This window comes from Streptomyces resistomycificus (assembly GCF_001514265.1).
Lineage (GTDB): Bacteria > Actinomycetota > Actinomycetes > Streptomycetales > Streptomycetaceae > Streptomyces > Streptomyces resistomycificus.
In genome coordinates this window covers 222,479-264,037 of sequence record NZ_KQ949000.1, presented here as the reverse complement: position 1 = coordinate 264,037, position 41,559 = coordinate 222,479, and the positions used below count along the sequence as shown (strand labels likewise).

Sequence of the window (41,559 nt, the reverse complement as noted above, 5' to 3'; positions counted from 1 at the left end):
CAGGTGTCTCATGCCCCGCCTGTGTCCGAGGCAGGCCCACCGGTCACACTCGACGAGGGCGACAAGCGTCACGGAATTCGGGTGTGACGATCACGAGGGTGCCGGACACGAACGGAACATGAGCAACGACGAGGACTTCGCCGCTGCCTATCGCGAGCACTACTGGGCGGTCAGCCGCTATGTCGCGCGGCGGTTGGACGGGCGGGCCGGCGAGGTGGAGGAAGTGGTGGCGGACGTGTTCACGGTGGCCTGGCGCCGCCGGACCGACCTGCCCGAGTCCCCGCTGCCGTGGCTGTACGGCGTGGCACGCAACTGCCTGGCGAACGCGGTACGCGGCCATGGGCGCCGCCGCCGGCTCCTGGCCCGGCTCGGCAACGACGACACCGCGCACAGGCGGCACATCGCGGCGGGCCCCGACGCCGAGACCCCGGGCGGGTGGGTGCACGAGGCTCTCGCCCGGCTCTCCCCGTCCGACCAGGAGGTGCTGCGGCTGACGGCCTGGGAGGAACTCGGCCTCGACGAGGTCGCCGTCGTCCTCGGCTGCGGCAGCCGGGCCGCGTCGATGCGGCTGCACCGCGCCCGCCGCCGGCTGAGAGCCGAGATCGACCGCCTGAGTCCGGCGGCGCCCGCCGCGGACACGCACATGGCGTCTCCGCCGACCGGGCGGCCTGCGTCCCGTATGGCGCCTCCGTCGGTCGGGCCGTCTGCGTCGCACATGGCGTCTCGGTCGGAGGGGCCGTCCGGGTCGGATGGGCCGTCTCGGTCGGACGGGTTGGCTCGGTCGTACACGCCGTCTGCGCCGGACAGAGCACCCCAATCGTGCTGGGGGTCTCCGCCGAGCACGGCGCCCTCGTCTCCCGTGGCGTACCCGTCGAGCCGGACGACCCCGGCGCACTCCTCGATCTCGTCGAAGGAACACGGCCATGGCTGACGAACTGGAACTCCTGCGCCACGCCAATCCGGTCCCGGTCGACGCGGCCCACTTCGGTGACGGCCCCCTGGACCACCACGCCGAGCGGCGCCTGAACCGGCTGTTGCACGACGAGCCGACCGTCGGCCGGCGAGGACGCGCCCGTCTGCTCTGGGGCATGGTCGCCACGACCGTGGTCGCCGCCCTCGCGCTGACCCTCGTGATCGGCGGGCCGAGCACACCCCCAGCGGTGGCGGCCCCCCTTCCGCTGGTCGTTCAGGCCGACTCCACCCCCCTGCCGCTCGGGCGGTTGGCCGATCGGGCGGAGCGGGCCGCGGCGGACGGCTCGCCCGGGCTGCGCAAGGGCACCCATGTCCTGTCCTGGAGCATGGGGATGTCCGACGACAGGGCCCCGGTCACGTTCGCCGAGGAGCGGATCGTGCGCTGGAAGGCCGACGACAGCCACACGGAGCTGGTCGTGGCGACCGACCCGAGGCGCCCGGGCCGGCCGGTGCTGTCCGACGCGGACGGCGAACCGCGCCAGGTCGAGGACGGCCACGTCATCAGCAGGCGGACCTTCGGGCCGAGTTGGAGCGACGCACCGCCGCAGTCGCCGCCCCCGCGCGACCCGGCGCGGCTGCGCGCCTACCTGCAGGAGACCGAGTACCGCGACACACCACTCAGCACGCCCGAACTCCTCCACGCGGTCGCGGTGTTGCTCGACCACTGGACCCTCGGCGCCCGCGAGAACGCGGCAGTGGCGCGGCTGCTCGGGGAGGCCGAAGGGCTGCGGCCGGCCGGCCGGGTGACCGACCGCCTCGGCCGGCACGGGCAGGCGTACGTGTACGACACCCACGGCACCCGCCGGATGCTGATCATGGACGCGGCCACCGGTGCCGTCCTCGGTCTCGAGACCACCTTCACGGTGGACGAGCCCGAGTACGGCGTCCGGGCGGGCGACGTCATGGACTACAGCGCCTGGATGCGTTGACGGGATGCGCTGATCAGACTCCCCGGTCCCCGGTCTGCCGGGCGGCGGCGTCCACCGTCTGCTCCAGCAGCGTGGCGATCGTCATCGGTCCGACACCGCCCGGCACCGGCGTGATCAGCGAGGCCCGTTCCGCGGCGGAGTCGAAGTCGACGTCGCCGACGTTCCCGGCGTTGTACCCGGCGTCGACGACCACCGCGCCGGGCTTGATGTCCTGGCCCTTGATCAGCCGTGGCCGGCCCACGGCGGCGACCACGATGTCCGCCTCCCGGACGGCCGCCGACAGGTCCCGGGTGCGGGAGTGGCAATAGGTGACGGTCGCGTCGCGGGCGAGCAGCAGCATGCCGGCCGGCTTGCCCAGGATCGCGCTGCGGCCGACGACCACCGCCCGCTTGCCCGCCGGGTCCACGTCGTACTCGTCGAGCAGCCGCATGATCCCGCCCGGCGTGCAGGACACGAAGCCCGGCAGCCCGAAGCTCATGGTGGCGAAGGAGGCGAAGGTGACGCCGTCGACGTCCTTCTCGGGCGCGATCGCCTCGAACGCGGCCCGCTCGTCGATGTGCGCACCCATCGGGTGCTGGAGCAGGATGCCGTGCACCGCGGGGTCGTGCGACAGGGTGCGGAGCACGCCGACGAGTTCCTCGGTCGTCGTGGCGGCGGGCAGCGCCACGTGCCGTGACTCGATACCTGCCGCGCGGCAGCGGTTCCGCTTCATGCGGACGTACGTGACGGACGCTGGGTCCTCACCGACCAGCACGGTCGCCAGACAGGGTGCCTGGCCCGTGCGCTCGGTGAGGTGGGCAGCGCGCTTGGCGGTGGTTTCCAGCGTGCGCCGGGCGAGCGCGGTGCCCTCCATGAGCCGGGCCTGAGACATGATCCACTCCTGAGCTGATTCGACGGGATCGCCCAGGCGCACGGCATTCGGTTGAGCGGGCCGCTCCCCGGTGGTGCTCCACCTCAGCGCCAGTCACGGCCCGCGACCAGCCTAACGGAGGCCGTACCACGGTCAGTAGCGGTCTCCCCGCCGCTACTCGTCCCAGGCCTGGATGATGGTCTGTTCGACGATCTTCCCGTCCCGCAGCGACATCATCGACTCCGCGAGTACGCGTACCCCGTCGGGGTATTCGCAGCTCTCGCTGAACGCGACGCGGTCCTCCTGCACGACGCAGTGCTCCATCTTGTGCGTCATGTCGCGGCTGTAGACGTCGTTGAGCATGGCCTCGATCTCGGTCCTGCCGTGCAGGACCATGGGGTGGCTCGGCTGGGTGTTGCGGTCCACGACGCGTAGTTCCGCGTCGTCCGCGTAGAGCGACAGCAGTGTCGCCGCGGTCTGTCCTTCGATGCCCCGGCGCAGGGTCTCGGTGTCGAAGCCGGAGCGTGCCGTGGTTCCCATGGTGACCTCCTCCGAGGGCTGCGACCCGGCGAGGGAGCGGGCCGCCAGGACCTCCTCCTTAGAGACTCCTCCGCCCCGGCGGGCCCGGCAAGCCCAGTCCGCGCGCTCCGCCTCACGGGTGAGCGGCGCCCGGCGGCCGTGTCCGGCACCGGCCCGCCGGCGTTGCTGAGGGCATGATCTCAACACGACGTATCGTCGCCGCCGTGGGTCTCGCCGTCGGGGTCACCGGCCTCGCCGCACCGCTCGCGCAGGCGGCCGACGCGGCCGCCCCGGGCGGCGGCCAGTTCAACCCCGTCACCGCGCTCGACGCGCTCACCGTGGGCGACATCCCCGCGGCCCACCAGGACGAGGTCCCGCGGATCTCCCAGCAGCTGGCCGCACTCAACCGCGTCCAGGAGCTCGACAAACTGAACGAGCTGCACCAGGTCACCGACCTCGCAGCCCCGGTCACCGGGCTGCTGCCCGCCGTCGAGGCCTGACCGCACCCGCCTGAATCCCGAGGGCCGCCCGGATGTCCGGGCGGCCCTCGGCGTGTGAGCGGCGCGTCCTGTCACGCCGACTCTGCGCCGAGGAAGTGGAATCCGGGCCTCGGGTGCATCAGGAAGTCGTGGTGCGAGATGTTCCAGGCGTAGGCGCCCGCCAGTGAGAACGCCACCCGGTCACCGGCCCTGAGGCCCGGCGCCGGCACCCCGCGCGCCAACAGGTCCTTCGGGGTGCACAGTTGTCCGGACAGGGTGATCCGCCCGCCCTCGGCCGCCGGCCGCGGCCACGGATGCGGCCAGGCCTCCACCCTCAGCACGGAACACGGTTGGTCGTGTCCCTTCGTGGCCGGGGTCCGCAGATGGTGGGTACCGCCCCGGACGACGGCGAACTCCTCGCCGTGACTGCGCTTCACGTCCAGCACCTCGGTGACGTACCAGCCGCAGTACGCCGTCAGCGCCCGCCCCGGCTCGATGCGCACGGTGAGGCCCGGATGCGCCTCGGTCAGCCCGGCGAGACCTCCGCCGTACGCGGCCCAGTCGAAGCGGCGCTCCGGGTGGGCGTAGTCGACGGTCATGCCGCCCCCCACGTTCACTTCGGCGAGCGGCACGCCGAGGCCGGTCGCCCAAGCGACCACGGACTCGGCCACCGCCAGTTGCCCGGCGGCTTCCAGGCCGCTCGCCAAGTGGGCGTGCACGCCCCGCAGTTCGAGGTGAGCGTAGACGCCTTCGGCGAGCGCGCGGACGACCTCGCGGGCCCGGTCGGGGTCCATGCCGAAGGGCGCGGGCCGGCCGCCCATGGCCAGCGAACTGCCCGCCAACGCGCCTTCCGCGACCGGCAGGTTGACCCGGGGCAGCACCGCCACCCGTCGCCCCGGCGCGTGTCGCCTCGCCAACTCGGCCAGCACGCACAGCTCGTGCTCGCTCTCGACGTGGAAGCGCTCGACCCCGTGTTCCAGCGCGGCCGCCACCTCGTCCGGTGTCTTGCCGGGACCCCCGAAGGCGAGCGGTCGGCCCGGCATCGCTGCGGCGACATGGGCGAGTTCGCCGCCTGAGGCGACCTCGTAGCCGTCGACGTACGGCCCCAGCGCGGTGAGGATCTCCGGCTCGGGGTTGGCCTTGGCGGCGTAGTACAGCTCGACCCGCTCCGGGAGAGCCTCCCGCACGGCGGCGGCGTGCTGACGCAGGGCGGCCACATCGTAGACGTACGCCGGCAGTTCGGCGCAGGACAGGGCCAACGCGTGGTCGCGGACGGTGGGGGTCGGGTCGGTCATCGGGTGCTCCTGGTGGGGTCGCGCAGAACGTCCGCGGCGAGAGGGGACGGCAGCCGGACGTAGCCGGCCTCGCGGTCGGCCTTGCGCTCCCAGCGGGTGAGCAGGTTGGCCTTGGCGGGCAGTGGCACTCCCGCGAGCAGGGCGGCCAGGCGCGGTGGGCAGCCGCTGCGGTCCGCGTACGCCCGCAGGCTGTCCCGCACCCGACGCCACAGCGCTGCCTCGGCCCGCGGATGCAGGTCGGCCAGGGCGGCAAGCAGCTCGGCGACGTGGTTGACCAGCAGGCAGTACACGACCCGGTCCCAGCCGCGCTGCGCGTCGTACGTCATCGGGGCCGCCACCTCGGGTGGCAGTTCGGCGATCGTGTCGGTGTGGTGCTCGGGGACCAGCTTGGTTCCCTCCAGGTCGCGGAAGAGGACCTGGGCGGGCATGCCGTCGCCGTCGACGCAGACCAGGACGTTCTGGAGGTGGGGTTCCAGGACCAGGCCGTGGTCGAAGTAGGCGGCCAGCACGGGCGGCAGGAGCAGGTCGAGGTAGGCCGACCACCAGTCGAGGGCCCGCCGCTCGTCCGTGCCGTCGAGGAGGCGCGAGATGTGGGCCGCGCCGCTCGGGTACTCGTCGGCCACCGCGGCGGCGAGCAGGGGAGTGGTGCCCGGTGCGAGCCGCCCGGGCAGGCCCTCGCGGACGATGACGCCGAAACCCTCGAACAGTGCGCGGTCGGGTGTGCCGTCGGGGCCCGGCAGGGCGAGGGTGCGGTAGGCGGGCTCGCGGAGCACGGCACTGCCGGGGAAGCGCTCGGCCAGGTCGGCGAAGGCCGGTGCCAGGACCCGGGTGAGCGCGACGGCGCCGGACAGCTCGTAACTGCTGTTCTTGCGAACACAGTTGGTGATCCGCACGTTCAGGCTGAACTTCAGGAACGTCTCACCGTCGTACAGGGTGCGTACGGAGGCGGTGGCGGCGAAGGGCTGTCCGCCCGGGCCGAGGTCGAGGACGTCGCCGTCGGCGAGCGCCGCGCGCAGCGCCGGGTGCTCGCTGAGCGTCTCGTACTGCCAGGGGTGGGCGGGCAGGAGGCGGTAACCGTCGGGGAGGTCCCCGCGCCGGCCGTCGAGTGGCGCCAGGGCCGTCGGGTGGACGTGTTCCTCGGCGATCAGGTGGTCGCGGACCGCGAGGTGCCGCAGGGGGAAGACGGCGCCGGCCTCCGGAGCGTAGGCGGACCAGGCGCGCGGGTCACCGGTGCGGGCCTTGGGGGTCGGGTGGAAGCGGTGCCCGAACAGCAGCGACTGCTCGGAGGACAGGTAGGCGGAGAGGTGGTCGGAGGGTTGCCGCTCGGCTCGTGCGCCGGCCAGGGCGGTCGTGACCGCCGCGTGGCTGGAGGCGATCTGCTCCAGGAACTCCTCGTTGCGCACGCCGGTGCGCAGCGACAGTTCGTCGTGTGTGTACTCGGCCAGGCGCCGCCAGTCCACCGCCGTCCAGCCGTCCTCGCGCTGCTCGGTCACCGGGCCGGTGAACCGGTGCGCGCCGAGCAGTGAGGTGCGGCGCAGGGCCACGCGCAGCAGCACCCCGCGGCGTGGCAGCCGCAGCAGCAGACGTCCGTCGGCGACGACGGACTGGCGTTCGGGGCCCGACACCTCGCGCAGCAGACAGTTCAGGAGGGTGTGGGCCACCACCTCGTCGGCGGGGGGCAGTCCGGCGGGGGCGGCGGTGCTCTGCGGCGAGTGGGTCAGCGAGGACATCAACGGCTCCAGCGGGTGCGGAACTTCGGCGAGGGGAGAGCGGACGCGAGGATGGTGACGGTCGCGGCGGCACCGCCGGTCAGCACGGGCGCGGCCGGCCCGAAGCGGACGCTGCCCGCCGCCGCGGCCAGGCCGGCGGCGACCGCGCCGGCCTGGGAGAAGAACTCCGGCGAGCGGAACAGCCCGCCGGGCGACCGGCCCTGGGGGCAGTCGACTGCCGGCACCCGCAGACACGCCGGCCCGCGGGCGGGCCCGGCGCCCGGCGGCAGCCGTACGGCTGTCAGCGCGGGACGCGAACCGGCGGATGCCGCGAAGTGACGGCCCGCCACCGCCGGATGCGAACCGGCGGATGTCACGACGTCGCCGCCCGCCACCGCCGCGGGACGCGAACCGGCGGATGCCGCGAAGTGACGGCCCGCCACCGCGGGATGCGAAACCGGCGGATGTCACGACGTAGCAGCCCGCCACCGCGTGCACCCGGCCCCGCCCGAACGAGGAGCGCGGGATCCGCGCGGCGTCGGCACTCATGCCGAACACCCTCTGGGCAGCAGGTAGTTGGGGCCCGTGGTGTAGTGCTTGTTGATGTCGGCCGCGCCCGACCTCTGCTTCGACAGCAGCGTCCCGGCCGAGACCATCGCCTTGACCGGCAGCTCCGGCGCGTCCAGGACCCGGGCGCGCAGCACGTCACCGGCCTCCCCGCCGAGCCGGCCGACAGCCTCCGCCAGCCGGTCCCGCACCAGCCCCAGCAGTACGGGCAGCGGGGCGCGCCCCTGCCGGGCGAGCCCGAACGCGTAGGCACCCGCGCACAGATGGACGGTCACGGTGGCGAACAGGTCGGCGACCGGAGTGTCGTCCGGCGCGAAGGTACGCGGGTCGTCGAACCCCCAGGGCCCGGGGAGGACGGCGTCCAGCCGCGCGCTGTTGACGCGGGGACCGTCGTTGTCCTTGAACAGCAGCCGCAAGCTGCCCGGTCGCAGTACCAGTGAGATGTTCTGCTGGTGCGACTCCAGGGCGATGCCGTACCCGAACAGCGTGGTCTGCCAGTCGAACAGCAGGGTCAGACAGGCGTCGAGGAGGGCGAGCGGATCCCCGGCGTGGAAGCGGTCGGCCAGGTGGTCGATGACGGGTCGCCCGTCGGGGGCCGCGGCGAGGAGGGCCGCCATCGGGACGATCACCGAGTCGTCAAGCCCGGCCGGGTGACGGCGGCACAGGACAGCGAGCAGTTCGTGCCCGGCGTGTGCGTACGTAGTCTCGTCGGCGTGCAGGACCGAGTCTCGGAAGCGTGGCTCGCGGGCGACGACCGCCTCCAGCAGGCGCTGCCCGGCCGCGCCGTCCACGAGTGTCCCGGGCTTGATGCACCGTTTGTTGCGCAGGCCTAACGTGGAGGTCGCCAGCGGGAGTTTGAGGTGCAGGGACGGGTCCGCGGTGGTGGCCACGGTACGCATCGACAGCGTCGGCACGACGTCGAGATGTGCCGTGTCGGCGAGTAGGGCGCCGCCGGCGAGATTGGTGGACCGAAGCGCCTCGTCGAGCGGGGCGCCGACGGTCAACGGGTGGACGGGCAGCGCCACATGTGTGCGCTCCACCTCCGGCAGGCCGAGCGTCGCCGGCGTGGGCCACAGCGGTGGGAGCGTGCCCGTCAGGGACACCGCGTCGCGCGGGAGGGCGATCCACCGCAGCGCGAACTGTGGGTGGAACTCCGGCGCGTAGGAGCGCAGTTGGTCCTCGGTCAGTCCTGAGCGTCCACGCGCGGTGGGATACACGGGGTGGTCGAGGCGCGCGGCCAGCGCGTCGTACGCCGTCCCGGCACGCAGGCCTTTCCAGCGGGCCGGGTCCTCGCCGTGCCGGGCGGTCAACAGCCCGGCCACATCCTGCCGGGTCGCCGCGTGCAGCCGCATCGTCGCCAGCGTCTGCCGGCACTCCTCGGTGAACGCGTCGAAGCCGTCCCGGTCCTCGGGGTCGGCGAGCGCACGCAACGCGTCCAGGACGTTGTCGTACGAGGTCAGCTCACGGCCGTCCGACTCCCGCACGAGCAGCGGCGACCGCGCGGCGTACGCGCACTGATAGCCGTCCTCGCCCACCGGCAGCAGCAGAGCGTCGCCCTCCGGTGCCGTCAGCCGCAGCCAGTCACCGTCCGGCCTGTGCACGAGGGTGCTCCGGGTACGCAGCCCGACGACGTCCTCGCGCACCAGGGCACTCAGCACGCGGGTGAGGAGTTCCGCCTCGCAGGGGTCCGGGGCGGAGCCCGCCGGTGTCGCTCCGGCGGGGTCGGTGCTCGACGTCGTCACGGCTGGATCTCCCAGCGCCGGGTCGCCAGGAACTCGGCGCACACGCGGTCCACCGTCGGCTGGTCGGTGCCGGTGGCCCGCAGGACGCCCAGGTAGTCCCGGTTGGTGCGGTACAGCTCGTGCCGGTCACCCACCGACCGCAGTGGACGGTACGTCAGACGCACTCCGTCGACCTCGAGGTCGGCGGCGTCGGGGGCGTCGACGAGGGTTCCGGCGCGGTCCGCGCACGGGTACTCCACGCGCGCGGCCCCGTCGCGGCGCGTGCCCAGGCCGGCCGGGAGCGGCTCGCCGAGGTGGGTGCGCAGGATGTGCTCGAAGAGCGGCATCTCCAGCAGCCGGGCCAGCAGCAGATCGCACTGGTCGCCGATGGCGCGGTAGTTGACCTCGATGATCCGCGCCCGCCCCGCGTGCACCACGAACTCGGTGTGACAGGCGCCGAACGCGACGCCCAGCGCGTCCAGTTGCGCCAGGACCTGGGCGAGGACCGGCTCGGGATGCGCCGAAACGAAGGTGAGGCTCTCCTCGACGAAGTACGGCGGCGGCGACAGCTCGGTGTGGAAGCCGCCCAGGACGTGGCGGACGCGGCCGTCGCCCAGCGTCTCCAGTGTGTACAGCTCGCCGGGGAGGTACTCCTCGACGACCAGGACGGCACCCGGTCGCCGGCCCAGGATCTCCTTGGAGCACGTCACCAACTGCTCCGCGTTCTCGACGAGGACGACGTCCTCGCTGGCCACGCCCTCGCGCGGCTTGACCACACAGGGGTACGGCGCGTCGAGAGCGGCGGGTTCGGTGAGCTCGGCCGACCACACGGAGTCGGCCCCGGTGACGGCGAGCCGACGGCGCATCTCGGCCTTGTCCTTGGTGCGTAGCGTGGCCCGCCAGTCCTTGCCGGGGAGCTCGAAGTAGGCGGCGGCCAGTGCGGCCTGGGTCTGGAGGTGGTCGCTGTTGGTGAAGACGCCGTCGGGCCGGTGGTACGTGGAGATCAGGGTGATCACGGCCCGGAAGTCACGGACGTCGCACTCCAGGACCTCGACGTCCGGGTACGTGGCACGGTGTGCGTCGGGCTGGTCGGTGAGGACGGTGACGTCCAGTCCCAGCCGGCCGGCTGCGGGCAGGAAGCCCTCGGTGACGGAGTCGGTCGGATTGAGGGCGAGCAGGTACAGGTGCATGACGTGCGGACAACTTCCGGCGGAGGAGGGTGGGGTGGTGGGGCGGGCGCGCTCGTGGTGGCGGCCCGCCCCGGATCGCGGGACTTACTTCACCGGCCGCCGCACGCCGGTCGCCCTGGCCGAATCACCGCCCGTCGCAAGGGCGTTGAGGGCGGGGGAGACGGCGGGCGCGACCGCCGGGCCCGGCGGCAGGGCCGGCAGCACCGGCCTCAGGGTGTCCAGGAGTCGGCCCGGCAGTGAACCGGCGAGCCGGAGCCGTGCCTCGCCGAGGGTGCTCCGGCTCATCAGCGTCACCGCCGACGTCCAGGCCAGGAGGGCGAGTTGGAACACCGTCCCGCCCAGGGCGAGCCGTACCGGATCGGTGTCCCCGGCCCGGCGTGCCGGCGCCCGCGCGCAGAGCGCAGGGGGATTGCGGGTGCCTGCCTGTGCAACGGCCCCGGCCACGCCGAGCGCCGCGCCGACCGCGAGACCGATGACCGTACGCGGCGGCCGCGGCCCGGTCACCACGAGAGCCTCCCGTCCGGGGGCATCGCCGAGCAGCGCGTCGGCCACCGTGGACGGGGCACGGAACGCGCGCCTTGGGATGTGCCGTAGGGGACGGAAGGGCACACCTGTGGCAGGCGCGCCCCTTTGAGTCGCAGTCACGAGCCGTGAGCTTAGGTTAGCCTTCCTTTAGATCTCAAATGCCCGTGTCGACCCCTTGACGTGGGAACCCCTTGATCGCGTCACGCTCTGCTCAATATAAGGTAAGCCTTACCTATTCAGTTTTCCTCAACTCTCTGTGCAGGAGCGCCGATGTCCGTGGCCGTGAAGACTCCGCCGGACGCCGCCGTGGAACGTGCCCTGGGTGACCTCTACCGGCGGCTGGCCGACGTCTGCGAGGCCCTGACCGTCCGCGTCGCGGAGCCCGGCGAGGATGCGGCCCGAGCGGGCGTGACGGCGGCTGAGCTGATGACGGACCAGGATGCGCTGGCCGCCTTCGTCGAGGCGGAGTCGGCCCGTATCGAGGATCGCTACGGTGTACGCGCCCGCCCGGACGTCGCCGCCTCGCGCGCCCTGCACGACTACGCGTGGACCGTGGGAGTGCTCACCGGTGGAGCCTGGTACCTCGAACGCCGGGTGCCACGGATCCGGCCCGAGGACCTGCGCCTCGATCTCGCCTCCGGTGTCTACACGATCACCCCCGGAAGCGACGTCGCCTGCCTGGCCGACGACAGCCTGGCGGTACTGCCCGGCGTCATGGCACTCCCTCAGCAGGAGCACCTGCGCGCCGCGTTGAGGATGGCGCTCGCCGATCACATGCGGCCGCTGCTGGCGGCGATCGGTCCGACCGTGCGACGCGGGGCGCGCACCCTCTGGGGCATGGTGTCCGACGATCTCGTCTCCGGCATCTGGTATCTCGGCCGGATGCTCGGCCAGGAGGGCGACGCGCTGCGGGCGGCCACCGAGGTGCTGCCGGCCCCCGTTCCGCCGTACCCCACCGGTGCCGACTTCCGCCACCTGGTGGGTGACGACGGCCGACGGCACGCCACCCGTACCCGCGCCGGCTGCTGCATGTTCTACGCGATCCGGCCGGCCGAGGCCTGCGTGACCTGCCCGCGCACCCGCGACCCGGAACGGCTGCGGCGGCTGGAGAGCTGACCGGCTCGCCCGCGCGGGGCGAGCCGGCCGTCGCCCGGGCTCACCCGGACGTCGCCAGGAACTGTGTGGCGGCCAGCTCCGCGTACAGCGGATCGGCGGCGACCAGTTCACGATGGGTACCCACCGCACGCACCCGGCCCTGGTCCATCACGACGATCCGGTCGGCCATCGTGACCGTCGACAGCCGGTGGGCGACCACGAGCACCGTGGTCGTCCGGGCGACGTCGGCGACGGTGTCGCGCAGGGCCGCCTCGTTCACCGCGTCCAGCTGAGAGGTGGCCTCGTCCAGAAGCAGCAGCCGCGGGCGGCGCAGCAGCGCGCGGGCGATGGCGACCCGCTGGCGCTCACCGCCCGACAGCCGGGTGCCGCGGTGCCCGACCAGCGTGTCGAGACCGTCCGGCAGCCGCGCCACCAGGCCGTCGAGCCTGGTCGTCTTCACCACCCGGGCTACGGCGTCCTCGTCCGCCTCCGGGTTGCCCAGCACCAGGTTGTCCCGCAGCGAACCCGACAGGACGGGCGCGTCCTGCTCCACGTACCCGATGGCGGCACGCAGCCGGGGCAGATCCCAGTCGGCCAGGTCCCGCCCGTCGAGCGTCACCGACCCGGACTCGGGGTCGTAGAACCGCTCGACGAGCGAGAACACGGTGGTCTTGCCCGCCCCCGACGGCCCGACGAACGCCGTCATGCCCTGGGCGGGCACGGAGAACGTCACCCCGTGATGGACGTACGGCAGGTCCTCGGCGTACCGGAAACGCACGTCCGTGAAGGCCACGGACGCCGGCTGCGCGCCCGCGGACGGCAGTGGCGCGGGGGCCGCCGCCGGTTCGGCCGGCAGCCGCATCGCCTCCTGGATGCGGGTGAGGGCCGCGGCGCCCGTCTGGTACTGCGTGACGGCGCCGACGACCTGCTGGATCGGCGACATCAGGTAGAACACGAACAGCAGGAACGCCACCAGCGTGCCCACGTCGATCGCTCCGGTCGCCACCCGCGCCCCGCCTGCCGCGAGCACCGTGATGAACGCGATCTGCATGGCCAGCCCCGCCGTGTTGCCCGCCGCGGCCGACCACTTGGCGGCCCGCACGCTCTGCCGCCACGACTCCTCGGCCGCCGCGTGCAGGGTCCGCTCCTCCCGGGGCTCGGCGCCGGATGCCTTCACCGTGCGCAGCGCGCCGAGTATCCGCTCCAGCGAGGCGCCCATCACCCCGACCGCGTCCTGCGCCTGCCGGCTGGCGCGGTTGATGTGCGGCACGATCACGCCGAGGACCGTGCCGGCGCCCAGGATCACCGCCAGCGTGACGCCGAGCAGCACCGGGTCCACCAGGCCCATCATGACCACCGTGGCGATCAGCGTGAGCCCGCCGGTGCCCAGGCCCACCAGCGAGTCGGTGGTGACCTCCCGCAGCAGGGTGGTGTCCGAGGTGATCCTGGCCATCAGGTCGCCCGGCTCGCTGCGGTCCACGGCCGTGATCCGCAGCCGCAGCAGATACGACGACAGGGTGCGCCGGGCGCCGAGCACGACCGACTCCGCCGTGCGCCGCAGTACGTACGAACCCAGCGCCCCCACCGCCGCGTTGGTGATCACAAGCGCCGACATGAGGACCAGCCAACCCGTGATGGCCCGGTCGTGCGACAGGTCGTCGATCAGCTCCCGGGCCACCAGCGGCAGCATCAGCCCGGTTCCGCCCGTGACCAGCGAGAGCACGGCGCCCGCCAGCAGCGCCCAGCGGTGCGGCCGTACGTATCCGAGGATCAGCCGCCACGCGGGCGGGCCGGTCTCGGTCTCTGCGATGCTCACGACGCTCCTTCGGGCCTGTGCCGGGCGGAGCGTTCAGGCTACGTCGGCGGCCTCCCGGGGTGCCTCCCGGTTTGCGTCGCCCAGTGATGCCGTCTCGTTACTGATCAGTCAGACGTAGGGTCGGGGCAGGGACAGACGCGAGCCGAGGGAAGGGGCCGACACCATGGCGCAGGAAGTACGCGGCGTGATCGCACCGGGCAAGGACGAGCCGGTGCGACTGGAGACGATCGTCGTACCGGACCCCGGTCCCGGTGAGGCCGTGGTGCAGGTGCAGGCCTGCGGGGTCTGCCACACCGACCTGCACTACAAGCAGGGCGGCATCAGCGACGACTTCCCCTTCCTGCTCGGGCACGAGGCCGCGGGCATCGTCGAGTCGGTCGGCGCGGGAGTGACGGACGTCGCCCCCGGCGACTTCGTGATCCTCAACTGGCGTGCGGTGTGCGGGCGTTGCCGGGCCTGTCTGCGTGGGCGGCCGTGGTACTGCTTCGACACCCACAACGCCGAACAGAAGATGACCCTCGCCTCCACCGGCCAGGAGCTGTCCCCGGCCCTGGGCATCGGAGCGTTCGCCGAGAAGACCCTGGTGGCGGCCGGACAGTGCACCAAGGTGGACCCGTCGGTCTCGGCGCAGGTGGCGGGCCTGCTGGGCTGCGGAGTGATGGCCGGCATCGGAGCCGCGATCAACACCGGACAGGTCGGCCGCGGCGACACGGTCGCCGTCATCGGCTGCGGCGGCGTCGGGGACGCGGCGGTCGCCGGAGCGAACCTGGCGGGCGCGGCGAAGATCATCGCGGTCGACATCGACGACCGTAAACTGGAGACCGCCCGCTCCATGGGCGCCACCCACACCGTCAACTCCCGGGAGACCGATCCCGTCGAGGCGATCCGGGAGCTGACGGGCGGCTTCGGCGCGGACGTCGTCATCGAGGCGGTCGGCCGCCCGGAGACCTACAAGCAGGCGTTCTACGCCCGGGACCTGGCCGGCACGGTGGTGCTGGTGGGTGTGCCCACCCCGGAGATGAAGCTCGAACTGCCGCTCCTCGACGTCTTCGGCCGCGGCGGCGCCCTGAAGTCCTCCTGGTACGGCGACTGCCTGCCCAGCCGCGACTTCCCCATGCTGATCGACCTGCATCTGCAAGGCCGCCTGGACCTGGGCGCGTTCGTGACCGAGACGATCGAACTGACCGACGTGGAGAAGGCCTTCGAGCGGATGCACCACGGCGACGTCCTGCGCTCGGTGGTGGTGCTGTGATGTCCACGCGCATCGAACGTCTCGTCACCTCAGGCCAGTTCACGCTCGACGGCGGCACCTGGGACGTGGACAACAACGTGTGGATCGTCGGCGACGACCACGAGGTGATCGTCATCGACGCCGCCCACGACGCCGACGCCATCGTCGAAGCCGTCGGTGACCGTCGGCTGACCGCCATCGTGTGCACGCACGCCCACAACGACCACATCGACGCGGCACCCGCCCTCGCCGAGCGCACCGGAGCCACCATCTGGCTGCACCACGACGACCTGCCGCTGTGGAAGCAGACCCACCCCGACCGGGAGCCCGACGCCTGGCTGCAGGACGGCCAGGTCATCGAGGCCGCGGGCGCCGACCTGACCGTCCTGCACACACCGGGCCACGCGCCCGGCGCGGTCTGCCTCTACGACCCGGGCCTCGCCACCGTCTTCACCGGCGACACCCTCTTCCAGGGCGGCCCCGGCGCCACCGGCCGCTCCTACTCCCACTTCCCGACGATCATCGACTCGATCCGCGACCGCCTCCTGGCGCTCCCGCCCGAGACCAAGGTCCTCACCGGCCACGGCGACCCGACGACCGTCGGCGCCGAGGCTCCCCACCTGGAGGAGTGGATCGCCCGCGGGCACTGACGGGTCATCGCGGGCCGGCCGGGTGAACCCGCGCTGAAAGACGACAGAAGATGTCCGGCTTACCCGGCACCCTCGTAGCGAGAACCGATCGCACGCGCGGCGAACTCGCCCAGCGCATTCGTTCACCGAACTCGCGCAGCGAACTCGCGCAGGGAAACGGGAGGCCGGACATGCCGGAACAGCTGAAGGGCAAGGTCGCACTGGTCGCCGGGGCGACCCGGGGGGCCGGGCGGGGCATCGCCGTGGAACTGGGGGCGGCCGGGGCCACGGTGTACGTCACCGGCCGCAGCACACGGGCCGGCCGCTCGGAGTACGACCGGCCCGAGACCATCGAGGACACCGCCGACCTCGTCACCGAAGCGGGCGGCCACGGCATCGCCGTACCCACCGACCACCTCGACCCGGAACAGGTCCGCTCACTCGTCGACCGCGTCGAGGACGAGCAGGGCCGCCTCGACGTCCTCGTCAACGACGTCTGGGGCGGCGAGAAGCTCTTCGCCTGGGACACCCCCCTCTGGGAGCACGACCTCGACAACGGCCTCAGGCTGCTGCGGCTGGCCGTCGAGACGCACGCGATCACCAGCCACCACGCCCTGCCGCTGCTCCTGCGCACCCCCGGCGGGCTGGTCGTCGAGATGACCGACGGAACCGCGGAGTACAACCGCGAGAACTACCGCGTCAGCTTCTTCTACGACCTCGCCAAGGCGTCCGTCCTGCGCATGGCCTACGCCCTCGCCCACGAACTCGAACCGCGCGGCGCCACGGCTGTCGCCCTCACCCCCGGCTGGCTGCGGTCCGAGATGATGCTCGACAACTTCGGGGTGCGCGAGGACAACTGGCGCGACGCCCTCACCCGCGTCCCCCACTTCGCGATCTCCGAGACACCCCGGTACGTGGGCCGGGCCGTGGCCGCGCTCGCCGCCGACCCCGACGTCGCCCGCTGGAACGGCGAGTCCCTCTCCAGCGGAGGACTCGCCCGGGTCTACGGCTTCACCGACCTCGACGGCAGCCGCCCGGACGCCTGGCGCTACCTCGTCGAGGTCCAGGACCCGGACAAGCCGGCGGACACCACGGGCTACCGCTGAGCCGGACCATCCTCCCGCGCGGGCGGCAGCGGCCAGCGCGCCGCGTGACCCGGCGGCAGCGCCAGATCGTCCCGGACGGCCGCGTAGTAGCCCTCGCGACCTGTGCGCTGCCGTTGCAGGAGGGCCTGCCAGCCTTGCGGGTCACGCGTCTCCTCGCGCAGGAACCGTTCCATCTCCATCACACTGACCACCCACGTCCGGGCCCGCTCGACCACCTCGGGGCTGCCCAGCAGGATCAGCGCCTCCCCGGAGGGGTCCCGGGCCAAAGTCGCCTCCACCATCAGCGGCGCGGCTTCCTGCGGAGACAACGGGTGGGGGTGCGGGTCGTTGCCGAAATGGGCGGCGACCCGGTACGTCAGGGTCACCGACATCTTCAACGTCCGTGCGTACTCGGCGTACACGGAGAGCTTGCGGTCCTCCCAACGGGCCGTCTGCTCACGGTGGAACCGCGCCCGGTCGCTGCGCACGACCGCGAGGTACGAGCCGAGCGCGCCGACCACGACGCCCAGCAGGGCGGGGAGTTGCTGCAAGAACGCGGACATGGCGGCACGGTACCTGCCCGGATGATCGCCGCGGCACTACCTTCGGCGCATGACGCACTCACAGCGCTTCGAGGGATACGGAGTTCTCGTCACCGGTGCCGCCCGCGGTATCGGGGCGGCCACCGCGCGCCGGTTCGCCGAGGAAGGCGCCCGGGTCCTGGTCACCGACGTGGACCCGCGGGCGGCGGAGCGGACCGCCGCCAATCTCCGCGGGCAGGGGCTCACGGCCGAGGCGTTCACCTGGGTTCCGCGTCACGATCGGCCGGCGTGAGGATTCTTGAGGGAGTGCCACCGAGGGGCCCGAGAGGGCGCCCCGCCCTCAGCCGACGGGGGAGCGCTCGAGCTGTCCCGAGGCCGTGACGAGCGCCGCCAGTACCCGCTCCACGTCCTCCTCCGCCGTACGCCAGTTGCTGAACGCCGCCCGAAGCCCCGGCACCCCGGCGTACACGGTCGGCGTCAGGAAGGTCTCGCCGGACGCGGCCACCGCCCGGGCCAGCGCGTCCACGCGCTCCTGCGTCGGCTCGTCGGCGAGGGTGAGGCAGACGACGTTGAGCCGGACCGGCGCCAGCAGCCGCAGCCCCTCGACGCCGGCGACGCCCACACCCAGGGCCCGGGCGAGGGCGGCATTGCGCTCGACGATCTCGCGGTGCCCGTCACTCCCGTACGCCATGAGGGAGAACCACGCCGGCAGGGCCCGCAGCCGCCGGGAGTTCTCCGGCGTCAGATGGACGAAGTCCGGTTCGCCGGTGGGCAGGCCGAGGTAGGGCGACGCGTTGTGGAACACCGCCACCTGCAGGTCGCGCCGGCGGGTGAACTGGACGGCCGCGTCATAGGGAACGTTGAGCCACTTGTGCAGGTCGACACAGACCGAGTCGGCCGCGTCCAGCCCGTCGACGAGATGCGCGTGGGCCGGGGAGAGCGCGGCGAAGGCTCCGAACGCGGCGTCCACGTGCAGCCAGAATTCGTGCCGCTCCTTGAGGGCGGCGATCGCCCGCAGGTCGTCGAAGTCGACGGTGTTCACGGTGCCGGCGTTCGCCACCACGATCGCCGGCCGTCCGCGGAGCCCGGTCAGCGCCGCGTCGAGCGCGTCGACGTCGACGGCCTCGCGATTGCCGGCCAGGACGGGCACCTGGCGCAGTCGGTCGCGGCCGAGACCCAGCACGGACAGAGCCTTGCCGATGCTGGAGTGCGGGCTGCCGGACAGTACGTCGACCGGGCCCAGCGCGGCCACGCCGTCCCGTGAGACGGACACGCCCAGCCGCTCACCCAGCCACTCCCGGGCAACGGCCAGCCCCACCGTGTTCGACGCGGTCGCCCCGGTCACGAAGGCCCCGCTGTGTGCCTCGCCCAGTCCGAACAGCTCGCGCAGCCACGCCACCGTCTCCCGCTCCAGGGCTGTCGCCCAGGAACCGGCCGACCCGGACCCGTTCTGGTCGTAGGCGCTCGTCAGCCAGTCCCCGGCGACCGACGCTGGTGTCGCCCCGCCGGTCACGAAGCCCAGGTAGCGGGGCCCCGCCGAGCCGGAGAAGCCCGGGGCCCATCGTTCGGCGAACCGCTCCAGCGCGCCCTCCGCACCGGCGCCCCCGGCCGGAAGGCCCGTCCGGCCGGGAGCCGTGTCGAGGTGGACCACCGGCCGCTCGGACAGACCGGCCAGTTCCCGGGCGGCGAGGTCGCGGGCGGACTGCAGGAGTGCGGGAAGCCGGTCGAGATCGTCGGCGAGCGTGGGGTGCATGTCCGGCAGCGTAGGCGGACCGGAGGGCGCGACGCCTGGTCCACTTGAGGGAAACTGGACCAATGACTCAGGGTTTCGTCGCCGCCCTCGGCACCTGGCGCGACCGGCGGGGACCGCTGGCCCGCGCCCTGTCGGCGGCCGTGCGGGAGGCGGTCGTCGACGGTCGCCTGCCCGCCGGGACCAGACTGCCGTCCGAGCGGGAACTCGCCCGCGTGCTCGGCCTCAGCCGCGGCACGGTCGTCACCGCCCTCACCCTGCTCCGCCACGACGGCTGGCTGCACACCCGGCACGGCAGCGGCAGCGTCGTCCGGCTGCCCGCCCGCCTCACCGAACGCACCACCCCGTGGTCCCTCGACCGCGGTGGAGCGGCCGACGCCGACCTCGACCTCACCCTCGCCGTCACGGCCGCTCCGCACGACGCCTACCGTGCCGCCCTCGGCCGGGCCGTCGACCGCAGCGCCGCCCTCCTCGTCGACTCCGGAGTCGCCACGGCGGGCCTGCCCCACCTGCGCGAACTCCTCGCGGACCGCTACACCCGCGCCGGCCTCGCCACCCGGCCGGAACAGATCCTCGTCACCTCCGGCGCCCAGGCCGCACTCACCCTGCTCCTCGACCACCTCCACACCGACCGCAGGGCCCCGATCGTGGTGGAAAGCCCCACATACCCGGGCGCACTGGCGGTTCTGCGGCGCCGCCGCGCCCGGCTGATTCCCGTGCCCGTCACGGCGGCGGACGGCTGGGACACCGGGCGTCTGGCCGTCGGCGGATCCCGACTGGCCTATCTCGTGCCGGACTTCCACAACCCCACCGGGGCCCATGGGCGAGCCGGCCCGCGCCGCCGTCGCCCGGCTTCCGCTGACCGTGATCGCCGACGAGACCATGCGCGACCTGGACCTGCGGATCCGGCCCGGTGACGAACCCCATCTGGCCGGGCCGCGCGTCATCCAGATCGGCTCGGCGAGCAAGACCCTGTGGAGCGGTCTGCGCGTCGGCTGGATCAGGGCGAGGGAGGACCTCGTACGGGAACTGCGGCGCAACCCCCTGCAGGCCCAGCTGTCGCCACCACCCCTGGAACAGGTCATCGCGGCCGACCTGCTCGGCGACGGCCTCGACGCCGTGCTCAAGGACCGCCGCGCCCGACTGCGCGTCCAGCGCGACCACCTCGCGGCCCTGCTCACCGGGACCGGCTGGACGTACACGGTCCCGGACGGCGGCCTGTCCCTGTGGCTTCGCCTCGGCGCGACCGGCACGGCTCAGGACCTGGCCGCGCGGGCGGCCCGGCGTGGGCTGGCCCTGACGCCCGGCCCGCTGTTCGCGCCCGACCGCACCACCCTCACCCACCACCTGCGCCTGCCCTACACCGCGACCCCGGAGGTCCTGACCCGCGCGGTGGCCCTCCTCCGGCAGTGTCCGACCGACGCCGAAGTTCACCGTTCGGTCACAGCCTGACCGGGGATACAACCGCCACCCCCGCACACCGGTCTATCAGTCGACGAACCGGAACACGCGCAGGGAGAGGCTGGCCATGGGGGACACACGCCGACGGGGAGCCGTCGTACTGGGGATCACCGGACTGGTGGCACCGCTCGCACTCGCGCTGGGCGCCACGCCCGCGCAGGCCGCGAGCTGCACCACGCAGACCGGCCCCCACCAGAAGCAGGTGGAGAAGTTCCTCGGCCGGCCGGTCGACGGCAAGCAGTCCGCCGCCGACTGCAAGGCGATCCAGGCATTCCAGAACAAGCACGGCATCACGCCCAACGCCGGCTACGCGGGTCCCGTCACCTGGGGGGTGATGGACCTGATGAACAAGCAGAAGGCCGTGGGGAGCAACCCCAACAAGGACGGCAAGTGTCCGGTGAACAAGGGCCGCATCGCCTGTGTGAACCTGACGCTCCAGCTCAGCTGGATCCAGGACGGCAAGAAGCTCGTCTACGGTCCCGTCCCGGTCCGTACCGGGCGCAACGGCTACGAGACCCGCACCGGTCTGAAGAAGATCTACTGGCGCAACATCGACCACGTCTCGTCCATCTACGACGTGCCGATGCCCTACAGCCAGTTCTTCGACGGCGGCCAGGCCTTCCACTCGGTGGGCGTCAGCATGTGGAACCCGCCCGGCTCGCACGGCTGCGTGAACATGACGAAGACCGACGCGAAGAAGTACTGGTCGATGCTGAAGAAGGGCGACGACGTCTTCGTGTACGGCCGCAAGCCGGGCACCTGATCCAGGCACCCGGCCGCGCCACCGCGCTAGCGCGGGGCGTCCCCGAAGTCCGGGATCGCCAGCCGCGCCCCACCCTGCCGCGCCGACTCGTGCGCGACGATGCCCGGCAGGGTGTAACGGGCGGCCACCCACGCGTTCACGGAGGGCAGCGTCCGTGTGTTGACGGCGGTCACGAAGTCGTCCACCAGGAAATGGTGGCTGCCCTCGTGTCCGTTGTGCAGGTGGTCGAACTCCCGGGGCAGCCGCGCCCGGTCGTGCACCGGCGCCGACCCCGACGTGAAGGCGGCCCGCAGATCGGGTGCGATGTGCTGAAGTGACGGGTCGTCGGCGGACATGGTCGGCTTGGGCTCGAGGAGCTCACTGATGTCCTCCACCCCGTTCTTGTCCTGCCACAGGGCGACCGTGGCGAGCTGCTCCATGCTCCCCTCCGTCCCGAAGAACCGGAAACGCGACTCCCGGATGTGCGAGGGATAGCCGACCCGCCGGAACTCGTTCGTACGGAACGACCCGCCACCCGCCACCTCGAACAACGCGGTCGCGTTGGAGACGTCGTTGCCGAACTGGCTGACGTCCTTGTCGAACACCCCGTCGCCGCGGTCGTCGAGCACCCCGAGCGCCGACACGCTCACGGCGTGCGTCTGCCAGGCGCCGAGCACCCCGCCGATCGAGTGCGTCGGGTAGAGCAGCGGGGGATAGCTGGCGGTCGCCTTCCACTGTTCGCCACCGCTGTACTGGTACGCCTCGTAGAACCCGAGGTCCATGTCGTGGACGTAGTCGCCCTCGGCGTAGAAGAGCCGGCCGAACGCACCCTGCGCGATCTGGTTGCGGGCGTGCACGGTCGCCGGGTTGTACTGGCTGGTCTCACCCATCATGTACGTCAGCCCGGTCGCCTTGACGGCGTCGATGATCGCCGCGATCTCCTCGGCGGTGATGGCCATGGGGACCGCGGAGTACACGTGCTTGCCGGCGTTCAGGCCCTGGACTACCAGGGGGCCGTGGGTCCAGCGCTGGGTGAAGATCGCGACCGCGTCGACCTCCTTCGACTCCAGCATGGCGTCGTACGACGGGAAGGTGCCCGCCAGCCCTTCGGCGGCGGCGAGCTGCTCGGCCCGCTCGGGCAGGAGGTCGGTGACGTAGACGTCGCTGACGCCGGGGTGCGCCAGGAACAACTTGGCGAACTGGCCCGAGAACTGTCCGGCGCCGACGATACCGAGGGAGAACGTCATGGATGGCGTGCCCTTCACTGGTCGAGAATGAGATTGATCTGGCTGTTGGTCTGGTCGAGGCTGCTCACGGGCTTGCCGTTGCCGAAGACGTCCTGCATGGCCGGGTGCATCAACGCGTACACGTCGGCCGCGTAGTTGGTGATCGGGTAGGAGAAGGTCGCGAAGTCCTTCTTGTCGTCGACCGGCTCGGTGAACGCCGAGACGTCGATGCCCTTCCTCCGGTACGCCGCCACCGCGGCCTTGGTGCCGTCGGGCGTGGCCGGGAAGACGATGCCGTAACCGCCCACCGTCTTCTGGCACTCGTTCGACGCCAGGTACCGGACCCACTTCTTCGCGCCCGCCTTGTTGTGGGCGTTCTTCGTGATGGAGTCGGCGAGACCGTTCATCATCGTGGCGCGCTTGCCGGTCGGGCCGACGGGGGTGACGGCGGTGGCGATGTCCAGGCCCTTGAAGCCCTCGTACGACGAGATCATCCAGGCTCCGTCGAAGGCGGCGGCCGCCTTGCCCGCCGCGACCTGGGTGTTGGCCTGGTTGGACTGGGAGTTGTAGTCGGTGAAGGGGGCCATGTAGCCCTTCTTCGCCAGCCCGAAGTACCACTTGATGACCGACTGGAAGGTCTTGCTGTCGTACCGGTACTCGGTGCCCCACCGCTTCTTGTCGGTGTAGGTCCAGCCCGCGGAGGCGGCGAAGTTGCTCCACTGCGTCTGGCCGTCGCCGTCACCGCCGCCGTTGGTGGCCAGGCCGTACACCTTGACGTCGTGCTTGTCGAAGCCGGGTTCGTCGCCCCGCCTGCCCTTGTTGTCGACGGTCAGATGGGCGATGGCCTTCTCGAAGGTGCCGCCGTCCTCGGGGTTCCAGGCGAGACCGTTCAACTGGTCGGCGGTGAGGCCCGCGTCCTTCGCCATCTTCTGGTTGTAGAACAGGGCGACGGTGTCCCAGTCCTTCGGGGAGCCGTAGCGGTGGCCGTCCTGGCCCATCCAGTTGGCGGCGAGCCCCGGCTGGTAGTCGGCGTCCTTGACGCCGAGGTCGTCGAGCGGCTCCAGGACGTCGAGGTCGGCGAACTGGCCGAAGCGCTGGATGTGGTCGGTGAACACGTCCGGCTGGGTGCCGGCGATGAAGCTCGCGGTGAGCTTGGCCCAGTAGTCGTCCCAGCCCATCTGGGTGATCTTCACCTTCAGGCCGGGGTTCTGCCGCTCGAAGTCCTTGGCGCAGGCCTGGTAGGCGGGCTGCTGGCTGGCGTCCCACAGCCAGTACGTCACCGTGTTCGCCGACGCCCCGGTGCCGTCGCCCTGGGCGCATCCGCTGACCAGCGAGAGTGCCAGTGCCCCGGTCACGGCCGTACGTATCCGTGTGTGCAGGCGTATCCGCATCTGCGCCCCCTACTTGATTCCGGTGAAGCTGATGGAGCTGACGATGCGGCGGGCGAAGAACCCGAACAGCACCAGCATCGGCAGGGCGGCGATGAGCGTCGCCGCCATCAGGCCCGACCAGTCGGTGCCCGTCTGCGGGGTCTGCGCCCGGAAGACGGCCAGCGCCACGGTCAGCACGCGCGAACTGTCGCTGTAGGACACCATCAGCGGCCAGAAGTAGTCGTTCCAGGCGGTGATGTAGGTGAGCACGGCCAGGGTCAGGACCGGCGTGGACGCCATGGGCAGCAGCACCCGGAAGAAGATCCGCACCTTCCCGGCGCCGTCGAGCAGAGCGGCCTCCTCGACCTCTTTCGGAATGTTCATGAAGAACTGGCGCAGGAAGAACACCGCGAACGGCGTCATGAACATCGTCGGCAGGGAGATCCCGAGCAGCGTGTCCACCAGGCCGAGTTCCTTGATGAGCACGAAGTTCGGCAGCAGCGTGAAGATGGTCGGCACCATCAGCCCCGCCAGGAACAGGGCGAACACCTTGTCCCGGCCGCGCCAGCGCAGCCGGGCGAAGGCGTAGGCGGCCATGGCGGAGAAGAAGATCTGGCAGACGGTGACCAGGGTCGAGACGATCACCGAGTTGAGCAGATAGCGCCAGAACTTCAGCCCACCGCCCGCACCGCCCTGGGCGATGGCCTCCTTGGTGGACTGCAGACCGAGCGCCCGCTCGAACCCGCCGGTGGTCAGATCGACCGGCAGGGGGTCGCCCGGACTGGCGGCGAGCCCGGCGTTCGAGGACAGCGCGGTGCGCAGGATCCAGTAGAACGGCAGCAGGGTGACGAGCACGATCGCGGTCATCACCGCCCAGGCCGCGATCCGGCCGGGGGAGAGCCGGCGCCTGAGGGGCCGTATGTGTGTGTCGGTCGTCGTGGTGGTCACGGCAGCCATGGCGACTCCCTCCGCTCAGCCGAGGTCGGTGTGGCCGGCCCGGGTGAGCCGGTACTGCAGGACGGTGATCGCGCTGAGCACGACGAGCAGTGCCACCGACATGGCGGAGGCGTAACCGAACTGGAAGCGGGCGAAGGCGGCGCCGTAGATGTAGTACTGGAGCACGTTGGTGGCGTTCGCGGGTCCGCCGCCGGTCGTCACGGCGACCGTGTCGAACACCTGGAACGAGCCGATCACCGTCATGATCAGCACGACGGCCAGGACCGGCCGCAGCAGCGGCATGGTGATCCGCCAGAACATCCGCCACTCGCCCGCGCCGTCCACCTTCGCGGCCTCGTACATGTCGTTGGGGATGGCCTGGAGGCCCGCGAACAGCAGCAGCGCCGTGTAGCCGACGTGCCGCCACACGTTGATCAGGGCGATCGTCGGGATCGCCCAGGTCTCGTCCGCCAGGAACGGGATCCGGTCCGCGCCGACGGCCGCGATGATCTCGTTGCCGATGCCGAGCTGGGTGTCGAGGATCCAGAGCCAGACGATGCCGGCGACCACGTTCGACATCAGGTACGGCGTGAGCACCACCCCGCGCAGCACGGCCGACTGCGTCAGCCGCTGGAGCAGCACGGCGATCGCGAGGGCCGAGACCGTCTGGACGCCGATGTTGATCGCCACGTACACGACGGTGATGGTCAGCGAGTCCCAGAAGATCGGGTCGTGGACCATCCGCACGTAGTTGTCGAGGCCCACCCACTCCGCCGGCGTGAGCAGGTTGAAGCGCGTGAAGCTCAGATAGATGCCCCGCAGGGTCGGCCAGAGCAGGAAGACCACGTAGCCCAGCAGTGCCGGCGCGATGAACACCGCGGCCAGACGCCCGTCCCCCCGGCTCTCGCCGGCCCCCTCCCTGCCCGTCCTCGATTTCGTCCGTGCCCCCTCCGCGCCGCTCAGCGGCAGGCGCGACGGAGGGCTGCTGGAGGCGATGGTCATCGGGAGACTCCCTCGTCTGCGGTGGCTCGTCCTCGCCCACTTACTTTTGTCGCGGAAGAATCCATGCGTCAAGGGGCGGGCAGACATCTTTCCCGGGCCGTGTGGAGGTCGTATAGTGGTCATGTTGGTTTTATGACGAAAGAAATCCTTGTGGGAGTCTGACCTACATGACCGCAGGTGCCGCCAGCTGGCTTCCCCTCAGTTCCGGCGAACGCTCGGTGGCGATCGAGGTGCTCGTCCACGGCCCGCTGTCGCGTACCGACCTCGCCAGGCGCCTCGACCTCTCGGCGGGCAGCCTCACCCGGCTCACCAAGCCGCTGATCGAGTCCGGCCTGCTCGTCGAGGTCCCCGAGGCGGGCGCCTCGGCGGAGGTCCGCCAGGGGCGCCCCTCGCAACCCCTCGACGTCGTCGCCGAATCCCGCTCCTTCCTCGGCTTCAAGATCACCGAGGACATGGTCTACAGCGTCGTCACCACCCTGCGCAGCGACATCGTCGCCCGCCATGACCGGCCGCTCACCACCCACGACCCCGCCGAAGTCGCCGACCTGCTGGCCGAGATGACCGACACGCTCCTGCGTGACCACCCCAGGATCGCGGGCGTCGGCATCGGGGTCGGCGGTCTGGTCCGGGACCGTGCCGTGGTGGGGGAGTCGCCGTTCCTACACTGGCGGGAGGTCCCGCTGGCCGCGCTCGTCGAGCGGCGCACCGGGCTGCCGGTGGTCGTCGAGAACGACGTGGCCGCCCTCGTCGAGGCCGAGACCTGGTTCGGCGCGGGCCGCGGCCTGGACCGGTTCGTGGTCCTCACCATCGGCGCCGGCATCGGCTACGGCCTCGTCCTGGGCGGCAAGCGCGTGCCGTACGCCGAGGAGGACCGCGGCTTCGGCCGCCACTGGATCGTGCGCCCCGACGGCCCGCTCACCCCCGACGGCGCGCGCGGCAGCGCCGTCTCCCTGCTGACCATCCCCAGCATCCGCTACCAGATCCACGCCGCCACCGGCCGTGAGCACGGTTACGAGGAGATCCTCGCCCTCGCCGCCGCCAAGGACGCCATGCCCGCCCGCGTCATCGACGAGGCCGCACGCGCCCTGGGCACCCTCGTCGCCCAGATCGCCAACTTCGCCATGCCCCAGAAGATCCTCCTGGCGGGCGAGGGCGTCGGCCTGATGGACGTGGCCGGCAAGACCGTCGAGGAGACCATCCGTGGCCACCGGCACCCGCTGGCCGCCCCGGTCGACCTGGAGACCAAGGTGTCCGACTTTCACGACTGGGCCCGCGGCGCCGCCGTGTTGGCGATCCAGGTTCTGGTGCTCGGGGCCGTGGAAGCGTGAATTCCGCGCCGGGAGCGAGCAGATGGACGTGATCAGCAACACGGTCCGAAATGTCCGATTGGCTCGTGATTACTCACATGGCCTTCACGTCCAAAGACGTATGCTTCACATCATGTCCACCAGTGTTGAACCCGCTACCGAACGTTCGGCTGACGAGGTCAACGAGGAGATCAGGGCGCTGTGGCTCCGATCGGGCGGGACGCTGAACGGCGAGCAGCGCGAGGAGTACCAGCGGCTCGTCCTGGAGTGGGCCGCCGCGGCCCCGCAGTCGGCAGAAGCGGCCTGATCCCTCCTCGAAGGCCCGCCGCCGCTCCCGACCTCGTCGGCACCTGACCTCGTCGTCCGGCCCGACCTCCCCACGACGCCCACAGGGCGCCACCGTGCCGTCCCGCGCAGGCGGTCAGCCCCATGTCGCCGAGTAGTGCCGCCGGTACGCCTTGCGGTCCTTCTCAGCCCGGATGTACCTGCTCGCCACCAGCGCGATCAGGCTGCCCGCGATGACCAGTAAACCCGGACCGAGGTTCCGGCGGTCGGTGAGCCGGGTCAGCAGCGGCTCGCCCGCCGTCCCCCCGGCCACCGGAGCCGACGCCCCGGGGTTGGCCGCACCGGGGGCGATCGAGCTCTGTGTGGCCGAGGCCGACGGCGAGGGCGCCGCGCTGCCGCCACCGGCGGGGGCGGACACGAGCAGCTGGACGTCGAGGTCGGTCAACGCCTTGGTCAACGGCTGGAAGAACGTCGTACCGCCGGACTGGCAGTCGCCGCTGCCGCCCGAGGTCACGCCGAGCGCGATCCCCTCGGAGAACAACGGGCCGCCGCTGTCCCCGGGTTCGGCGCACACGTTCGTCTCGATCAGGCCCGTGACCGTCCCCTCGGGATAGTTCACCGTCGCGTTGAGCGCCGTCACCTGGCCGTCGCGCAGCCCGCTGGTGCTGCCGCTGCGGAACACGCGCTGTCCGACGGCCGGATCGGCCGCGCCCGTGATCTGTACTCCCTTGCCGTCCCCGATGGCCACGACGGCGGCGCCGTCACCGGCCTTGCCGTTCGCGTACTGCACCAGGGAGTAGTCGTTGCCCGGGAAGCTCTGGGTGACCGTCTTGCCGACCTGTTCCGTGCCTCCGGTGTCCGCGAACCAGACGGAACCCGTGGGCCCGCAGTGCCCCGCGGTGAGGATGAACTCACGCTGCCCGTCGGTCACGTTGAAACCGGCCGAACAGCGTCCGGCGGTCGACAGGATCGGCAGCGCGCCGTTGAGCCGGGGCGTGAACTCGCCCTCGGTGCGTTCCATCCGGACGAAGGCGCCGATGCCGTCGGCGACCCGCGTCATCCGCGACCAGTCGGCGGCCGAGACGGTGGTGTCGCCCCGTACCACGATCTCGTTGGTCTGGTAGTCCATCGCCCAGGCCGTGCCGGCCACCCGGGGCGCCGAACGCAGCGTCGACGTCGCCGACTTGAGCTCGTTCATGCTGTGCGAGACCACCTTCGCCACCGCTCCCGCCCGTTCGACCTCGGCGGCGGCGTCCTGGTCGGTGACCGCGACGACCGGCCGGCCCTTCGCGTCGATCCAGGTGCCCGCCGTACGGGAGTCGCCGAGCCGCGAGACCAGGCCGGTTCCGGTGTCCGCCGACTGCTCCGCGTACGTCCGCGGCACGGCCGAGGCCTCGGATGGCTCACTCGCCACGGCGCGTGTCACCATCGTGCCTCCCAGGAGGAGTCCGCCGACGGCCGCCAGCCGTGTCACTCGCCGGACGACCCGTCGTCGTGCGTGCCTCATGCATGGCTCCCGAACCCGTACAGGCGGTGTCAACACCGCAGGGCCCTCCGGTCGTTGAGCGCCCACCTCCCATACGTGGCCCAGGCCCCGGGTGTTCACGGCAAGAGTGATCTCTCCACATCCGCCGGCGCGAGCCGTGCCCAGCTCCGCTCGTCGCCCCACACCGACCCGGTACCGACATAGGGGCGCAGCAGGTCGGTGAGCGCGGGATCGGTGCCTCCTTGCAACTCGTCCGAGGCGATCTTGCGGCCGATACCGGCGAGGAAGTCCGCGAGCTGTACCCGCGGATCCTCACGGGCTACCACCAGCCTGAACCCGTCCAGGCGCGCTCCCAGCCGGCGGGCCGTCTCCTCGATCCAGACGACGCGTTCGGGCGTCAGCATGCTCTGCCGGTCGTGGACCAGCCGGACGGTCCGTCCGCCCGCGCTCCAGTGCACCGCCGTGGCGACGATCGCCGGCAGCAGGGGATTGAGGACCGGCACCAGGGTGGGACCCGTGGTGATGTCCGCCCGGTAGGAGTCGGCCCGGGAGCGGGCTTGCGCGAGCCGCTCGAGGATCCCGGACACGGGGGTACGGGGATACGCGTGGCGCAGGGCGTCCACCTCGCGGAAGAAGGTGTCGGTCGGAGCGTGCGCCCCACCGTCGTTCCTGATCCGCAGCAGCCGGTTGGCGGCCGCGAGGAACCCCTGCCACCGCTCGGCCCCGAAGAGCCGCGGCCCTTCACGGAACAGCGTCACGGCCTGCGCCGACCCGTCGTCGAGCAGCAGGTCCACGACCCGGTCCACGACGAAGAAGGTCTTCTCGGTGAGATGCACGTGCGCGCGCCCGTGGAGCGGGCCCGCGGGGGCGAGCAGCCACTCCAGTACGGCCCGGTGCTTCTCCCGCAGCAGATGGTTCGCCTTGTACTCCTCGGCGGGCGAGCGGATCCGGTCGCGGATCTCCCGCACCTGCCCGGCGGCGGACTCCACGGACAGCCGCACGCTCGCGTGGGCGAACACCAGGGTGTTCCCGCCGGTGAGGTTCTCCCCGTCCGAGCCCGACTCGTCGCAGGCGACCTCCACGACCTCCCCGACCGGCCCCGGACGCCCGTCCGCCACCCCGTTCTCACGATTCCCGGTCACACCACAGCCCCCTATCTTGTGCCCATGACCAGGATCCCGCACGAAACGTCCGGCGAACCGAATCCCCTGCGCGAACTCACCCTGGACCGCCTGCGATGCCGTACGAGCACGAAGTGGCGCACCTACCCCGACGACGTCCTGCCGCTGTGGGTCGCGGAGATGGACGTGCCGCTCGCCGGACCGGTGCGCCGCGCGGTCACCGACGCCCTCGAACTGGGCGACACCGGCTACCCGGCAGGCACCGCGTACGCGGAGGCGCTGGCCGCCTTCGCCGACAAGCGGTGGGGCTGGAGCGGTCTCGCCGTCGAGCGCACCTCGATCGTTCCCGACGTGATGCTCGGCGTGGTCGAAATGATCAGACTGGTCACCGGGGCGGGTGACGCCGTCGTGGTGAACCCGCCCGTGTACCCGCCGTTCTTCCAGTTCGTCGGGCACATGGACCGGCAGGTGGTGCGGGCCCCGCTCGGCCCGGACGGCCGTCTCGACCTCGGCGTCCTGGAGGACGCCTTCCGGCGGGCCGTCTCGGGCGGTCGCCGGGCGGCCTATCTGCTGTGCAGCCCGCAGAATCCGACCGGGGCCGTGCACACCGCCGACGAACTCACCGAGGTCGCCGCGCTCGCGGACCGGCACGGTGTGCGTGTCGTCGCGGACGAGATCCACGCGCCGCTCGTCGTGGGGGACGTGGCCTTCGTGCCGTACCTGAGCGTGCCGGGCGGCGAGAACGGGCTGTCGGTCATGTCGGCCTCCAAGGCCTGGAACCTCGCCGGCCTCAAGGCCGGGCTCGCCGTCGCCGGCCCGGCGTCCGCCGCCGACCTGGCCCGGATGCCCGAGGAGGTCGGCCACGGTCCCAGCCACCTCGGCGTCATCGCCCACACCGCCGCCCTGAGGGACGGCACCGCCTGGCTGGACGCCCTGCTCGCCGGTCTCCGCGACAACCGACGCCTGCTCGCCGACCTGTTGGCGCGGCATCTGCCGACCGTCGGGTACCGCCCCGGCCAGGCCACGTACCTGGCCTGGCTCGACTGCCGCGCGCTCGGTCTCGGCGACGATCCGGCGGAGGTCTTCCTGCGTCGCGGCCGGGTGGCGCTCAACTCGGGGCTCCCCTTCGGCACCGGTGGCGCGGGACACGTGCGCCTGAACCTGGCGACGTCCCCGGAGATCGTCGAGGAAGCGGTACGGCGGATGGCGGCGGCGGTCGGTGGCCCTGCCTAGACTGCCCCGTATGGACGACACGTCGCTGGAGCGGCTCGGGGCGGGCAAGTACCTGCTGATCACCAGCTACCGGAAGAACGGCACCGGGGTCGCCACCCCGGTCTGGGTGGTCCGCGACGGGGGCGCGCTCGGCGCCTGGTCGGCCGCCGACGCCTGGAAGGTGAAACGGATCCGGGCCCGCGGCGACGTCCTCGTCGGTCCCTGCGACCTGCGCGGCAACCCGACCGGCGAGCAGGTCCCGGCCACCGCCGAGATCACCGACCCGCAGACCACCGCGCGCTACCGACGGCTGATCGCCCGCAAGTACGGCATCACCGGCCGCCTCACCCTCCTCGGCAGTCGGCTGCGCAGGGGCCTGGACGGCACGGTCGGGATCCGTGTGACGCTGTGACGTACCGGGGGCACGGACCGCCTGCGGTCCGTGCCCCCGGATCCTGCCGTGGCCGGTTACGGCTTACGGCGCGTCCAGCACGGTGCCGGTCAGCACCGGACGGCCGGGCAGCGGCTCGGCCTCGGTGTCGGTCGGCGCGACGCGGATCGACTCGGTCGGCTCGGCCAGCTGGTCCCGCACCGTCGGCACGGTCAGGTCGGCGCCGGTGCTCCCGGCCGGAATGGCCACCCACACCCACACGTTCGCCTCGGACAGCGGACGCTCCGGGTCGGGGGACTCACCGGTGTAGTCCAGGAGCCACTGCGGATCCACGTCCTTGGTGGACAGCTCGGCCCCCTCGGCCGCGAGCACCCGCACCGGCTGGTAGATCTCCACGTCGGCGGCCTCGTTCAGGGAGAGCCGCCAGGTCAGCGTCTGTCCCTCGGTCACCCGGTCGGCGACCGGCGTCATGGTGACGACCGGCTCCGGGTCGTCGTTCTGCGCGGTGACCCCGCCCCGGTGCGAGCCGACGACGGCGTTGCGTACCGCCTTCACGACGATGTCGTGCTGGGCGTCGTAGTCGAAGCGCGTGTCGCCCGTCACCTCGACCGGTACGTCGATGGCGTCGCTGCCGGGCCGTACCGTGACCAGCTGGTGGGTGCCCCGCCCGGTGTCCGGGTCCAGGACGTACACGCGGACCTGACCCTTGCCGTGCCCGGAGATCTTGACCGGCACCCGGTAGGTGCGGGTGCCCGAGTCGCCCTCCTTGACGACCGTGCGGCCGACGTCGACGCGCGGCAGCGCCGCCGGCTTCACCGCCGCGGTGCCCGGCGCCCAGCCCCAGGCGTCCATCAGCCAGGCCCGGCCCGACTGCGAACGCGGCGTCAGATCAAGGGACTTGACGTGCCGCAGGTCGAGCCCCGCGCGGGTCGCGGCGCTCAGCGGGACGCGCACCTCACGCGCCCAGTACGAGGCCGTCCTGTCACTGCCCGGCAGGCCGTCCACCGTGACCCGGCCGAGCGTGGCCCGTCGGCCGGAGGCGTCGGTGACGGACACGTCGAGCTTCGTGCCGGTCGTGTTCGGCGGTACGAAGACCCGCAACGCCAGGTCCTTGGAACCGGCGAGCGAGAGCGGCGTGGCAGGGCGGACGCGTGCCGCCGTACCCGGAGCCGACCACTTCAGCGCGACCGCGCGACGCCCGGCCTCCCGGTCCGTCTCCCACCACGCGAAGTGGGGTGAGGACCCGGCGGTCGTCTCGGCGTCGAGGCAGGCGACGGCAGGGTCGGGGTCGATCGCCGAACACAGCCTGGCGCCGCTCACGGTCACCTTGCCGTCCGGCAGGAATCCGGCTCCGCGGCGCGCGCCGACCGCGTGGGTCAGGACACGGGCGGGATCGGCGGAGGGGGCGCGCCTGCCCGAACCGTCGAGCAGCGGACGGACCCGGTCGTCCCCGGCGACGAACAGCCGGGCGGCGGCGGCGATGTAGGTGGCCCCTGCCCGGTGCTGCTGGTCGGCGGTCAGCCGGGTCGCGGTGCCGACCGAGCACACCGGGTCCTTGTGTTCCTCGTCCTCCCAGAAGTCGTCCCAGGAAGGCGCCTGGGACTTGCCGGGAGTCCACTCGCTGTTGAAGTAGTTGTGGTTGGCGCCGACCATGTACACCGCGCTGTGCAGCGCGCTGCCCTTGCCGGTCCCGCGCGTCCCGTCGACGTACACCTCGCCCTGGAGGTCGGACACGTCGCCGTCGCAGCCCGGCAGGATGGTCACGGACGGCACGTCGGCGACCGGATTCTGGCCGAAGATCGTCGGTCCGATGAGCACGGTCCCGCGCACCTTCCAGCGCACCGGGCCCCGGTAGCCGTCCTGGGCGGCGGGCGGCGGGTAGAGACTGTCCATGGCGGCCCGGTTGACGCCCTCACCGCCGCGCGAGTGGCCGACGAGCAGGACCCGGGAGAGATCGGCCCTCGGCGCCTCGCGTACGGCCGCCGGTGCGGTGGACGGACGCGCGGTCCAGTCCGCCCAGCGCGCGAGGTGCTGCCTGACCAGCGAGGAACGCGCCTGCGCGCCGGCGTCCTCGGCCCCGGCGTCCTGGCCGTTGACGCCGTTCGCCGAGATCGACACCGTCACATACCCCTGGGAGGCCAGCAGCTTCTGGTCGCGCAGGTACCCCTTGTGGCTGGGGATCTCCTTCATGCCGACCGGGCAGGGCCAGTCGATGGTGACGTCGTCCTCGGCGCCCGGCTTGTAGCAGGTGGCATGGCGGCCGTGCAGGAAGAGTGCGAGCGGCCGTTTGCCGGTGGCACCCCGGGGGGCCACCACCTCGGCGCGCATCTCGATCGGCTGGGCGTAGCCGGGCAGCCGTATCGGGTCGAGGGCGTACTCGCCGCTGACCGTGCGGTACGAGCCCGGCTTCCCGGGGTCGACGGCCCCCGCGGGCAGCGGGGCCGGCGGCTGCGCGGCGGCCAGGGAGTCTCGCTCGCGGCGCTGGTCGGTGGTGCCGGCCGGCGCGTCCAGCCGGCGTCCGGCGGCCAGTACCCGCAGGTCCTTCAGGTGCGCCGAGCGGGCCTCGTCGAGGGGGAGCCGGAACGTGCGCCCGTCCTTCCCCGGCTCCGGGACCCCGAGCAGCCGGTCCCCGGTGTGGAACTCGACGCGCGCGTCCCCCGCGGGCACCGCCCTGGGCGCCCGCCAGACCAGCTCACGCGCGGCGCCCTCGCCGCCGATCCGCCAGCCCTGCGGGAGCTCGTCACCGGCCGTCGCCGCGGTCAACGGTTCGGTCTGTCTCGGCTGTTGGGCCTGTGCCAGTCCGGGCGACCCCGCCAGGGCCGCCAGCACCGCCACGGCGGTCACACCTATTCGCCGGGCACGGATCAATGGTCCTCTCCTCAAACCCCCGAGCGCGGCACCCCGTCCGTCTCGGGAGCCTCACGCGTCACGAAGGACGGAGGAGGACCCACTGTGGGTTGTCTGTGAAAGGGAAAATGATCGAGGCCAACGACGTGATCAAGCCAGGGAGGTGGCCAAGGGCGGCCGGCCGTGGCAGGGAGCCGTGTGCCGGCCCGCTAACTCCAGGCGCGGTAGGGCTCGTCGACCAGCTGGAAGACCGGCTCGCCGCGCACCGGGTCCTTCGCGGTGGACAGCCGGACCCGGTCTCCGCTGTGGATGCCGATGGGCGGGCCCATGACCCGGCCGCGGATGACGAAGCCCTCGGCCATCTCGATCAGCGACACGTTCCGGGCGGCGGGGGTGTTGCGGTGCACCACCGTCGAGTGGCGGACCGTCCCCGTGCCCTCGCTGCGCTCCGTGCGCAGGTCGCTGCCCTGGCAGACCGGACACAGCAGTCGGTGGTACGTCGCGGTACCGCACCACGTGCAGCGCTGGAAGAGGACGGCGTCCGTGTCCGCGCGCCCGCGATCCGGACTCCCGGGGTCCAGCAGGCCCGTCGCGGAGCCGGCGGTCAGACGAGCAACGTTTCCTGAGGGGTGGTACACGCTGGTCAACTCCCTGCGCTAGGCCGGAATCCCACGTGCGCGGGTCACCGTGCACGCGCATGCCCGGTTGGCCATGCCACCGTGCACGCCCACAGAGTATGGCACTCAGTGCCACTCGTAAAGGCACTCCGTACCCCTGATCTGAGGATTCCGGGCGGGGACGTCGCGGCCCTGCCGGGGGCCGGATCGGGGCCCGAGGCCGGGGTCAGCCGCGCCCGAGCGCGGCCTCCAGCTCCTGGACCACCCGCCACAGGGGCGCGTCGCGCCGGGAGACCACGACCACCACGTCCTCGGGCAGCCCCTCGCCGACCGGAGCCTGGGGAGGGCTGCCGAAGGCCGACCGCACGTATCCGAGCGCATGGTCGACCGTCGCGCCCGCGTCGCCGTGTCCGTCCGAACGCAGCCACGAGCGCAGCGCGTTGTTGTGCGCCGCGACGACGGCGGCCGCGATCACGTCGGCCCGAAGGGTCCCGTCGCGCCGACCGGCGAACCTGCCCCTCAGATACTCGGCGAGGGCGCGCTCGTATCGCCACACCACGGACAGCTCGTAGGCGCGCAGGCCCGGCACCTGTTTGGTGAGGCGGTAGCGCTGCACGGAGAACGTCGGGTTCTCGGCGTACATCCGCAGCACCATGCGGGCCGCGTCGCAGACCCGGCCCACGGGCTCGCTCCCGTCGTCGCCGGTGGCCAAAAACTCCTTCATGTCGGCCAGGCACCGCTCGTGGTCGGGGAAGACCACGTCCTCCTTGGAGGGGAAGTACCGGAAGAACGACCGCCGTCCGACGCCGGCCAGCGCCACGATGTCGTCGACGGTGGTCTGCTCGTATCCCCGCTCCAAAAACAGCCGGAAGGCGGCCGCGACGAGCGCGTCCCGCATGGGCGGTTTCGAGGCCGGTGCCGAGGTCGCCGTCGCGGCCGCCGCCTCCGCCTTCCCGTCACGACGGGGCGCCGCGCTGCTGGAGCTCATGGACGGGAAAGTAGCACCTGGCCGGGCTGATGGCACTCAGTGCAGCCTTATGAGGGAACTGAGTGCTCTCGTGAGGCACCGCTCAGGGACGCTGAACTCCCGGCCCGGCACGCGCGTATCCATCCCCGGGGGATGCCGGAGGTCCCGTGCAGGGGCGGAAGGAGAGCTGTATGCCGATACCGACCGACCGTGGGCAGCCGCCCGAGCGGCCCGACGACGCGCCGCTCGAACCGGTGCGGGTACTGCGCCCCCGGAACACCGACGCGCTGGCCGATCTGATCAGGGAGTTCCGGGAGCAGACCGGACAGCCCCGGGAGCACACCGGGGACTACGAGGTGGTGACGCTGCCCCACAACGAGGCGGAGACACAGGAACTGCCTCCCGTCACCGACCAGGACCCGTTCGGCCAGGACCCGTTCGCCCAGGACCCGTTCGCCCAGGGCTCGTTCGGCCAGGGCCCGCTGACGCGCACGTCCGGCGCCGGCCACAGCCACACGTCCCCCAGAGGCGGTCGTCCGGCTGCGAGGAACCCCCGTCCGCCCGCGCGCGGCGGCCTCCCGGTACCGGGAGGCCGCGCCCCCGCCGGACGCGTGCGCGGTCTGCGTCGTACCGCCGTGGCCGGTGCCGTCGCCGCGGCGGCGCTGGTCGGCTTCGGCTGCGCGTTCCTGCTGCCCGGCCGAGGCGACGCCCAGGCCGTACAGCCCTCGGCGCCGTCCGCGACCGCGTCCGCCGCGCCCACCCCCACGCCCTCCGCCGCGACCGACCCCGACGGGCCCGGAACCCTCCGCGAAGGAGCCGCCGGCCCCGACGTGACCGACCTCCAGCAACGCCTGCTGAAGATCCCGAACGTCTACGACCACGGCTCCACCAGCGGCAGTTACGACGCCACCCTGACCCAGGCGGTGGCCCGCTTCCAGGTCTGGTACGGCATCCGCGGCGACGAGACCGGCGTCTACGGTGACGACACCCGTCTCGCGCTGGAGTCCCGCACGGGAGGCGGATGACCACGGACGCACGGCCGGCCGGGCCGTGATCGGCTGAATCCCGGGTACCCACCCCGTGACCACACCGACACGGGAGTGATGTGAGCATGGCGGGCGTCGACGCGTTCACCGACCGGCTGGACCCGGACATGTGCGTGGTGACCGCCACGGCGGGCGGAGAGCGGGCGGGCTGCCTGGTCGGGTTCGCCTCGCAGTGCTCCATCCGGCCGGTGCGGTTCGTGGTGTGGCTGTCGAAGGTGAACCACACCTGTCGCGTGGCGAGCGACGCCCGGTTTCTCGCCGTGCATCTGCTCACCCGCGAACAGCGAGAGCTCGCCGAGCTTTTCGGGGGCCGTACGGGTGACACGACGGACAAGTTCCGGCACGTCGGCTGGCGGGAGGAGCACGGCGGGGCGGCCGTACTGCAGGACGCGGCGGCCTGGTTCGTCGGCGAGGTCCTCACCCGCACCGACGGAGGAGATCACGTCGGTTTCGTCCTCGCCCCGGTGGCCTGGGGTGAGCGTGCGGAGCAGCGGAAGGGGCCGCTGCTGCGGCTCGGCGACGCTCGCACCATCGAACCCGGTCACCCGGTGGACTGACGCTCCCTCCCCCCGTTCGAACGCCGGGCAAGGCGTCGGGAAAGTGGCGGCGGCCTCGGACCGGTCGCCGTCACCATGGGCAGCCCCCGTACGAGGGACCCCGCGCCACCCGAACCGAAGGCCACACCGATGAGCGGCTCCCGTATTCCCGGCCTGGTACTGCCCGCCGTGTTCCTGGTGGCCCTCGTCGTGGGCGCGTTCTGGTACTGGCGACACCGCGGTGACGAGTGAACGGCCGACGAGTGAACGGCCTTCGGGCCGCTGCCGCGCCGCCTATTCGGGCTCGGTGGGCACCCGGACGTCGACCACACACACGTCGTCCCGCAGGTCGCCCCCCAGCAGTGCGGCGAGCAGCGGCCGCAGGGAGCCCGGCTCGTCCGTGTGATGGGCGACGACCGCCTTGCCGAGTCGGTCGAGGCCGAGGTCGATGCCCTCGGTGGGGCGCTCGACCAGCCCGTCCGTGTACAGGATCAGCCGGTCGCCGGGCTCCAGGTGGCACTCCGCCTCCTGGTAGACCGGCGCGGAGCTCGCCCCGAGCAGCATTCCGCGCGGGCGTTCCAGGTAGCGCACCTCGCCGTCACGCAACAGCAGCGGCGGGGGATGGCCCGCCTGGGCCCAGATCAGCCGACGCTCGCCGGGGCTGTAGCGGGCCAGCACCATGGTCGCGGTGCCGTGGGAGTCACGGGAGTGCAGGAGCAGCGTGTTGAGCCGGGCCAGCGCACCGGTGAGCGACGATCCGGTGATGACCATGCCCTTCGCGGTGAAGCGGAGCTGGGCCATCGTGGCGACGGCGTCGATGCCGTGCCCGGCGACGTCCCCCACCACGAACAGGGCGTCACCGTTGGGCAGTTCGATGACGCTGAACCAGTCGCCGCCGACGTGGATCCCCGACTGGGCAGGCAGGTAGGCGACTTCGACGTGCAGGCCCGCCAGCCGCTGCGGACGGGTCGGCAGGGGCAGCAACGCGTGCTGGAGCCGGGCGGCCAGGGTCCGCTCGGCGAGCAGCACGCCGTGCTGGGTCAGGATCTCCTGCTCGCTCTCCACGAGGGCGAGCTCGGCGCTGCGCTGCGCGGTGAGGTCCTGCACGAAACCGTGCACCTCGAACGGCGTGCCGTCGACGTCCAGCACCGCTTCGGCGACAGCGCGCAGGTGCCGCACCCCGCCCGCTGTCCCGATCCGGAAGGGTACGGAGAACTGGCGCCCGCCGTGCATGAGTTCCCGGATGAAACGCGTCAGCACCGGTTGGTCCTCCGGCAGCGCCAGATCCGGGAGGTCCGTCAGGTGGACCGGGCCGCGCAGGGGGTCGCGGTCGAAGATGTCGTAGACCTGGGACGCCCAGTCGACCTCGTGCGTGACCAGGTTCCAGGTCGCCCAGCCCAGGTTGCCCAGCCGCTGCATGTCCGCCAGGCGCTGCTCCTGCCGGTCCGAGGACTCCTGCCGGACCCAGGAGACGGCCAGGCCGTCGTCCAGCCGCGCCGCGCGTACCGAGTACGTGGACAGCTCCCCGGTGCCACCCGACAACTCCTGGTGGGCGAACGGCTCGCTCTCGTACGGTTCCCCGGTCGTCAGGGTGTGCAGGCATCCCTGCCACAGCTCCTCGCCCGCCATGCCGGGAAAGCACTCCAGGACCCGGTGGCCGACCAGTCCGCGGCCCGTGCGACCGAGGAGGTCGACCGTCTCGGCCGTGGCCGCGTCGATGCGGTAGTCCTCGATCTCCCCCGAGGGGGTGGTCAGCGGCGAGATCAGTATCGTGGCACCCGGCAGCGCGTCGAACACCGCTTGGGTGGCACTGTCCGTGGCGAGCTCCGGCCGGGCGCCGAAGGCCGCCAGCCGGCCCGCGCACAGCCGGGCGGCGCCCCGCAGCAGCCGTCGGACGGACGGCGTGAACGGCCCGCCGGCCTCCCGCAGGACGCCGACGCAGACGTCGTCCGAGTCCCCGGCCGGCACCGGCAGCCAGGCGCGGGAGCGCCAGCGCTCGGGGGGTTCCCCGATGAGCAGGTACCGCTCCCGGTCCGTCTCCAGGTCCTCCAGCCAGCGCGGCTCCCGCGCGCGGAGCGCGTCGTGGGCGGCGATCCCGGACAGCGGGGGCACCTGCCGCCACTGGGCGGCGAGGGTGTCGTCGATACCGGCGTGCCCGACGAGTTCCAGCCCGCCGGCGGGCAGGCGCCGGAAGAGCATGACCGCGTCGGCGCCGACCTCGGGCGAAAGGTGTTCCAGCAGGCACCGCGCCAGCTCCTGGCGGGTACCGACGTGGAGCAGGGCGTCGCCGAGCCGGCCGAGCGCGACGAATGCGTCGTCCGTGTCGGCGTCGTCGTTGACGGCGACGGCGTTCTCGGCGACGGCGTTCTCGGCTCCCTGGGCAGCGGCGGCGGGGGAACCGCCGGCCGGGGAGCCGGTGGAGTCGGCGTCCGCGGACTCGGACCGCGGATCGGTGCCGGGTGGGCGGACGAGCCCCCCGAGGGTGATCCAGCACTCCTCGATCAGCGTGCGATTGCCTGCCTTGGCGCGCTGCTGGAGTTCCTCGCCCGCGGCTTCCGGCGTGCACCCGCTCAGCGCCATCAGCGCACCCTTGGCGCGCTCCAGGACAGCCGATGTGGCCGCCTGATCCCGCAGCCGGTCCATTTCGGCACGCTGCCGGGCAACAACGCTGGTCAGCGCCACCATGTCGGGCGCGGCGCCGGGTTCGGTGGGGCTGGCGGGCTCGCTCGTCACGTGTTGAGCATTGCACATCCGGCGCGGTTCGATCGCGGGCTTGTGGACGCGGAACGCACACACCGGTGAAGTCGGGCGCCGCGGGGCCCGCCGACCCGCCCGAGGCCGCGTCGGTACGCCGCCGTCAGCGGTCCGGCGGCGGGTAGAGCCACAACCGGAGCAGGCGGCTCAGCAGAGGCATGACCAGGTACGTCAGCACCGGCAGCAGCACGACCGGGAACACCGCGGCGCGCAGCGGCAGGGGCCAGGCCGCGGTCTGCGGCGCCACCAGCCACTGGATCAGCAGCACGAACGGAAAGGCGCCCAGGAAGGTGGTCAGCACCATCTTCCACCGCGGCGGCGCCTGCACGGTGGTGCCGGGCAGACTGAACCAGGTCTCCATGCCGGTGGTCGACTGCCGTTCGCTGCCGATCTCCGTGGCCAGGCCCCTGATCCGTTCGTGCCAGGCCGCCCGCTCCTCGGACTCCAGCCAGGCGGCGAGCCGGTGCGGATCCGACCAGCGCAGCACCGCGTGGAAGCGGGGGCCGTCCTCCGGCCGCAGCCAGGAGACGCCCTCGTTGCCGGGGAAGCGCCTGGCGCACTGGGTGACTCCGTGCGCCCACTGCTCGAACTCCTGCTCCCGGCCGGGCCGCACCTGCCAGGTGAGGACCGTGGTGACGGGATCGCCCTGCCGTACCTCGGTAGTGCTCATGTTCACCACGGGTGCCACGGGAGACGCGGGTCATGCCCGGGCCTGGTCGCGGAGGGGGAGCCCGAGACGCGGGTCATGCCCGGGCCTGGTCACAGAGGGGAGCCCGAGAGGGGGGTTCAGCGCCCGTGGCCGTGTTCGACCAGCGCCTGGGTGACCGCGCGCACGCTGCGGGCGATGTGCTGCAGCTGCATGACCTCCGCCGCGTACAGCTTGATCGTGTGCTCGATGACCGACTCAGGCAGCCCGAGTCCCGGCAGGTCGGCCCGGGCGGTCTGCAGGGCGGTACGAGCCACCCGGACCTCGTGCTGGACCTGGATCTGCGCATGCCGGGCGAGCAGCACGGGGTGCCGGATCAGGGCCGGGTAGCTGGCGTAGCGGGCCGGCACCAGTTCGCGCAGCCACTTGGCCGCCGAGCGCTCCCAGTCGTAGCTGCCGGGCGTCTTGACCTGGCACGGCCAGTCCGGGCTGATCCGCGTGGTGGTGCGCGTGGTCGTCAGAGGCATGGTCATCGCTTCCGGGTGTGCGGCGTCGTGCGGGGTGGTCCGACGGATTGGGGCGGCCTCGGTCTAGGGGATGACCGAGGCCGCCACGGGCGCTCGCGCAAGCGACGCCCGACCGAACACCCCGGGCGCCGACGCGGGTAGGAGACGGCGGCCCCGGGTGTCCGAGCAGGAGCCCG

The 41,559-nt window shown here is 72.3% G+C and carries 38 protein-coding genes, 2 pseudogenes and 1 riboswitch; of the genes and pseudogenes, 17 read left to right on the top strand and 23 right to left on the bottom strand.

Annotation, left to right across the window (positions count from 1 at the left end):
• Window positions 1-118 precede the first annotated feature (118 nt).
• Together AQJ84_RS32880 and AQJ84_RS32875 are read left to right on the top strand one after the other, a co-directional pair.
• A pseudogene (locus AQJ84_RS32880) lies at window positions 119-622 on the top strand (RNA polymerase sigma factor); the annotation flags it as partial.
• 301 nt (window positions 623-923) lie between these two features.
• Complete coding sequence (locus AQJ84_RS32875; protein WP_030042819.1) at window positions 924-1,901, top strand: CU044_5270 family protein; 978 nt, start codon at window positions 924-926, stop codon at window positions 1,899-1,901.
• 13 nt (window positions 1,902-1,914) lie between these two features.
• Here the strand turns inward: AQJ84_RS32875 and AQJ84_RS32870 are convergent, their stop codons facing one another.
• Both AQJ84_RS32870 and AQJ84_RS32865 read right to left on the bottom strand, forming a co-directional pair.
• The gene (locus AQJ84_RS32870) at window positions 1,915-2,772 is read right to left on the bottom strand and encodes a bifunctional 5,10-methylenetetrahydrofolate dehydrogenase/5,10-methenyltetrahydrofolate cyclohydrolase (RefSeq protein ID WP_030042818.1); all 858 of its coding nucleotides are present in this window, start codon (window positions 2,770-2,772) and stop codon (window positions 1,915-1,917) included.
• A gap of 23 nt (window positions 2,773-2,795) precedes the next feature.
• A riboswitch (ZMP/ZTP riboswitch) is annotated at window positions 2,796-2,879 on the bottom strand.
• Between the two features lie 46 nt (window positions 2,880-2,925).
• A complete protein-coding gene (locus tag AQJ84_RS32865) occupies window positions 2,926-3,291 on the bottom strand; it encodes a nuclear transport factor 2 family protein (RefSeq protein WP_030042817.1) in 366 nt (121 codons plus the stop codon).
• Between the two features lie 173 nt (window positions 3,292-3,464).
• On the opposite strand from AQJ84_RS32865, the gene AQJ84_RS32860 reads away from it, so the two are divergent.
• The gene (locus AQJ84_RS32860; protein WP_030042816.1) at window positions 3,465-3,770 is read left to right on the top strand and encodes a hypothetical protein; all 306 of its coding nucleotides are present in this window, start codon (window positions 3,465-3,467) and stop codon (window positions 3,768-3,770) included.
• A 71-nt stretch (window positions 3,771-3,841) separates the two neighbouring features.
• Here the strand turns inward: AQJ84_RS32860 and AQJ84_RS32855 are convergent, their stop codons facing one another.
• The 6 genes from AQJ84_RS32855 to AQJ84_RS32830 form a co-directional block, all read right to left on the bottom strand.
• Window positions 3,842-5,044, bottom strand: a complete 1,203-nt coding sequence (locus tag AQJ84_RS32855; protein WP_030042815.1) for a type III PLP-dependent enzyme — start codon at window positions 5,042-5,044, stop codon at window positions 3,842-3,844.
• On the bottom strand, window positions 5,041-6,774 hold the full coding sequence (locus tag AQJ84_RS32850; RefSeq protein ID WP_053190404.1) for an IucA/IucC family protein: 1,734 nt from the start codon (window positions 6,772-6,774) through the stop codon (window positions 5,041-5,043). The genes AQJ84_RS32855 and AQJ84_RS32850 overlap by 4 nt, the downstream gene beginning before the upstream one ends.
• On the bottom strand, window positions 6,774-7,196 hold the full coding sequence (locus AQJ84_RS43800; protein ID WP_053190403.1) for a hypothetical protein: 423 nt from the start codon (window positions 7,194-7,196) through the stop codon (window positions 6,774-6,776). Before AQJ84_RS43800 ends, AQJ84_RS32850 begins: the two co-directional genes overlap by 1 nt.
• A gap of 102 nt (window positions 7,197-7,298) precedes the next feature.
• Window positions 7,299-9,062: an IucA/IucC family protein gene (locus tag AQJ84_RS32840; RefSeq protein ID WP_030042812.1), complete on the bottom strand. Its 1,764-nt coding sequence runs from the start codon at window positions 9,060-9,062 to the stop codon at window positions 7,299-7,301.
• Complete coding sequence (locus AQJ84_RS32835) at window positions 9,059-10,231, bottom strand: ATP-grasp domain-containing protein (protein WP_030042811.1); 1,173 nt, start codon at window positions 10,229-10,231, stop codon at window positions 9,059-9,061. Before AQJ84_RS32835 ends, AQJ84_RS32840 begins: the two co-directional genes overlap by 4 nt.
• 84 nt (window positions 10,232-10,315) lie before the next feature.
• Window positions 10,316-10,735 carry an iron chelate uptake ABC transporter family permease subunit gene (locus AQJ84_RS32830; RefSeq protein WP_259294279.1) on the bottom strand — a complete coding sequence of 140 codons (420 nt, stop codon included), beginning with the start codon at window positions 10,733-10,735 and terminating at the stop codon, window positions 10,316-10,318.
• A gap of 291 nt (window positions 10,736-11,026) precedes the next feature.
• On the opposite strand from AQJ84_RS32830, the gene AQJ84_RS32825 reads away from it, so the two are divergent.
• The gene (locus AQJ84_RS32825) at window positions 11,027-11,872 is read left to right on the top strand and encodes a (2Fe-2S)-binding protein (protein ID WP_030042809.1); all 846 of its coding nucleotides are present in this window, start codon (window positions 11,027-11,029) and stop codon (window positions 11,870-11,872) included.
• Between the two features lie 40 nt (window positions 11,873-11,912).
• Here the strand turns inward: AQJ84_RS32825 and AQJ84_RS32820 are convergent, their stop codons facing one another.
• Window positions 11,913-13,667, bottom strand: a complete 1,755-nt coding sequence (locus AQJ84_RS32820; protein WP_053190402.1) for an ABC transporter ATP-binding protein — start codon at window positions 13,665-13,667, stop codon at window positions 11,913-11,915.
• 163 nt (window positions 13,668-13,830) lie between these two features.
• Here AQJ84_RS32820 and AQJ84_RS32815 point away from each other — a divergent pair, with 163 nt between their 5' ends.
• From AQJ84_RS32815 to AQJ84_RS32805, 3 genes are all read left to right on the top strand, one after another.
• On the top strand, window positions 13,831-14,919 hold the full coding sequence (locus AQJ84_RS32815) for an S-(hydroxymethyl)mycothiol dehydrogenase (RefSeq protein WP_030042805.1): 1,089 nt from the start codon (window positions 13,831-13,833) through the stop codon (window positions 14,917-14,919).
• A complete protein-coding gene (locus AQJ84_RS32810) occupies window positions 14,919-15,548 on the top strand; it encodes an MBL fold metallo-hydrolase (RefSeq protein WP_030042804.1) in 630 nt (209 codons plus the stop codon). The genes AQJ84_RS32815 and AQJ84_RS32810 overlap by 1 nt, the downstream gene beginning before the upstream one ends.
• 170 nt (window positions 15,549-15,718) lie before the next feature.
• Window positions 15,719-16,633, top strand: coding sequence for an SDR family oxidoreductase (locus AQJ84_RS32805; protein ID WP_030042803.1), 915 nt, complete (start codon window positions 15,719-15,721; stop codon window positions 16,631-16,633).
• Here AQJ84_RS32805 and AQJ84_RS32800 read toward each other — a convergent pair.
• On the bottom strand, window positions 16,624-17,175 hold the full coding sequence (locus AQJ84_RS32800) for a hypothetical protein (protein ID WP_030042802.1): 552 nt from the start codon (window positions 17,173-17,175) through the stop codon (window positions 16,624-16,626). The genes AQJ84_RS32805 and AQJ84_RS32800 overlap by 10 nt on opposite strands.
• Before the next feature lie 49 nt (window positions 17,176-17,224).
• On the opposite strand from AQJ84_RS32800, the pseudogene AQJ84_RS32795 reads away from it, so the two are divergent.
• A pseudogene (locus AQJ84_RS32795) lies at window positions 17,225-17,410 on the top strand (SDR family NAD(P)-dependent oxidoreductase); the annotation flags it as partial.
• Between the two features lie 84 nt (window positions 17,411-17,494).
• Here the strand turns inward: AQJ84_RS32795 and AQJ84_RS32790 are convergent.
• A complete protein-coding gene (locus tag AQJ84_RS32790) occupies window positions 17,495-18,907 on the bottom strand; it encodes a pyridoxal phosphate-dependent decarboxylase family protein (RefSeq protein WP_030042800.1) in 1,413 nt (470 codons plus the stop codon).
• 62 nt (window positions 18,908-18,969) lie between these two features.
• Between AQJ84_RS32790 and AQJ84_RS44480 the strand changes: the two genes are divergently transcribed.
• The 3 genes from AQJ84_RS44480 (at window position 18,970) to AQJ84_RS32780 (ending at window position 21,128) form a co-directional block, all read left to right on the top strand.
• Window positions 18,970-19,821, top strand: a complete 852-nt coding sequence (locus tag AQJ84_RS44480; RefSeq protein ID WP_225889211.1) for an aminotransferase class I/II-fold pyridoxal phosphate-dependent enzyme — start codon at window positions 18,970-18,972, stop codon at window positions 19,819-19,821.
• Window positions 19,787-20,356: an aminotransferase class I/II-fold pyridoxal phosphate-dependent enzyme gene (locus AQJ84_RS44475; RefSeq protein WP_225889209.1), complete on the top strand. Its 570-nt coding sequence runs from the start codon at window positions 19,787-19,789 to the stop codon at window positions 20,354-20,356. The genes AQJ84_RS44480 and AQJ84_RS44475 overlap by 35 nt, the downstream gene beginning before the upstream one ends.
• A gap of 76 nt (window positions 20,357-20,432) precedes the next feature.
• On the top strand, window positions 20,433-21,128 hold the full coding sequence (locus AQJ84_RS32780; protein WP_030042799.1) for a L,D-transpeptidase family protein: 696 nt from the start codon (window positions 20,433-20,435) through the stop codon (window positions 21,126-21,128).
• A gap of 26 nt (window positions 21,129-21,154) precedes the next feature.
• On the opposite strand, the gene AQJ84_RS32775 is transcribed toward AQJ84_RS32780, so the two are convergent.
• From AQJ84_RS32775 to AQJ84_RS32760, 4 genes are read right to left on the bottom strand one after another with little or no spacing between them, the layout of a single operon-like run.
• Window positions 21,155-22,354, bottom strand: coding sequence for a Gfo/Idh/MocA family protein (locus AQJ84_RS32775; RefSeq protein WP_030042798.1), 1,200 nt, complete (start codon window positions 22,352-22,354; stop codon window positions 21,155-21,157).
• Window positions 22,355-22,368: 14 nt separating this feature from the next.
• On the bottom strand, window positions 22,369-23,724 hold the full coding sequence (locus AQJ84_RS32770) for an ABC transporter substrate-binding protein (RefSeq protein WP_030042797.1): 1,356 nt from the start codon (window positions 23,722-23,724) through the stop codon (window positions 22,369-22,371).
• A 9-nt stretch (window positions 23,725-23,733) separates the two neighbouring features.
• Window positions 23,734-24,660: a carbohydrate ABC transporter permease gene (locus tag AQJ84_RS32765; RefSeq protein WP_030042796.1), complete on the bottom strand. Its 927-nt coding sequence runs from the start codon at window positions 24,658-24,660 to the stop codon at window positions 23,734-23,736.
• Between the two features lie 15 nt (window positions 24,661-24,675).
• Window positions 24,676-25,641, bottom strand: a complete 966-nt coding sequence (locus AQJ84_RS32760; RefSeq protein WP_030042795.1) for a carbohydrate ABC transporter permease — start codon at window positions 25,639-25,641, stop codon at window positions 24,676-24,678.
• Between the two features lie 167 nt (window positions 25,642-25,808).
• On the opposite strand from AQJ84_RS32760, the gene AQJ84_RS32755 reads away from it, so the two are divergent.
• Entirely contained in the window at window positions 25,809-26,969 is a 1,161-nt protein-coding gene (locus AQJ84_RS32755) for an ROK family transcriptional regulator (protein WP_053190401.1), read from the top strand.
• 100 nt (window positions 26,970-27,069) lie between these two features.
• Window positions 27,070-27,255, top strand: a complete 186-nt coding sequence (locus AQJ84_RS32750) for a hypothetical protein (protein WP_030042791.1) — start codon at window positions 27,070-27,072, stop codon at window positions 27,253-27,255.
• Window positions 27,256-27,369: 114 nt separating this feature from the next.
• Here AQJ84_RS32750 and AQJ84_RS32745 read toward each other — a convergent pair whose 3' ends face one another.
• Both AQJ84_RS32745 and AQJ84_RS32740 read right to left on the bottom strand, forming a co-directional pair.
• Window positions 27,370-28,740, bottom strand: a complete 1,371-nt coding sequence (locus AQJ84_RS32745; RefSeq protein WP_053190400.1) for a S1 family peptidase — start codon at window positions 28,738-28,740, stop codon at window positions 27,370-27,372.
• 95 nt (window positions 28,741-28,835) lie between these two features.
• Complete coding sequence (locus AQJ84_RS32740) at window positions 28,836-29,861, bottom strand: hypothetical protein (protein WP_030042790.1); 1,026 nt, start codon at window positions 29,859-29,861, stop codon at window positions 28,836-28,838.
• Between the two features lie 24 nt (window positions 29,862-29,885).
• Here AQJ84_RS32740 and AQJ84_RS32735 point away from each other — a divergent pair, with 24 nt between their 5' ends.
• Together AQJ84_RS32735 and AQJ84_RS32730 are read left to right on the top strand one after the other, a co-directional pair.
• On the top strand, window positions 29,886-31,073 hold the full coding sequence (locus AQJ84_RS32735; RefSeq protein ID WP_030042789.1) for a MalY/PatB family protein: 1,188 nt from the start codon (window positions 29,886-29,888) through the stop codon (window positions 31,071-31,073).
• 10 nt (window positions 31,074-31,083) lie between these two features.
• A complete protein-coding gene (locus AQJ84_RS32730) occupies window positions 31,084-31,464 on the top strand; it encodes a PPOX class F420-dependent oxidoreductase (RefSeq protein ID WP_030042788.1) in 381 nt (126 codons plus the stop codon).
• Between the two features lie 63 nt (window positions 31,465-31,527).
• Here the strand turns inward: AQJ84_RS32730 and AQJ84_RS32725 are convergent, their stop codons facing one another.
• From AQJ84_RS32725 to AQJ84_RS32715, 3 genes are all read right to left on the bottom strand, one after another.
• On the bottom strand, window positions 31,528-34,287 hold the full coding sequence (locus tag AQJ84_RS32725; RefSeq protein ID WP_225889219.1) for an alpha/beta hydrolase family protein: 2,760 nt from the start codon (window positions 34,285-34,287) through the stop codon (window positions 31,528-31,530).
• A gap of 212 nt (window positions 34,288-34,499) precedes the next feature.
• Window positions 34,500-34,928, bottom strand: a complete 429-nt coding sequence (locus AQJ84_RS32720) for a Zn-ribbon domain-containing OB-fold protein (protein ID WP_030042785.1) — start codon at window positions 34,926-34,928, stop codon at window positions 34,500-34,502.
• A gap of 205 nt (window positions 34,929-35,133) precedes the next feature.
• On the bottom strand, window positions 35,134-35,895 hold the full coding sequence (locus AQJ84_RS32715; protein ID WP_059198891.1) for a TetR family transcriptional regulator: 762 nt from the start codon (window positions 35,893-35,895) through the stop codon (window positions 35,134-35,136).
• A 170-nt stretch (window positions 35,896-36,065) separates the two neighbouring features.
• Here AQJ84_RS32715 and AQJ84_RS32710 point away from each other — a divergent pair, with 170 nt between their 5' ends.
• Together AQJ84_RS32710 and AQJ84_RS32705 are read left to right on the top strand one after the other, a co-directional pair.
• Window positions 36,066-36,899 (top strand): peptidoglycan-binding domain-containing protein, encoded by an 834-nt coding sequence (locus tag AQJ84_RS32710; protein WP_030042783.1) that lies wholly within the window; start codon window positions 36,066-36,068, stop codon window positions 36,897-36,899.
• A gap of 86 nt (window positions 36,900-36,985) precedes the next feature.
• Window positions 36,986-37,477: a flavin reductase family protein gene (locus AQJ84_RS32705; RefSeq protein WP_030042782.1), complete on the top strand. Its 492-nt coding sequence runs from the start codon at window positions 36,986-36,988 to the stop codon at window positions 37,475-37,477.
• A 273-nt stretch (window positions 37,478-37,750) separates the two neighbouring features.
• On the opposite strand, the gene AQJ84_RS32700 is transcribed toward AQJ84_RS32705, so the two are convergent.
• From AQJ84_RS32700 to AQJ84_RS32690, 3 genes are all read right to left on the bottom strand, one after another.
• Window positions 37,751-40,141 (bottom strand): SpoIIE family protein phosphatase, encoded by a 2,391-nt coding sequence (locus AQJ84_RS32700; protein WP_053190411.1) that lies wholly within the window; start codon window positions 40,139-40,141, stop codon window positions 37,751-37,753.
• A 172-nt stretch (window positions 40,142-40,313) separates the two neighbouring features.
• Window positions 40,314-40,880 carry an antibiotic biosynthesis monooxygenase gene (locus AQJ84_RS32695; RefSeq protein ID WP_030042778.1) on the bottom strand — a complete coding sequence of 189 codons (567 nt, stop codon included), beginning with the start codon at window positions 40,878-40,880 and terminating at the stop codon, window positions 40,314-40,316.
• A 116-nt stretch (window positions 40,881-40,996) separates the two neighbouring features.
• On the bottom strand, window positions 40,997-41,389 hold the full coding sequence (locus AQJ84_RS32690; protein ID WP_030042777.1) for a hypothetical protein: 393 nt from the start codon (window positions 41,387-41,389) through the stop codon (window positions 40,997-40,999).
• Between the last annotated feature and the right edge of the window lie 170 nt (window positions 41,390-41,559).

Excerpts from the sequence above, each read along its gene's own strand:
- AQJ84_RS32715 (WP_059198891.1), bottom strand. The coding sequence starts at position 35,895 with ATGAGCTCCAGCAGCGCGGCGCCCCGTCGTGACGGGAAGGCGGAGGCG.
- AQJ84_RS32775 (WP_030042798.1), bottom strand. The coding sequence starts at position 22,354 with ATGACGTTCTCCCTCGGTATCGTCGGCGCCGGACAGTTCTCGGGCCAG.
- AQJ84_RS32700 (WP_053190411.1), bottom strand. The coding sequence starts at position 40,141 with ATGGTGGCGCTGACCAGCGTTGTTGCCCGGCAGCGTGCCGAAATGGAC.
- AQJ84_RS32765 (WP_030042796.1), bottom strand. The coding sequence starts at position 24,660 with ATGGCTGCCGTGACCACCACGACGACCGACACACACATACGGCCCCTC.
- AQJ84_RS32760 (WP_030042795.1), bottom strand. The coding sequence starts at position 25,641 with ATGACCATCGCCTCCAGCAGCCCTCCGTCGCGCCTGCCGCTGAGCGGC.
- AQJ84_RS44475 (WP_225889209.1), top strand. The coding sequence starts at position 19,787 with ATGCGCGACCTGGACCTGCGGATCCGGCCCGGTGACGAACCCCATCTG.
- AQJ84_RS32815 (WP_030042805.1), top strand. The coding sequence starts at position 13,831 with ATGGCGCAGGAAGTACGCGGCGTGATCGCACCGGGCAAGGACGAGCCG.
- AQJ84_RS32805 (WP_030042803.1), top strand. The coding sequence starts at position 15,719 with ATGCCGGAACAGCTGAAGGGCAAGGTCGCACTGGTCGCCGGGGCGACC.
- AQJ84_RS44480 (WP_225889211.1), top strand. The coding sequence starts at position 18,970 with ATGACTCAGGGTTTCGTCGCCGCCCTCGGCACCTGGCGCGACCGGCGG.
- AQJ84_RS32690 (WP_030042777.1), bottom strand. The coding sequence starts at position 41,389 with ATGACCATGCCTCTGACGACCACGCGCACCACCACGCGGATCAGCCCG.
- AQJ84_RS32870 (WP_030042818.1), bottom strand. The coding sequence starts at position 2,772 with ATGTCTCAGGCCCGGCTCATGGAGGGCACCGCGCTCGCCCGGCGCACG.
- AQJ84_RS32730 (WP_030042788.1), top strand. The coding sequence starts at position 31,084 with ATGGACGACACGTCGCTGGAGCGGCTCGGGGCGGGCAAGTACCTGCTG.
- AQJ84_RS32770 (WP_030042797.1), bottom strand. The coding sequence starts at position 23,724 with ATGCGGATACGCCTGCACACACGGATACGTACGGCCGTGACCGGGGCA.
- AQJ84_RS32735 (WP_030042789.1), top strand. The coding sequence starts at position 29,886 with ATGACCAGGATCCCGCACGAAACGTCCGGCGAACCGAATCCCCTGCGC.
- AQJ84_RS32695 (WP_030042778.1), bottom strand. The coding sequence starts at position 40,880 with ATGAGCACTACCGAGGTACGGCAGGGCGATCCCGTCACCACGGTCCTC.
- AQJ84_RS32745 (WP_053190400.1), bottom strand. The coding sequence starts at position 28,740 with ATGAGGCACGCACGACGACGGGTCGTCCGGCGAGTGACACGGCTGGCG.
- AQJ84_RS32780 (WP_030042799.1), top strand. The coding sequence starts at position 20,433 with ATGGGGGACACACGCCGACGGGGAGCCGTCGTACTGGGGATCACCGGA.
- AQJ84_RS32875 (WP_030042819.1), top strand. The coding sequence starts at position 924 with ATGGCTGACGAACTGGAACTCCTGCGCCACGCCAATCCGGTCCCGGTC.
- AQJ84_RS32710 (WP_030042783.1), top strand. The coding sequence starts at position 36,066 with ATGCCGATACCGACCGACCGTGGGCAGCCGCCCGAGCGGCCCGACGAC.
- AQJ84_RS32850 (WP_053190404.1), bottom strand. The coding sequence starts at position 6,774 with ATGTCCTCGCTGACCCACTCGCCGCAGAGCACCGCCGCCCCCGCCGGA.
- AQJ84_RS32705 (WP_030042782.1), top strand. The coding sequence starts at position 36,986 with ATGGCGGGCGTCGACGCGTTCACCGACCGGCTGGACCCGGACATGTGC.
- AQJ84_RS32825 (WP_030042809.1), top strand. The coding sequence starts at position 11,027 with ATGTCCGTGGCCGTGAAGACTCCGCCGGACGCCGCCGTGGAACGTGCC.
- AQJ84_RS32860 (WP_030042816.1), top strand. The coding sequence starts at position 3,465 with ATGATCTCAACACGACGTATCGTCGCCGCCGTGGGTCTCGCCGTCGGG.
- AQJ84_RS32855 (WP_030042815.1), bottom strand. The coding sequence starts at position 5,044 with ATGACCGACCCGACCCCCACCGTCCGCGACCACGCGTTGGCCCTGTCC.
- AQJ84_RS32800 (WP_030042802.1), bottom strand. The coding sequence starts at position 17,175 with ATGTCCGCGTTCTTGCAGCAACTCCCCGCCCTGCTGGGCGTCGTGGTC.
- AQJ84_RS32755 (WP_053190401.1), top strand. The coding sequence starts at position 25,809 with ATGACCGCAGGTGCCGCCAGCTGGCTTCCCCTCAGTTCCGGCGAACGC.
- AQJ84_RS32865 (WP_030042817.1), bottom strand. The coding sequence starts at position 3,291 with ATGGGAACCACGGCACGCTCCGGCTTCGACACCGAGACCCTGCGCCGG.
- AQJ84_RS32835 (WP_030042811.1), bottom strand. The coding sequence starts at position 10,231 with ATGCACCTGTACCTGCTCGCCCTCAATCCGACCGACTCCGTCACCGAG.
- AQJ84_RS32810 (WP_030042804.1), top strand. The coding sequence starts at position 14,919 with ATGTCCACGCGCATCGAACGTCTCGTCACCTCAGGCCAGTTCACGCTC.
- AQJ84_RS32750 (WP_030042791.1), top strand. The coding sequence starts at position 27,070 with ATGCTTCACATCATGTCCACCAGTGTTGAACCCGCTACCGAACGTTCG.
- AQJ84_RS32790 (WP_030042800.1), bottom strand. The coding sequence starts at position 18,907 with ATGCACCCCACGCTCGCCGACGATCTCGACCGGCTTCCCGCACTCCTG.